This is a genomic window from Streptomyces sp. NPDC090741 (assembly GCF_044769045.1).
Classification (GTDB): domain Bacteria; phylum Actinomycetota; class Actinomycetes; order Streptomycetales; family Streptomycetaceae; genus Streptomyces.
On record NZ_JBIVXF010000007.1, the window covers coordinates 1 to 55,973 of the forward strand.

General features: G+C 71.0%; 53 protein-coding genes and 2 pseudogenes (1 of these 55 running past the window's edge). 30 read left to right on the plus strand and 25 right to left on the minus strand.

The annotated features are described in order from the left end of the window. Positions 1–340: 340 nt before the first annotated feature. On the plus strand, positions 341–1,882 hold the full coding sequence (locus ACIQU4_RS19875; protein WP_403732138.1) for an FAD-dependent monooxygenase: 1,542 nt from the start codon (positions 341–343) through the stop codon (positions 1,880–1,882). Positions 1,883–2,209: 327 nt separating this feature from the next. Here ACIQU4_RS19875 and ACIQU4_RS19880 read toward each other — a convergent pair whose 3' ends face one another. After that, positions 2,210–3,787: a hypothetical protein gene (locus ACIQU4_RS19880; RefSeq protein WP_403732141.1), complete on the minus strand. Its 1,578-nt coding sequence runs from the start codon at positions 3,785–3,787 to the stop codon at positions 2,210–2,212. 166 nt (positions 3,788–3,953) lie between these two features. On the opposite strand from ACIQU4_RS19880, the gene ACIQU4_RS19885 reads away from it, so the two are divergent. Then, positions 3,954–5,438: a hypothetical protein gene (locus tag ACIQU4_RS19885; RefSeq protein ID WP_403732143.1), complete on the plus strand. Its 1,485-nt coding sequence runs from the start codon at positions 3,954–3,956 to the stop codon at positions 5,436–5,438. Between the two features lie 8 nt (positions 5,439–5,446). Here ACIQU4_RS19885 and ACIQU4_RS19890 read toward each other — a convergent pair whose 3' ends face one another. Both ACIQU4_RS19890 and ACIQU4_RS19895 read right to left on the minus strand, forming a co-directional pair. Next, entirely contained in the window at positions 5,447–7,570 is a 2,124-nt protein-coding gene (locus ACIQU4_RS19890) for a PIG-L family deacetylase (RefSeq protein WP_403732146.1), read from the minus strand. A gap of 210 nt (positions 7,571–7,780) precedes the next feature. Then, positions 7,781–9,637: a serine/threonine-protein kinase gene (locus tag ACIQU4_RS19895; protein WP_403732149.1), complete on the minus strand. Its 1,857-nt coding sequence runs from the start codon at positions 9,635–9,637 to the stop codon at positions 7,781–7,783. A gap of 986 nt (positions 9,638–10,623) precedes the next feature. Here ACIQU4_RS19895 and ACIQU4_RS19900 point away from each other — a divergent pair. From ACIQU4_RS19900 to ACIQU4_RS19915, 4 genes are all read left to right on the plus strand, one after another. After that, the gene (locus ACIQU4_RS19900) at positions 10,624–11,277 is read left to right on the plus strand and encodes a GNAT family N-acetyltransferase (RefSeq protein WP_403732152.1); all 654 of its coding nucleotides are present in this window, start codon (positions 10,624–10,626) and stop codon (positions 11,275–11,277) included. A 364-nt stretch (positions 11,278–11,641) separates the two neighbouring features. Next, on the plus strand, positions 11,642–12,244 hold the full coding sequence (locus ACIQU4_RS19905; protein ID WP_403732155.1) for a hypothetical protein: 603 nt from the start codon (positions 11,642–11,644) through the stop codon (positions 12,242–12,244). 99 nt (positions 12,245–12,343) lie between these two features. Further along, positions 12,344–12,676, plus strand: a complete 333-nt coding sequence (locus ACIQU4_RS19910) for a MazG-like family protein (RefSeq protein WP_403732157.1) — start codon at positions 12,344–12,346, stop codon at positions 12,674–12,676. After that, positions 12,673–13,164 (plus strand): NUDIX hydrolase, encoded by a 492-nt coding sequence (locus tag ACIQU4_RS19915; RefSeq protein WP_403732160.1) that lies wholly within the window; start codon positions 12,673–12,675, stop codon positions 13,162–13,164. Before ACIQU4_RS19910 ends, ACIQU4_RS19915 begins: the two co-directional genes overlap by 4 nt. Positions 13,165–13,213: 49 nt before the next feature. Here ACIQU4_RS19915 and ACIQU4_RS19920 read toward each other — a convergent pair whose 3' ends face one another. Both ACIQU4_RS19920 and ACIQU4_RS19925 read right to left on the minus strand, forming a co-directional pair. Continuing rightward, entirely contained in the window at positions 13,214–13,645 is a 432-nt protein-coding gene (locus ACIQU4_RS19920) for a VOC family protein (RefSeq protein WP_403732163.1), read from the minus strand. Positions 13,646–13,788: 143 nt separating this feature from the next. Beyond that, entirely contained in the window at positions 13,789–15,858 is a 2,070-nt protein-coding gene (locus ACIQU4_RS19925) for a phosphocholine-specific phospholipase C (RefSeq protein ID WP_403732166.1), read from the minus strand. A gap of 264 nt (positions 15,859–16,122) precedes the next feature. Here ACIQU4_RS19925 and ACIQU4_RS19930 point away from each other — a divergent pair, with 264 nt between their 5' ends. From ACIQU4_RS19930 to ACIQU4_RS19940, 3 genes and pseudogenes are all read left to right on the plus strand, one after another. Then, positions 16,123–16,821, plus strand: a complete 699-nt coding sequence (locus ACIQU4_RS19930; protein ID WP_403733074.1) for a DNA alkylation repair protein — start codon at positions 16,123–16,125, stop codon at positions 16,819–16,821. A 215-nt stretch (positions 16,822–17,036) separates the two neighbouring features. Beyond that, positions 17,037–17,681, plus strand: a complete 645-nt coding sequence (locus ACIQU4_RS19935; protein ID WP_403732168.1) for a GNAT family N-acetyltransferase — start codon at positions 17,037–17,039, stop codon at positions 17,679–17,681. Positions 17,682–17,845: 164 nt separating this feature from the next. Further along, positions 17,846–18,046, plus strand: a pseudogene (locus tag ACIQU4_RS19940) (phosphotransferase); the annotation flags it as partial. A gap of 49 nt (positions 18,047–18,095) precedes the next feature. On the opposite strand, the gene ACIQU4_RS19945 reads toward ACIQU4_RS19940, so the two are convergent. Together ACIQU4_RS19945 and ACIQU4_RS19950 are read right to left on the minus strand one after the other, a co-directional pair. After that, positions 18,096–18,218 carry a hypothetical protein gene (locus ACIQU4_RS19945; RefSeq protein ID WP_387290493.1) on the minus strand — a complete coding sequence of 41 codons (123 nt, stop codon included), beginning with the start codon at positions 18,216–18,218 and terminating at the stop codon, positions 18,096–18,098. A 176-nt stretch (positions 18,219–18,394) separates the two neighbouring features. Then, positions 18,395–19,183 carry a helix-turn-helix domain-containing protein gene (locus tag ACIQU4_RS19950; RefSeq protein WP_403732171.1) on the minus strand — a complete coding sequence of 263 codons (789 nt, stop codon included), beginning with the start codon at positions 19,181–19,183 and terminating at the stop codon, positions 18,395–18,397. A gap of 185 nt (positions 19,184–19,368) precedes the next feature. On the opposite strand from ACIQU4_RS19950, the gene ACIQU4_RS19955 reads away from it, so the two are divergent. Beyond that, entirely contained in the window at positions 19,369–20,118 is a 750-nt protein-coding gene (locus tag ACIQU4_RS19955; RefSeq protein ID WP_403732174.1) for a dienelactone hydrolase family protein, read from the plus strand. Between the two features lie 40 nt (positions 20,119–20,158). On the opposite strand, the gene ACIQU4_RS19960 is transcribed toward ACIQU4_RS19955, so the two are convergent. From ACIQU4_RS19960 to ACIQU4_RS19970, 3 genes are all read right to left on the minus strand, one after another. Beyond that, positions 20,159–20,353, minus strand: a complete 195-nt coding sequence (locus ACIQU4_RS19960; RefSeq protein WP_403732177.1) for an antitoxin — start codon at positions 20,351–20,353, stop codon at positions 20,159–20,161. A gap of 342 nt (positions 20,354–20,695) precedes the next feature. Next, complete coding sequence (locus ACIQU4_RS19965; protein WP_403732180.1) at positions 20,696–21,058, minus strand: peptidoglycan-binding protein; 363 nt, start codon at positions 21,056–21,058, stop codon at positions 20,696–20,698. 78 nt (positions 21,059–21,136) lie between these two features. Beyond that, entirely contained in the window at positions 21,137–22,708 is a 1,572-nt protein-coding gene (locus tag ACIQU4_RS19970; protein WP_403732182.1) for an AMP-binding protein, read from the minus strand. A gap of 283 nt (positions 22,709–22,991) precedes the next feature. Here ACIQU4_RS19970 and ACIQU4_RS19975 point away from each other — a divergent pair, with 283 nt between their 5' ends. Beyond that, positions 22,992–24,083 carry a hypothetical protein gene (locus tag ACIQU4_RS19975; protein ID WP_403733077.1) on the plus strand — a complete coding sequence of 364 codons (1,092 nt, stop codon included), beginning with the start codon at positions 22,992–22,994 and terminating at the stop codon, positions 24,081–24,083. 15 nt (positions 24,084–24,098) lie between these two features. Here ACIQU4_RS19975 and ACIQU4_RS19980 read toward each other — a convergent pair whose 3' ends face one another. The 3 genes from ACIQU4_RS19980 to ACIQU4_RS19990 form a co-directional block, all read right to left on the minus strand. Beyond that, positions 24,099–24,335: a hypothetical protein gene (locus tag ACIQU4_RS19980; protein WP_403732185.1), complete on the minus strand. Its 237-nt coding sequence runs from the start codon at positions 24,333–24,335 to the stop codon at positions 24,099–24,101. A gap of 110 nt (positions 24,336–24,445) precedes the next feature. Beyond that, positions 24,446–25,066 carry a TetR/AcrR family transcriptional regulator gene (locus ACIQU4_RS19985; RefSeq protein WP_403732188.1) on the minus strand — a complete coding sequence of 207 codons (621 nt, stop codon included), beginning with the start codon at positions 25,064–25,066 and terminating at the stop codon, positions 24,446–24,448. Positions 25,067–25,268: 202 nt separating this feature from the next. Then, positions 25,269–25,919 (minus strand): hypothetical protein, encoded by a 651-nt coding sequence (locus ACIQU4_RS19990; protein ID WP_403732190.1) that lies wholly within the window; start codon positions 25,917–25,919, stop codon positions 25,269–25,271. Between the two features lie 347 nt (positions 25,920–26,266). Here ACIQU4_RS19990 and ACIQU4_RS19995 point away from each other — a divergent pair, with 347 nt between their 5' ends. Next, complete coding sequence (locus ACIQU4_RS19995) at positions 26,267–28,114, plus strand: multicopper oxidase family protein (protein ID WP_403732193.1); 1,848 nt, start codon at positions 26,267–26,269, stop codon at positions 28,112–28,114. Between the two features lie 55 nt (positions 28,115–28,169). Here ACIQU4_RS19995 and ACIQU4_RS20000 read toward each other — a convergent pair whose 3' ends face one another. Continuing rightward, positions 28,170–28,700 (minus strand): WhiB family transcriptional regulator, encoded by a 531-nt coding sequence (locus ACIQU4_RS20000; RefSeq protein ID WP_403732195.1) that lies wholly within the window; start codon positions 28,698–28,700, stop codon positions 28,170–28,172. A gap of 441 nt (positions 28,701–29,141) precedes the next feature. Between ACIQU4_RS20000 and ACIQU4_RS20005 the strand changes: the two genes are divergently transcribed. Both ACIQU4_RS20005 and ACIQU4_RS20010 read left to right on the plus strand, forming a co-directional pair. Further along, positions 29,142–29,921: a maleylpyruvate isomerase family mycothiol-dependent enzyme gene (locus ACIQU4_RS20005; RefSeq protein ID WP_403732198.1), complete on the plus strand. Its 780-nt coding sequence runs from the start codon at positions 29,142–29,144 to the stop codon at positions 29,919–29,921. 135 nt (positions 29,922–30,056) lie between these two features. After that, a complete protein-coding gene (locus tag ACIQU4_RS20010; RefSeq protein ID WP_403732201.1) occupies positions 30,057–30,635 on the plus strand; it encodes a hypothetical protein in 579 nt (192 codons plus the stop codon). Positions 30,636–30,676: 41 nt separating this feature from the next. Here the strand turns inward: ACIQU4_RS20010 and ACIQU4_RS20015 are convergent, their stop codons facing one another. Both ACIQU4_RS20015 and ACIQU4_RS20020 read right to left on the minus strand, forming a co-directional pair. Further along, positions 30,677–30,994, minus strand: a complete 318-nt coding sequence (locus ACIQU4_RS20015; RefSeq protein WP_403733080.1) for a hypothetical protein — start codon at positions 30,992–30,994, stop codon at positions 30,677–30,679. 179 nt (positions 30,995–31,173) lie between these two features. Continuing rightward, on the minus strand, positions 31,174–32,328 hold the full coding sequence (locus ACIQU4_RS20020) for an FAD-dependent oxidoreductase (protein WP_403732204.1): 1,155 nt from the start codon (positions 32,326–32,328) through the stop codon (positions 31,174–31,176). Positions 32,329–32,579: 251 nt separating this feature from the next. On the opposite strand from ACIQU4_RS20020, the gene ACIQU4_RS20025 reads away from it, so the two are divergent. The 5 genes from ACIQU4_RS20025 to helR all read left to right on the plus strand — a co-directional run bounded on the left by ACIQU4_RS20025 (position 32,580) and on the right by helR (position 39,490). Beyond that, complete coding sequence (locus ACIQU4_RS20025; protein ID WP_403732206.1) at positions 32,580–32,978, plus strand: hypothetical protein; 399 nt, start codon at positions 32,580–32,582, stop codon at positions 32,976–32,978. A gap of 175 nt (positions 32,979–33,153) precedes the next feature. After that, positions 33,154–34,071, plus strand: coding sequence for a hypothetical protein (locus ACIQU4_RS20030; protein WP_403732209.1), 918 nt, complete (start codon positions 33,154–33,156; stop codon positions 34,069–34,071). 185 nt (positions 34,072–34,256) lie between these two features. Then, complete coding sequence (locus ACIQU4_RS20035) at positions 34,257–35,495, plus strand: serine hydrolase domain-containing protein (RefSeq protein WP_403732212.1); 1,239 nt, start codon at positions 34,257–34,259, stop codon at positions 35,493–35,495. Between the two features lie 290 nt (positions 35,496–35,785). Next, positions 35,786–37,075, plus strand: coding sequence for a ricin-type beta-trefoil lectin domain protein (locus ACIQU4_RS20040; protein WP_403732214.1), 1,290 nt, complete (start codon positions 35,786–35,788; stop codon positions 37,073–37,075). Positions 37,076–37,318: 243 nt separating this feature from the next. Then, positions 37,319–39,490, plus strand: a complete 2,172-nt coding sequence (gene helR, locus ACIQU4_RS20045) for an RNA polymerase recycling motor ATPase HelR (RefSeq protein ID WP_403732217.1) — start codon at positions 37,319–37,321, stop codon at positions 39,488–39,490. 105 nt (positions 39,491–39,595) lie between these two features. On the opposite strand, the gene ACIQU4_RS20050 is transcribed toward helR, so the two are convergent. From ACIQU4_RS20050 to ACIQU4_RS20060, 3 genes and pseudogenes are all read right to left on the minus strand, one after another. Further along, on the minus strand, positions 39,596–40,027 hold the full coding sequence (locus ACIQU4_RS20050) for a GNAT family N-acetyltransferase (protein ID WP_403733084.1): 432 nt from the start codon (positions 40,025–40,027) through the stop codon (positions 39,596–39,598). A gap of 123 nt (positions 40,028–40,150) precedes the next feature. Continuing rightward, positions 40,151–40,828 (minus strand): annotated as a pseudogene (locus ACIQU4_RS20055) (ATP-grasp domain-containing protein); the annotation flags it as partial. Positions 40,829–40,882: 54 nt separating this feature from the next. After that, positions 40,883–41,122 (minus strand): hypothetical protein, encoded by a 240-nt coding sequence (locus tag ACIQU4_RS20060; RefSeq protein ID WP_403732219.1) that lies wholly within the window; start codon positions 41,120–41,122, stop codon positions 40,883–40,885. A gap of 240 nt (positions 41,123–41,362) precedes the next feature. Between ACIQU4_RS20060 and ACIQU4_RS20065 the strand changes: the two genes are divergently transcribed. From ACIQU4_RS20065 to ACIQU4_RS20080, 4 genes are all read left to right on the plus strand, one after another. Then, a complete protein-coding gene (locus ACIQU4_RS20065) occupies positions 41,363–41,758 on the plus strand; it encodes a hypothetical protein (protein ID WP_403732222.1) in 396 nt (131 codons plus the stop codon). Positions 41,759–41,862: 104 nt separating this feature from the next. Beyond that, on the plus strand, positions 41,863–42,216 hold the full coding sequence (locus ACIQU4_RS20070) for a VOC family protein (RefSeq protein WP_403732225.1): 354 nt from the start codon (positions 41,863–41,865) through the stop codon (positions 42,214–42,216). Between the two features lie 124 nt (positions 42,217–42,340). Next, positions 42,341–43,783, plus strand: a complete 1,443-nt coding sequence (locus ACIQU4_RS20075; RefSeq protein ID WP_403732228.1) for an MFS transporter — start codon at positions 42,341–42,343, stop codon at positions 43,781–43,783. A 338-nt stretch (positions 43,784–44,121) separates the two neighbouring features. Continuing rightward, on the plus strand, positions 44,122–44,607 hold the full coding sequence (locus ACIQU4_RS20080; protein ID WP_403732230.1) for a lamin tail domain-containing protein: 486 nt from the start codon (positions 44,122–44,124) through the stop codon (positions 44,605–44,607). 112 nt (positions 44,608–44,719) lie between these two features. Here ACIQU4_RS20080 and ACIQU4_RS20085 read toward each other — a convergent pair whose 3' ends face one another. Next, positions 44,720–45,328 carry a hypothetical protein gene (locus ACIQU4_RS20085; protein ID WP_403732232.1) on the minus strand — a complete coding sequence of 203 codons (609 nt, stop codon included), beginning with the start codon at positions 45,326–45,328 and terminating at the stop codon, positions 44,720–44,722. Positions 45,329–45,594: 266 nt separating this feature from the next. Between ACIQU4_RS20085 and ACIQU4_RS20090 the strand changes: the two genes are divergently transcribed. From ACIQU4_RS20090 to ACIQU4_RS20115, 6 genes are read left to right on the plus strand one after another with little or no spacing between them, the layout of a single operon-like run. Next, positions 45,595–46,926 carry an efflux RND transporter periplasmic adaptor subunit gene (locus ACIQU4_RS20090; RefSeq protein ID WP_403732234.1) on the plus strand — a complete coding sequence of 444 codons (1,332 nt, stop codon included), beginning with the start codon at positions 45,595–45,597 and terminating at the stop codon, positions 46,924–46,926. Beyond that, positions 46,923–47,708, plus strand: coding sequence for an ABC transporter ATP-binding protein (locus tag ACIQU4_RS20095; RefSeq protein ID WP_403732236.1), 786 nt, complete (start codon positions 46,923–46,925; stop codon positions 47,706–47,708). Before ACIQU4_RS20090 ends, ACIQU4_RS20095 begins: the two co-directional genes overlap by 4 nt. Further along, entirely contained in the window at positions 47,705–48,928 is a 1,224-nt protein-coding gene (locus ACIQU4_RS20100) for an ABC transporter permease (protein WP_403732239.1), read from the plus strand. The genes ACIQU4_RS20095 and ACIQU4_RS20100 overlap by 4 nt, the downstream gene beginning before the upstream one ends. A gap of 32 nt (positions 48,929–48,960) precedes the next feature. Continuing rightward, positions 48,961–49,794, plus strand: coding sequence for a hypothetical protein (locus ACIQU4_RS20105; protein ID WP_403732242.1), 834 nt, complete (start codon positions 48,961–48,963; stop codon positions 49,792–49,794). A gap of 19 nt (positions 49,795–49,813) precedes the next feature. Next, entirely contained in the window at positions 49,814–50,539 is a 726-nt protein-coding gene (locus ACIQU4_RS20110; RefSeq protein ID WP_403732244.1) for a response regulator transcription factor, read from the plus strand. A gap of 1 nt (position 50,540) precedes the next feature. Continuing rightward, positions 50,541–52,010 carry a sensor histidine kinase gene (locus ACIQU4_RS20115; RefSeq protein WP_403732247.1) on the plus strand — a complete coding sequence of 490 codons (1,470 nt, stop codon included), beginning with the start codon at positions 50,541–50,543 and terminating at the stop codon, positions 52,008–52,010. A gap of 22 nt (positions 52,011–52,032) precedes the next feature. Here ACIQU4_RS20115 and ACIQU4_RS20120 read toward each other — a convergent pair whose 3' ends face one another. Next, entirely contained in the window at positions 52,033–53,133 is a 1,101-nt protein-coding gene (locus ACIQU4_RS20120; RefSeq protein ID WP_403732250.1) for a substrate-binding domain-containing protein, read from the minus strand. A 272-nt stretch (positions 53,134–53,405) separates the two neighbouring features. Further along, positions 53,406–54,026: a GNAT family N-acetyltransferase gene (locus tag ACIQU4_RS20125; protein ID WP_403732253.1), complete on the minus strand. Its 621-nt coding sequence runs from the start codon at positions 54,024–54,026 to the stop codon at positions 53,406–53,408. A 10-nt stretch (positions 54,027–54,036) separates the two neighbouring features. Here ACIQU4_RS20125 and ACIQU4_RS20130 point away from each other — a divergent pair, with 10 nt between their 5' ends. Then, positions 54,037–54,186 (plus strand): hypothetical protein, encoded by a 150-nt coding sequence (locus ACIQU4_RS20130; RefSeq protein ID WP_403732255.1) that lies wholly within the window; start codon positions 54,037–54,039, stop codon positions 54,184–54,186. 302 nt (positions 54,187–54,488) lie between these two features. Here the strand turns inward: ACIQU4_RS20130 and ACIQU4_RS20135 are convergent, their stop codons facing one another. From ACIQU4_RS20135 to ACIQU4_RS20145, 3 genes are all read right to left on the minus strand, one after another. Beyond that, complete coding sequence (locus tag ACIQU4_RS20135) at positions 54,489–54,821, minus strand: hypothetical protein (protein WP_403732258.1); 333 nt, start codon at positions 54,819–54,821, stop codon at positions 54,489–54,491. Continuing rightward, entirely contained in the window at positions 54,743–55,387 is a 645-nt protein-coding gene (locus ACIQU4_RS20140; protein WP_403732260.1) for a serine/threonine-protein kinase, read from the minus strand. The genes ACIQU4_RS20135 and ACIQU4_RS20140 overlap by 79 nt, the downstream gene beginning before the upstream one ends. 125 nt (positions 55,388–55,512) lie before the next feature. After that, a protein-coding gene (locus ACIQU4_RS20145; protein ID WP_403732262.1) for a discoidin domain-containing protein crosses the window boundary here: on the minus strand, positions 55,513–55,973 show its 3' end. Its footprint extends 2,071 nt past the window's final position; the window shows 461 of its 2,532 coding nt (coding positions 2,072–2,532); the start codon falls outside the window, past its right edge; the stop codon is at positions 55,513–55,515.

The window sequence follows — 55,973 nt, forward strand, 5'->3', positions numbered from 1 at the left end:
GCTGCACACCTACAATCACCACCGCGGACACACCGCGCTCGCAGGCAAACCACCCGCCAGCCGCGTCCCCAACCTCACTGGGCAATACAGCTAGGCGGCCGGCTCCGCAGCACCTGAATCTCCCGGTCACGTCACCCCCGTCGCTCGAAACGGCACACCCTCCCCTGACGCCTGAGGTCGTGCCGGCTGAGCAGGGCCTTGACCAGGGGGGATCGGGTGGCGGAGCCGTGGTGTCGGTGGCCTGTGGGCGGCTGTCGGTCCGATGTCGGTGAGGGCTGGCACCTTTCGAAGGGTCCCGCCGGTGCCCAACCGGCGGTGAATTCAGAGAAGGGGATCTCTCGTGCATGACGTAGTGATCGTGGGAGCCGGCCCGGTCGGCCTGTCCCTCGCCTGCGAGCTCGGCCTCGCGGGCTGTTCCGTACTGGTGCTCGAACGGGAGCCGGGGCCCCACTCCCCGTTACGGGTGGCCCCGCTCGGGATGCGCGGCTTGTCCGCCGCTTCGGTCGAGGCGTTCTACCGCCGCGGGATGCTGCACCCGCTGCTGACGGCGTCGGGCGCCGACGACGATTCCGGCGCGAACCCCGACGCGGACGAGCCCGCACCCCCTCGTCGCGGTGGCCACTTCGCCGGCATGATGCTCGATCCGGCCAAGATCGACATTGCCGCCCTACCGTTCCGGCTTCCCACCCCGGCGCCGGAGATGCTGATGACGGACCTCGAAGCGGTCGAGACGGTGTTGTCCGAGCAGGCGTCCAAGCTCGGCGTGGAGGTCAAGCGCGGAGTGACGGTCTCAGCCATCTCCCGGAACGATGAGAGCGCCGTCGTCGCGCAAGCCGGCGCGGACGCGTACGCGGCGCGCTGGCTCGTCGGCTGCGACGGCGGACGCAGTACGGTGCGCAGGCTCGCGGGCTTCGACTTCGTCGGCACCGAACCGCAGTTCACCGGCTACGTCATGCACGCCGCCATCGCCGGCTGGGAGAAGCTGCGCCCCTGGTTCAACCTGACGCCGAAGGGCATGTACATACGGATGCCCGCGGAAGGGCACATCGGCATGATGGACTTCGACGGCGGCGCGTTCGACCGCTCGCAGCAGCCGACTCGAGACCATCTCCAGGCGGTTCTGCGCCGTGTATCCGGCACCGACGTGACGTTGAACGACGTCCACATCGCCTCGACCTTCACCGATCGGGCGATGCAGACGACGACCTACCGGCAAGGACGGGTCCTGCTCGCGGGCGATGCCGCTCACATCCACTCCCCCCTTGGCGGGCAGGGACTCAACACCGGCATGGGCGACGCCATGAACCTGGGGTGGAAGCTCGCGGCGACCGTACACGGGTACGCGCCGGAGGGGCTTCTCGACACGTACACCCGCGAGCGCCATCCGATCGCCGCAGGGGTGCTCGACTGGTCGCGCGCCCAGGTGGCGGCCATGAAACCGGAGCCGCATGCCCAGGCGATCCAAGCAGTGGTCCGCGATCTGATCGGGACGCGTGACGGAGCGACCTACATGTTCGAGAGGCTGTCGGGATCGTGGATCCGCTACGACGTCGGCAGCGAGCATCCGCTGGCCGGCCGCAGCGCCCCGGACTTTCTTCTCGAGGACGGGACTCGCCTCGGCGACCTGATGCAGGACGGGCGAGGCGTCGCGCTCGATTTCAGCATCGACCGGTGCCTGCAGGGTTCGGCGGTGGGCTGGGAGAGCCGGATGCGGTACGCGGCCGGGCAGGCGAGGAACGACCTCGGACTGGGTGCCGTGCTCGTCCGACCCGACGGCATGGTCGCCTGGGCGAGTGATCGCCGCCCTGATCGTGAAGCGTTCGAACGGGCCGCGGGCCTTTGGTTCGGTACTCCTCTCACGGCCGACACCGTCCTGGCGTAGGGCCTCGCCGCCGACCGGGGACAGGTGGCACCGGGTTCCGGTAAGGACACCCTGACGAACGGCGGGGGGGCGGACCGGCCGTTCGGCCGGGGCGGTGGGGCGCCCCGGATGGGCCGCCTGGAAGGCGCATACCGCGGTCGGCAGCGCCCACCACAGGCTGACCGGGGTCAGGCGGCCGATACCGCCGCGCCCGCGAGCAGCACGTGCGCCGGTATCCGGAAATCCATGATCATTCGCCTCACGGACCCGACCCTACGCAACGCCCGCCGAGCCCGGATCTGCCGAAAGTCCCATCCTCCGGGCCGCCGTCGTTGGCGCGGTTCGCCCTCAGAGGCGGTGGATCCGGGTGACGCCGTACCACTTCGAGAGACAGCCGGCGACCCAGTCCCGCTCGTAGTCGGAGGTGAAGAACGGCTCGGCCAGGCTCCCGATGTACAGGGGCCGGTACCCGACGTCGGTGGCGCCCCGCGCCGCCCCGCTCCGGATGCGGGAGTTCTGGGCGTCCCAGGCCACCGCGCGGGTGACCGTGGCAGTGGTGAGCTGCTGGACGTTCGGGACGAGCGCGGCCAGCGCGGCCAGCGTCAGGCCGCCCGCCGCCACGACGGCGGCCGGCACCACCAGGCCATTCCGCCGGCGTGCCAGGTTCCGGCCGGCCCACTCCCCCAGCAGGGCTCCGTAGACGCACAGCGCCAGTTCCATCGGCACGAGGTAGTTCGTCCACGTACGGGCGTACGTCCACCCGCTCGGACCGTAGCCGCTGCGCAGGCCCAGCACCACCGCGAACGACCCGAGCACCACCACCGGTACGGGGAGCAGCAGTACTGCGACGAGCATCGGCCGCGATACGGCCCGGTGCCTTCTCCACGCCGCGAGCGCGGGTGTACGGAGCCCGGTTCCCAGGCCGAGGAGGACGCCGACGGCGGCGGCTCCCAGGTAGGCCCACTGGCCCGTGACGGAGTCCCACATGTGCAGCCAGTCCCGGAAGGTCTCCCCGAGCTCGCTCGGGGAGAGCATCGACTCCCGGTCCGGCTGCTGGGCGCGGCGCCACCGGGCGCCGGGGGAGGTGTAGAGCACGATCAGCCCGCAGACGAGTCCGGCGCACCAGAGCACGCACCAGGTGAACGTGTGCCAGGTCCGCGCCAGCCCCAGCCGGGGCAGGGCCAGCAGGCCGGCGCCGACCGCGAGCAGACCGCTGACGAGGGCGAACGGCTCGCTCAGGGTTCCGAGCGCGAAGGCGATGAGGAACGCGGCGGCGAAGCCGCCTGCGCGTATGCCGGCCCGGGGCTGGCGCACGGTCCGGATGGCCAGCAGGAGCGCCCACACTCCGACGACGCTGGGAATGGTGTGGGAAATGGTGGCCGGAGCCCACAGCAGTACCTGATAGCTGCGGGTGCCGGCGTAATAGACCAGCGCCTGGACGGCCAGCGCGCAGGCGGTCAGGGTCATCACCGTCATCACCCGCGGTCTCGCGCCGAGGAGCCGGACGAACTCGCACCCGAGCAGGACGAGGCCGACCGTGAAGGTGACGACGATGACGGTGGGCAGGATCTTGATTCCGGTCAGCCCGTCGCCGTAGACGATGCCGCTCAGGAAGGCGTTGGCGATCCGCCCGTTCTGGGTCATGTAGAAGTCGGACGTGATGCCGAGGACTCCCAGATCACGGGACTTCCAGGCGGCGCACCAGTCGTCCGACGTCGGCCGTACGTAGAGCCCGAGAAAGCACCCGACGGCGATCAGGGCTCCGGCCGCCGCCACGAGGGTCGCGCCCGCGCCCAGCAGGAGGCTGCGGATGAGCGGGCGGCGGGCGCTCCCCCGGCCCGGCCCCGCGCTCGCGCCCGGGCCCACGCCCACGCCCACGCCCACGCCCACGCGCTCGCGCTCGCCCTCGCTCGACGCAGTAGTCATTCACCAATCCTTCGCAGGGGCCGGTCACACCAATGTGCACGGTGCGTCGCCCACCGGCATCCGGGGTCACCCGGGCGGCGGGCATGTCGTGGCGGGCTCCGCACACCTCGTCCACGATGAGAACTCCGGGCGCCCCGCGCGCGGAAGCCGGACGGATGGAGTGGTGATGCCTGCTGTCCTGCTCGTGCGCTGCGCGGTCGTCACGACGGCTGTCGCGTGCATCGCCCTTCCCGTGTGCGCCGCAGGATCCGCCGGCGGCCGGCACACCGACGCACGACGGCCGGTGTTCCTCATCAGGCCCGTGGGCCACCAGAGTCTCGGCGACGCCGAGGGCAGATACGCGCCCCTGTCGGTGCTCGCCGCCCCCACCGTCGGCCTCCTCTCCAACACGGCCGCCACCGAGGGCATCACAGCGGCCACCGCCAAGGGTGCGTGGTACATGGGAGGGAGCAACGTACTGCGGCTGCCGACCGGCCGGTGGAAGTACGTCCCCGTCGGCCGGACGGCGTCGGCCGTGGTGGCGGCCGGCGATCCGGCGGCCCGGCAGCAGATGACGCAGAGCGCCGCCTGGCTGGCCGGCGGCCGGGTCCCCGGCAGCTCGCCCGCGCAGCGCGCGGCGGCCGAGCGGGCCCTGCTGACCATGCGCGCCCTGCTCCGGCCGAACGGCGCCATGGCGGCGGGCTGGACTCCCGGCTGGATGTACTCCTGGCCCCGCGACTCCAGCTTCGCCTGCGCCGCGTTCGCGCACACCGGCCACGAGGCCGAGGCGTACCGGATCCTCCGCTACAGCGCCGAGACCCAGCGGAAGGACGGCACCTGGGACGCACGGACGAGACTCGACGGTCTGGGGCCGCCGGACGGCAGGCGGTGGCAGCTCGACGCCAACGGCTGGGTCCCCTGGGCCGCTTGGCAGTGGTACCAGAAGGCCCCGCGGGCCGGCCGGCACGCTCGGCTGGCCGGCCTCTACCCGATGATCCGCAAGGCGGCCGACCACGCGGCGGCCTCGCTGCGGGCGGACGGGCTGCCTCCGGCCTCCCCCGACTACTGGGAGCTGACGACGACCACGACGAACATCGGTACGGCCGCGCCCCTGCTCGCGGGGCTCAACGCGTCCGCGGACCTCGCCGAGGAGCTGAACCGGCCGGCCGACGCGGCACGCTGGGCCGCTGCCGCCAAGCGGCTCTCCTCCGGGATAGCCAAGAAGTTCGCTCCCCTGGGATATCAGCGCACCGTCGACGGGCAGCACGGACACGACAGCGCGGCTGCCTTCATGGCGCCACCCTTCAACACGGCTCCGGCCGACCTTCCCCGGGCGCTCGACACCACGTACAAGGCCCTGCTCCTGCCGAACGGGGGTCTCACGCCCGGAAACGATCCGACGGCGCCTTGGGGTGGGAACGCCTGGACGCCCAGTACCTCGTTCTTCGCCCTCGCGTGGGCCGGTACGGGGAGGACGGCGAAGGCGAGGCAGGTGCTGGACTGGGTCCTCTCCAAGCGGAACTCGCTCGGAGAGCTGCCCGAGAAGGTGAACCGTGCGGGCAATCCGTCATCGGTGGCACCTCTGGCATGGACGGGCTCGATCGCCGTCCTCACCCTGGTGGCACTCGACGACAAGGGTCTCCCCACGCCGCCCCTGCGGTTCTCGTCCTAGCAGTCAGGTCACTGCGGAGGCCGGGCCCCGGAGGCGGCCTGCGCGAGCAGCGGGGGCTGGACCGCCCGGTGCCACGGGGAGGGGATCCGGTCGCCGGGCGGCTCGGACGGGGCCGCAGGAACCGTCGTGACGATGTGCAGGTCGGCGTCCAGGCCGAGGGCCGCCGCGACGGCCGTGCCGGCCCGGTCGGCCACGCCCGCCGGTGCGCCCGTGTACAGCATCTGGGACTCCTGCCAGGACTGCGGACCGTCAGCGCCGCCCGCCACGCCGACCGTGCCCGAGCCCGTACGGCCCGCGAGCAGCGGACCCGCGATACCCACGCCGCCGTAGCCGCCCGGGCCGCCGGCCTCGGCGACCGGGGAGAACTGCGGCGCGGGCCCGCCCGCGGTCGCCAGGCTCGTACCGACGGTGCCCGTGCCGGGCCGGCGGAAGAACAGGCGGACCCCGTCGCCCTCGGGGCGCACCGAGAGCACGCCCGTGGTCTGCGGCAGTCCGGTCGCGAAGACGCCGGTCAAGGGGGCGCCCGGCGTCGGCTGGACCCAGGCCAGTACGGAGCCGGTCGTCGCCGCGTACACGTACCGCCGCCCCGACCCGTCTGTCGCGGTGACCGGATCGCCCAGGAGGCCGGCGCCGCCGAGATCCTGCCAGGGCCCGAACGCTCCGTCCGGGGCCGTTTGGGTCCGGGCGCGCAGAGTTCGGCGGGAATCGCGTACGTACACCGTCATCCGGCCCGCCGGATCCACGGCGACGGACGGTGCGCTGATCGCCGAGGTGCCGGACCTGTCCGCGGTGTCCGGGGTTCCCAGCGACTGCCAGGGGCCGAATGCGCCGTCGCCCTCGCTCTGGACGGCGTACACGATGTCCCGGCCGTAGTCCTGAGGTGTCGTACCGAGGGTGGTGCGGGTGGCGAAGACCACGATCCGGCCGTCCGGGAGCCGGGCCGCGCTCGCCCCGGCGTCGATGCCGGTACCGGAAAGGAAGCGAGGACCCTGCCAGGGGGCCTTCGGGCCGCTGCGCGACCAGTACGCCATCCGGCCGTCCAGCGCGGCGAAGGCCCACAGCCGTCCGGAGAGGCCCTCGGTCATCCAGGAGGTGCCGTCGCCCCGGCTGTAGCGGATGGTCTGGTTCCATCCGGCGCCGGTGGGCCTGGTCGCGGTCTTGCGGTCGCCGCAGCCGGCGGGGCTGCCGCACCAGTCCTGGTGGTCCGTCCAGGCGTATGTCTTCAGGTAGCCGAGCTTCTCTTCGGCGGTCTGCGGGTCGAGCGTCGGCGGCAGCGCGCTGTTCGGGTAGCTCACGTAGTTCTGGACGGAGAAGTGCGGCCGGTCCGTGTTCTGGGCGTAGCGCTCCGCGGCGGCCTGGACGAAGCGGGCGCCGTACATGTGGTCCTGGTGGTCGAGGAAGACGCCGCTCCCCGACTTGCCGGGGGTCGGGTCCTGCGTCCGTATCGTGGTCGGCTCGTACAGCGCGAACACGTCCGCGATGGCGGCTACGGCCTCGTCCTTCGTGTACGAGAACGGGTGCGTGACCGGCGTCCCGGAGGTCAGCTGAGCGCCGAGGGCGGGTATCCGGCCGTCCCACAGGCCGCGCAGGCTGTCCGGATTGTCCCCCGAGATGCTGCGGGCCTCGCGGAGCTGCATCCACACCAGGTTGACCTCGGGCCTGGCGACGAGGACGTCCACCTCTGCGCTGCCCCCGCCGGCCGTGGGTATGGACTTCCGCTGCCAGGTGCTGGTGCGGTCACCGGTGGCCATCTGGGCGTAGGCACCCCGGATGCCGTTCTGCCGGGCCTCCGCGTAGGCGGCGCGGTCGGCGGGACCCGCGGCGTCGTCCAGGTGCGGGCTGTGGGCCTCGTTCCTGCCGTCGGACTCGCCGGAGGTCAGGTAGACGGTCGTGACCTTGATGCCCGTCGATATGGAGCGGCTCAGGTCGGGGTTCATGAAGAAGAGGTCGTCGTCGGGGTGTGCGACGACCTGGAGGGCTGAGCCCTCGGTCACGCTCGGCCTGACGACGGCCCGGGCGGCCGCCGGCGGCGGCTCGCTCCCGTATCCGTAGGCCCAGGTCGTGACACCGGCCACACCGACGGAAACCGTCGCGATCAGTGCCGCGAGGCGGGTGCGGCTGGCCAGGGACATGTACAGCGCCTTGAGGATCGGTCCGGTCCGGGAATCCGACGGGAAGGTCGGTCGGTGTCCCGATGGCTCCATTGCTTCCGGAGACGACCGGGGCCGATTATGCCCCGCACGTTTGCGACTGACACACCCTCAAAAGGCATATGGTCACGACTGAGTTAAATGACGGAAGTGTGCGATTTGCCCATTTTGCGACTATCGCACCATTCCTCCTCAGTTCTTCTTCTTCGGCTCCTCGGCGTTGCGCCAGACCGTGAGATCGAGCGTGATGTAGTTGCTCGGGTCGTTCGCGCCCGACTTGCCGCGGTACGTCACGACCGCGATGTGGCCCGCGTCACTGAGCACGCAGATCTCCGACCCGTCCGTGAGCTGATCGAGGCCGATCTTCTCGGTGTAGCGGGTTTCGGCGCGGCAGGTCTCCAGCGAACCCTTCTGCGAGTTGTTCAGCACGACCAGCTTGCCGTTGTTGGTCCCGACCTTCGTGTCCCCGAAGAGGGTGTCGACGTAGAAGTAGATGTCGCCGTGGTTGTACAACACGCCGCCGTTGCCGCCGGAGACCGGGCGCGGCGGGTTGTCGGCCAGCATGAGCTGGTAGTTGGCCGTCAGATTGACGCCCTGGTACGAGGCGGGGGTGGGGTCGGCGCGCTTGCCGCCCTTGTCCTGGGAGCCGGCGCCGGGGGTCGCGCTGCTCGTACTTCCGCCGGCGGAAGACGCGCCGCCCTTGGCCTTGTCGCCGGAGTTGTCCGGCAGCAGGGAACCGAGGACCGCGAGGCCGATCACCGCCGCCACGACGACCCCGGCGATGATCGGCCCCTTCGGCTTGTGCTGCGGGGCGGGGGGCGGGTAGCCGGGGTGGTGGGAGGGCGACGGAGTGTGGTAGCCCGGCACGTATCCGGGCGGCGGCGTCCGGTAGCCCGGCTGGGTCTGGTAGCCGGGGGGAGGCGTCTGGTAGCCGGGCGGCGGCGTCTGGTAGCCGGGCGGCATGCCCGGAGCGGCGGGACCGGCGGGAGCGTGCGCCGGAGCGGCGGGGGCGCTCTGCGTCGGCGCGGCGGCCACGCCGAGACCGGTTGGCGCGGCCGGGGGCGCACCCTGCGCCGGAGGCTGCGGGGAGACTTCGGTCGGCGTCGGGGCTGCGGCGGGCTGCGGCGGCGGGGTCGTCGCCGGTTCGGGCAGCCGAAGACGCTCGGTGATGGAACCGGCGACCGCCTGGGGCAGCCAGTCCTCGCCCTGGCGGAGCGGGGCGGGAGAAAGGTCGTGGCACATCTGGATGACCTCGGCCAGGGTGGGCCGGTCCGCCGGGTCACGGCTGAGGCACCGCGTCACCAGGGGCCGCAAGTCGTCCGGCAGCGCGCTGAGGTCGGGGTCCTCGTGCACGATGCGGTACAGCACGGCGTGCGAGGAGCCCTCGCCGTAGGCGGGCGCACCGATCGCCGCGTACGCCACGATCTGACCGAGGGCGAAGATGTCGGTACCGGCGGTGACCGTACCGGCGGAGGCCTGCTCGGGCGCCATGAACGCGGGCGTGCCGACACTGACTCCGCTGCCGGTCAGGGAAGTGGCGTCCGCCGCGCGGGCGATACCGAAGTCGATGACGCGGGGGCCGTCGGCGGCGAGGAGTACGTTCGCGGGCTTCAGGTCACGGTGGACGATGCCCGCGCCGTGGATGACGTGCAGCGCCTCGGCGACCCCGACGGCCAGCAGCAGCACACTGCGCAGCGGCAGCCGCCCGTACTGGGCCACGGCGTGCGCGAGGGAGGGGCCCGGTACGTAGGCCGTGGCCAGCCAGGGCTGAGTGCCCTCGGTGTCGAAGTCGATGACGGGCGCGGTGTAAAGGCCCTGCACCCGCTGCGCAGCCCGCACTTCCTGCTGGAAGCGCCGCCGGAACTCGGGGTCCTCGCTGAACTCGGGCCGGATCACCTTGAGGGCGATGGGGCGGCCGCCCGGCGTGTAGGAGAGGTACACCTTGCCCATGCCGCCGGCACCCAGCACTGCGGTCAGGCGGTAACCGCCGACCGTGGCCGGGTCGTCGGGCCTGAGCGGCTGGAATAGGTCGGTAGAAGGTGCACTCATGAAAATTCCATTCCCTGTCACGGCAGTTCAGCCCGCTGAAGCCCCGAAGCCAACCGAGAGGGTACCCAACTCCGGTGACTCGTCGTGACTCCTCCCCATCGCCGGCCACCGTACCCGTGCCCGGGTGAGGGTCCTCAACGGATCGTGTGGAAGTTCCGCGCCGGTGTGTCCACGGCGCTTCGGCCGAGCTGCTCGGCCGGTCCGGCGATGAGGAGTTGGCAGTGGCGGGTCGGCCTCACCTTCCGCCGCCAGGACCGCTCTCGCCGAGTGCCGGGCGCGCTCCCACCCCGCGTCGGTGGACGGAACCGCCCTTGTCCATCGATCCGTTTGCCCATCTTGGGTCATCTCTTGGAAGACCACGGACAGCGCGTCGAGCACCATGCGACGACGCGCCGAAGGACCAGGTATCCGCACCCGCCCGTCGGGCCACGGGGTATGCGCAGCGAGCGCTGTCGGGTCAGTCTCCTCCGCCACCACCGCAGGACGAGCCGCCACCACCGCAGGACCAACCGCCACCGCAGGCGTGACCGCCGCCGTCGCCTCCGCCGGATCGCCCTCGCGTCGACCCGCCACCTCTGTTTCCCCGAATCGCCGCGATGAGCACCACGATGAGGCCGATCCCCAGGATCACCAGATATCCCATGCCCTGCTCCCCGTTGCCGTCCGTTCTGGTCCGTACGAGGAGGATGCCCGGCACGATCGGCGTGACAAGCGCATTTTGAGGAACTCCAGAGCTTCGGGCCCGCCGGCGTTGGCCATGTCAGAACCGAGAGCCCGGAATGTCGCCCTGCTCGACGCGCTCGGCCGGGAATCCTTCGCCGATCGGCAGGTGCGCGCCCCGAGTCTCGCGGCGTCACGGGGTTCGAGTTCGATGCGGCCGCCGCGGCCGAGCGACCTGCCCCTATGGTCAGATCCCGCCCCTGTATCGTAAGGTTCATTCCACGCTAGCACCTATTACCAATACCACCCAGGGGGGACGGGCGGCGATGCCGGACACCAGGATCAGTGAGCTCGTGCGGATGTGGATCAACGGCTGGGTCGTCTCCCGCGCCAGCTCGGACCCGATCGACGAGCCGTGGGGGTGGACGATCGACGTCGGGCAGCCCAAGCATGTCGCCCGGCACGTACTGCCGGAGCCCTCCGAGGGCGATGTACGCAAGATCGTCGCCGCGACGAGCGCGCCCGGGACCTGGCTGAAGCTGTTCGCCGAGGACCAGACGGTCCTGCCCTGGGTCGGGCCGGGCTGGCGGCGCGACAGTCCGGGGTTTCTGATGACCTGCCACCTGGCACCGGAGCGCCCTGCGTCGCCGGCCGGATACACGCTCACCAGTTGGACCCGGGGCGGCGTCAGCCGCGTGCTGGTCCGCACGGGCGCCGGGCACTTCGCCGCCCGCGGACAGATCGCCCAGGTAGGCACCCATGCCGTGGTCGACCAGGTCGAGACCGCCACCGAGCACCGGCGCAAGGGCCTCGGCGGCCTGGTGATGCGCACGCTGCAGGGCAGCGCGTACGAGGCCGGCGCAAGGACTGGCCTCCTGGTCGGCACGACCGAGGGCCGGGCGCTCTACTCCTCGCTGGGCTGGACCATGCGCTCCCCGATGACCAGCCTCTGGTACGAGCCGTCGGATGCCGCCCGGTGAACTGAACTCGGAACAGTCCCTGTACGGGCGAGGCGGTCCACCTCGACCACCCCGCCGGCGTCGGCCACGGCACAGGCCGCTCTGGAAGCGGCCGGAACCCTGATCCGGCGGTCACCCGATCGGCCGTACGGAGCGGTGGGGGCCGCCATGGGGGATGCGAGGCTGGGCGACCGGCATCCGATCGGCCGAGGACGCCCGCCCCGGCAACCGGCAGCGGGACCTGGCCTCAATGAATTGGCGGCCTCGAATTGGCGGCCTCCGCCTTCACCGCCGAGGTGGAGAGGATCATCCGGCCCGCCCGGATCCACCACACTCCCCCCGCGGCCGGCGACTTCCGCACCACGACCAGCCAGGAGGCCACGACGTGACCACCACGACCACGGCCGTACGGCCCAACGAGTCCCGCGCCGCGCGTCTGATCACCGATGGGCTCGACCCGAAGACGTGGATCATCGCCGACACCCTCCTGATCGGCTGGTACACCGGCCGCCTCGCCGGGATCGGATGGGGCCTCCTCGGCTGCCTGTTCGCCGCCGTCATACCCCTGGCCTTCATCAAGTACGGCATACGCCGCGGCCGCTGGACCGACCGGCACGTCGGCCGGCGGCAGCAGCGCATCACCGTGATGACCTTCATCGCCGTCTCGGTCGCCACCGGCATCACACTGCTCTGCGCCTTCAGCGCCCCGCGATCCATGATCGCGCTGATCTCGGCCATGCTGGCCACCCTCGTGGCCCTCCTCGCCGTGACCCCTGCCTGGAAGATCAGCGTGCACGCGGCCGTCTCCTCCGGGAGCGTCGCCCTGCTCGCCATGGCGTACGGGCCCCGGGTGCTCCTCGCGTACCCCCTGGTCGCCGTCGTCGGCTGGTCCCGGGTGGAGCTCAAGGACCACACCGTTGCCCAGGTTCTCGCGGGCGCCGCCGTAGGCGGGGCCGTCGCCGCCAGTACGTTCGCGCTGCTCCGATAGGCGGCCGCGGGCGCCCCCTTGGGACGGGAGCATCCCTGGCGTCATCCCGTTCGTTCACAGGGCTGAGAACGGACAACAGCCGGACGAAGGGGAACCACCGTGGAGAAGAACGCCTGGGCCGTCACCGGGGAGCTTGCCGTCTTCCTCGACGAGGCCACCGCCCATGTCCCCGCCGAGCAGCGCCGGGTACTGCAGGTACTCAAGATCGGGGAGGAGTTCGGCGAGGCCGCCCAGGCCGTCATCGGCGCCACCGGCACCAATCCCCGCAAGGGCCTGTCCCACTCCTGGCGGGACGTGGAGGCGGAAGTGTGCGACGTACTGGTGACGGCGATGGTCGCGCTGCACCGGCTCGGCGTCGCGGACCCGGCCGCGATGTTCACCGCGCACCTGGAGAAGACCGCCGCCCGGACCCTGACCGCCCGGGAGGCATGAGCATGTGGATTCCCCGAGAAGAGTGGATCAAGACCCTCCCCCGGACGGTCGTGGCTTCCTGCGTCCTGATGCTGGACCCCGACGGCCGCGTCCTCCTGCTCCGCTACGGCCCCGGCCAGCCGGTCGCGGGCCAGTGGTGGGTCCCGGGCGGGATGCTCGACCACGGCGAGGACCCCTGGGCGGCAGCACGGCGGGAGATGAGCGAGGAGACCGGGATCGACCTGGACGACGTACCGCGGCTGATCGGCACGGACCACCGCGTCGACGTCGAGAGCACCGGCCCTGTGATCGACTACTACTTCCACGGCGGCGTCCACACCGGCGATCAGCCCATCCGGCTGAGCCCCGAGCACGACCGCCACGCCTTCATGCACCTCGACGAGCTGCGGGACACGCCGTTGTCCGCCCGCCTCCAGACGCTGGCTGCCATCTACGCCGGTGCCCGGTCCGGCTCCGCGGTCTACCTGCGCGAGGGGAGCCCGTTGTGACCGTGATCCGGATCAGGACCGGGCCCGCCGCGGCCGGTGGGGCCGTGCGCTACCCGTCGAAGTCGGGCAGGACCAAGGAGCCGTCCTCGGTCAGGGTGAAGCCGGGGTTGTGGGCGACCTCCCAGGCGTGGCCGTTGGGGTCGGTGAAGACGCCCGAGTAGAAGCCGATCGCGTTGAGGGCGGCGGGGCGGGTGACGGTGCCCCCGGCCTTGGCGGCAGCTTCGAGGACGGTGTCCACTTCGGCGTCCGTACGCACGTTGTGGGCCAGCGCGATCCCGCCGAACCCGGCCTGCGGGGCGTCGGGAAGACCGCAGTCCGCGGCGAGTTTCCCGCGGTCCCACAGCACCAGGGCCAGGCCGCCCGCCTGGTGGAAGACCGTCTCCTCGACCTCGGTGCCGCGCCATCCGAGCGCCGCGTAGAAGGACTTGGCGCGGGCGAGGTCCGCGACACCCAGGGTGACCAGGCTGATCCGCTGTTCCATCGCGCCACCGTAGCGGGCCCGGTCGGGGCCGCGCTCGCAGGCGTGCCGCGAGCGGCCCGCTCCGCGCAGGGTTCCGCGGAGCGGGGCTCGGGTCAGGAGGAGCGGCCCGTCAGCAGGAGCGGTCCGTCAGGAGGAGCGGTCCGTCAGGAGGACTGCTCCGTCAGGATGCCCGGGTCCGAGAGGCCGGCCGCGCCGGTCTCGACCTTGCCGGCGAAACGGCGGCCGAAGTCCGGGGCTTCGGACGCGGTGACCGTCACGTCGTACCAGCGTCGCGTGCTCCGCAGGGGAACGCTGTACGTGACGGTGGCACCCTTGGCCACCGTGAGGCGCTTCGGTCCGCCGCCGTAGCCGTTGGTGACCGTGAGCGTCGCGCTCGACGCTCCGGCGTTCGTGAGGGTGAGGTCCAGGTTCCCCGTGGTGGCGTTGTGGCGGGCGGTGACCTCGGGGCCGGGGGTGGTGCCGGGGTTGCGGAAGCCGCGCAGGAAGCCGTTGGGGCCGTGGACTGTCAGGTCGGTGACGCCCGCCGAGTAACGGGTGTTCCAGGTGTCCGAGATCGACTTGCCGGCCTCGGTGGTGTACGTCCAGGGGGCGTCGGTCCGGTTGGCGGACGTGATGTAGAACTGCGCACCCAGGTCCTGGCCGCCGCTGAACGTCAGCCGGAACTTGCCCTCGCCGGTGAGCGCAGCGCCGTCCACGTACGGGGCGTACTTCAGCGGACGGGTGTTGCACAGGCCCTTCTCCTGGCGCGGCATGGTCCCGACCGCCGGCGGGGTGGCCAGGAAGTTGGGGTGACGCTCGCGGTCCTGCGGCTCCCACAGGCCCGTGTCGGGCAGCTGGACCGTGTTGGTGTCCGTGCGTGCGAAGTCGAAGGCGGAGGTCAGGTCACCGCAGACGGAGCGGCGCCAGGGCGAGATGTTGGGCTCCTGCACACCGAAGCGCTTCTCCATGAAGCGGATGACCGAGGTGTGGTCGAAGGTCTCGGAGCAGGAGTAGCCACCCGTGCTCCACGGCGAGACGACGAGCATCGGCACCCGCGGGCCCAGACCGTACGGGCCGGCGACGTAGCCGGCCTTGCCGGGGAAGACGTCCAGCGTGGTGGAGACGGTCGACAGGCCCTGGTTGGCGTCGGCGGGGGCGTACGGCGGGACGACGTGGTCGAAGAAGCCGTCGTTCTCGTCGTACGTGATGAACAGCGCGGTACGGGCCCACACGTCGGGGTTGGACGTCAGCGCGTCCAGCACCTGCGCGATGTACCAGGCACCGAAGTTGGCCGGCCAGTTGGAGTGCTCGCTGAACGCCTCGGGGGCGGCGATCCAGGAGACCTGGGGCAGGGCGCCGGCGGTCACGTCGGCGCGCAGCTTGTCGAAGTAGCCCTCGCCGGTCCGGGCGTCGGTTCCGGTGCGGGCCTTTTCGTACAGCGGGTTGCCGGGCTGCGCGTTGCGGTAGTTGTTGAAGTAGAGGAGCGAGTTGTCGCCGTAGTTGCCGCGGAAGGCGTCGTTGATCCAGCCCCAGGAACCGGCGGCGTCGAGTCCGTTGCCGATGTCCTGGTAGATCTTCCAGGAGATGCCGGCCGCCTCCAGGCGCTCGGGGTAGGTGGTCCAGCCGTAGCCGGCCTCGGCGTTGTTGAGGACCGGGCCGCCGCCCTTGCCGTCGTTGCCGGTGTGGCCCGACCAGAGGTAGTAGCGGTTCGGGTCGGTCGAGCCGATGAACGAGCAGTGGTAGGCGTCGCAGATGGTGAACGCGTCGGCGAGCGCGTAGTGGAACGGGATGTCCTCGCGCGTCAGGTGGGCCATGGTGGCCGGCGTCTTGGCGGGCACCCAGTTGTCGTACTTACCCTTGTTGAAGGCGCTCTGGCCGCCGGCCCAGTCGTGGTTGAGGCCCTGGAGGTACTCCATGCCGAGGTCGTCGGACGGCGGCCGGAAGGGCAGCGTCTCCTTGCCCGCGTTGTCGGTCTGGTGCCAGACGGGCTTGCCGCTGGGCAGGGTCACCGGGCGCGGGTCACCGAAACCGCGGATGCCGCGGAGCGCACCGAAGTAGTGGTCGAAGGAACGATTCTCCTGCATCAGGACCACGATGTGCTCGACGTCGGCGATCGTCCCCGTCGTCCCCTGCGCGGGGATGGCGGCGGCGCGCGCGATGCTCTCGTTGAGCAGGGTCAGGGCGGCGGCGCCCCCGGTGAGCTGGAGGAAGCGGCGACGGTTCAGTTCTGCCATGGCGAGAGTGACCTCTGCTTTTGATCGAGGAGTGCTTGAGCGCCCCCAGAACAGCGTGTCGGGGCTACTGGAGTGGGAGCCTGACGTGACGGTGGCGGATACGCCAGACGAACGGCAGTCGGATTCCGCAGGAGTTCGGCCATTTCCCGTAGGCGACGCGCGTGGCGTCGCGACGGTCGTGCGGCGCGACGTTTCCGGATCCCGGCCGGCTTCCGTCATAGGCTGAATCCCGCCCGCGACGGACAGGAGGCCGAGATGGCCGAGATGGCCGAGACGGCCGAGACGGCCGAGACGATGGTGGCCGAGGTGATGGCCGAGCTGGCCGCGCTCGAAGACCCGAGAACACGCGCGGTGAACGAGAGACACGGTGACGATCACGGCGTGAACCTCGGCAAGCTCCGCGCCATCGCAAAACGGCTGAAAACGCAGCAGGAACTCGCGTGCCGGCTCTGGGAGACGGACGACACCGCGGCGAGACTGCTGGCGATCCTGATCTGCCGCCCGAAGGCGTTCGAGCGTGACGAGTTGGACGTCATGCTGCGTGAGGCGCGCACGCCCAAGGTGCACGACTGGCTCGTGAACTACGTGGTGAAGAAGAGCCCGCACTCCGAGGAGCTGCGGCCGGCCTGGTCCGCCGATCCGGATCCGGTGGTCGCGAGTGCCGGCTGGACGCTGACCACCGAACGTGTGGCGAAGAAGCCGGAGGGGCTCGACCTCACAGGACTGCTCGACGTCATCGAGGCCGAGATGAAGGAGGCCCCGGATCGCCTGCAATGGGCGATGAACCACTGCCTGGCACAGATCGGGATCGCACACGCAGAGCACCGCGCCCGCGCGATCGCCATCGGTGAGCGCCTGGAGGTACTCAAGGACTACCCGACTCCCCCGGGTTGTACGTCTCCGTTCGCGCCCGTCTGGATCTCCGAGATGGTGCGCCGACAACAGGACGAGACGGTGGCGTAAGCGGCAGGAGCCGGCCCTCGCGAGCGCGGGGACGGCCGAGCGGCCGGCCCCGGACTCGTTGCACGCCCACGGCTGCCCGCGGGCAACGCCAACACCCGCCCTGCGATCAGATCACGCCAACGAAGGCATATACTTAGGCCAGCCTAACCTAACGAGCTCGCGGGCCGGTGTGCTCATCGCCGGCCGGGCCCGCCGTCACGAAGGAACGAGACCGCATGAGACCCGAGTCCACCGTCCTCGCCACCCCGCGCGCCGACGTCTACAGCGAGACCGTCGAAGACTTCGGCACCGTCCGCTTCACTCCCGTGGACCCCGCGACGGACTCCGCCGTGCTGCACGCCTGGGTCGTCGAGGAGCGCGCCGAATTCTGGGGCATGAACGGCACCAGTCGAGAGCTGGTGCAAGAGATCTACGAGGACGTGGACCGCCGAGACACCCATCACGCGTACATGGTCCGGCTGGACGACGAGCCCGTGGCGCTCTTCCAGACCTACCAGCCGGAGGAGGACCGGGTCAGCGAGTGCTACGAGGCACGGGAGGGCGACATCGGCGTCCACCTCATGCTGGCGCCGATCGCCGGCCGACCCCGCCCCGGCTTCAGCCGTACCCTCATCGGCTCGCTCATCCGCTTCGCCTTCCGTGACCCGGCCGTCCTGCGCGCGGTGGGCGAGCCCGACGCGCGCAACGAGAGGGCCATCGCCCTGCTGGGCCGTATCGGCTTCGTCCGACAGGGCGAGATCACCCTGCCCGAGATCGACCTGCCTGAGATCCACCTCCCCGAGAAGCGGGCGGTGCTCGCGTTCCTCGACCGCCCCGAATGGCTCACCACGGCGCAGGACGGCCCGCTCCAGTCCCAGTAGGCCGGCAGGCCGGCAGGCCGGCAGGCCGGCAGGCCGGCAGGCCGGCAGGCCTTCACGTATCGCCGCTGCCGCCTGTTCGACCTTGACGCGACGTCACGGTCTCCACTGAGGGCACGCGATCCGGAGCGAGCGAGCGCAAAGTACACGACGTTGCCGACACCCCCGTGGCCGGCGACGTCCGAGCTGCCCGGGACGATCCCGTCCCGGCTCCGGACCGGGAGGAGCCGCAGGTGTGGCTCCACGGGGACCTTCACCCGGCCGACGTCCTTGTCTCGGCCGGCACGATCTCCGGCGTGATCGGCTTCGGTGACATGACCGCCGGAGACCCGGCGAGGGACCTCGCGGCCGCTCGGCTGCTGCGTCCGCTCTCGTCGCGCACGCCACCCACCTGCCCGCCTACCTGCCCACCCGGCGTCAGCGGCGGTCGGATCCACCGCCCTCCCGGCGCCTGCGGCGGTTTCGGCCGAGAGCCCCCGCCAAACCGATCAAACCGCCTGAGAGCGCGCCGGCCACGAGGATGCGCAGCAGGTCTTCCATCGATTTCTCCTCCTCCGGGCCAGGTTCACCGTTGCCCGGTCCGTCCTCGGCCGCCGGTTGAAGATCTCTTCTTCTCACGGCAGAGGCGTCCCCTGGGCTCGGGTGCCTGATCAACTACGAACGGAGACACTATCGACGCGCACACGGCCTGGCTTGGACAAATTTGACCTCGCCCCTCACAGGGCGAGCGCTCCCTCCGTCACACGGGCTGCGGCCATCTGGCCGGGAGTGGTCTCGGCCAGGGCGCGGAACTCGCGGTTGAGGTGCGCCTGGTCGTAGAAGCCACAGGCAGCAGTCACTTCGGTCAGATTCGCGCCCGCGCGAGTGAGCAGCCCCGCGGCCCGGTGGAAGCGCAGCACGCGGGCGGACGTTTTGGGCGTCAGGCCTATCTGTTCGGTGAACCGGCGGACCAAGTGGCCCTGGCTCCAGCCCACTTCGGCTGCGATGCGGCCGACCGGGATCGCCCCGCCGGCACGGGACAGGAGCCGCCAGGCGTGGCTCACCTCGGGCGCGGGATCCGGGCCGCGCTCGATCCGGGCCGACAACGCGATGTCCAGCAGGTCGAACCGGGCTCCCCAGTCGGTGGTGGCTGCCAGTTGGTCCGCCAGCGCTCCGGCCTCGGGTCCGAGTACGTCGCACAGCCCGACCACCGTGTTGGTCAACTCGCTCATCGGCATGGCGAACAGCCGGTAGGCGCCCAGCGGCGTCAACTCGAGCCGGATCGCCTCCTGGCCACCGGGATGGTCACACACCCGGGGTCCGTCCTCCAGACCCGCAATCAGCGAGCCGGTCACCTGGCTGTGCGGGCTCCGGCCGTCTCCCACGTCTCCCAGTCGGCGTACCTGGGTGAACGGCTCCCCCAGATTGATCACCACGACCGCTCGGCCCGTGGGGACCAACCGCACGCGGTAGGGCGCGGCCGCAGCCTCCCAGTAGCCGGCATAGCTGTGCACGAAGGGGCGCAAGTACGAAGGCCACGGGCGGGTCACCCGCCACCGAGCGCCCACCCGAGTCATCTCGACTGCCCGACCGGCCGTGCCTGTGCTTCCGCCCACCCGCATATCCCTCCCCTTCCCATGGCGACGAGTAGCTGGCCGCGGCGCCGCGCCCGGTGATCTACTGGTATCAATCCAGGGAAGGAAGATCCACAATGCCCACCAAGACGTTACAGATTCCCACCGCGGACGGCCAGGCCGACACTTTCGCCGCCTTCCCCGAGGGTGGCGGGCGGCACCCGGGAGTACTGCTGTACATGGACGCCTTCGGCGTGCGGCCCGTGCTGGAGGAGATGGCCCGCGAACTGGCCGGGCACGGGTACTACGTACTCGTCCCCAACGTCCATTACCGACACGGCCCGACACCGGTGGTCGAACTTCCCGAGCACATCACAGCAGAGATCCGGCCCACGGTCTTCGGCCGGCTGATGCCCTTGATCGAGGCACACACCACCGAACGCGCCCTGCGCGACGCCGACGCCTACATCAGGTTCCTCACCGCCCAACCCGAGGTCAGCACCGGACCGGTCGCGGCAATCGGCTACTGCATGGGCGCCGTGCTGGCGATGCGCACGGCAACGGCCCACCCCGACCAGGTGGCCGCCGTCGCCGGATTCCACCCCGCCCCCTTGGTCAAGGACGCACCCGACAGCCCGCACCGCCTCGTCGCCAAGCTCACCGCCGAAGTCCACCTCGGGCTCGCCGAGACCGACATGTCACCTGAGGCGATCAGCGAGCTGAGCCAGGCCCTGGACGCCGCGGGCGTCGGCTACACCGTCGAGATCTACCCCGGCACCGTCCACGGCTTCACGATGTCCGATACCGACGCCTTCAACCCCTCGGCACTGCAGCGCCACTGGGACCGCCTGCTCCCCCTCCTGGACCGCACGCTGAACGGCAGCTGAGGTTCCGGTCCGGGAGGGGGAGAGCTCGGACGACCTGAGGCTACGGCTGCGGGGGGCCGTCCTTGGGCTTGTCGGTTTCCAACTGCTCGTTGATCTTCTGCTGGGCCATGTCGACCTGACTCTGGTACTTGTTGCCGGTTTTCGAGTCGACTGCGTCGCCGGCCTTCTCAACCCCTTGTCGGGCTGTGTCCTCATGGCCCTTGAGCAGGCCCTTGAGCTTGTCAAGCATCGACATCACGGCCTCCTTGGAGATGCTGGCGCATCCAGCATCCCGACATCCACCGAGATCCGCATCCCGAGCGCCAAGGGCGTACCCGAGGTCCCCGCGTGCCGTTCGACACGGCCGGCATCCTCCAGGAGCCAGGGATCGTGCCTCCCGTCCTGCGGCACCCACCACACCCTGCGGCCGATCCAGCCTCGTGACTCGGCTCCTTCCGGAGCCCATCCGAACAGTTCGTACGTCTCGCGCCGGCCCTCCCCGAACAGGCCCCCGACCTCGGCGCAGGCGCCCCAGTCGTGGCCGTGTTCCGTACTGCTCGGCGTGTCGCCTCGGGCGGGGCCTTCCTCGTAGCTGGTCTCAGCTGTGCCGCAGCTCGGCCCAGGTGCGGGCATCCACCACACCGGTGGGCGGAAGGCCACGCTTGTCCTGGAAGAACTCCGTAGCGGACGTGGCGTCCGCGCCGAAGACGCCCTCGGGCTCCTCCTCGGTCATCTGCAGGCCGGTCCAGGACCCCAGCAGGCACTGGGCCTCCTTCACCGTGTTGCCGGTGCTGCCGGCCTGGACGGTGGGCGGAGGGTTCCTGTTGTCGAAACCGCAGGACAGCCCCTGGACGTCCGGCTCGTCGGCCGCCGAGGCGATGCCTGTCGTGAGAGTCGTCGCACCGGCCACGAGAGAGGCGACGAGCGCGGCCATGGCCGCTTTGCGCATGAGTAACTTCATGCACGTGACTCTAATGATCACCGTGATCTCCGCAAAAGGGATTTTCCGCCGATCCGGCGGAGCTCCAGGGGCGTGCCGCTACAGCTCTCGGAGGTCGCCTCCTGGCGGTCGCCGGCGAACAGCTGCAGCCCGCTCCCGCAGCAACCGCTTGTCCGGCTTGCCCCGGTCGGTCAGCGGAAGGGCCTCCTCCCAGAAGACGGTGGTCGGCCGGTGGGCCGGAGCCAGCGCCCCGGCGACCAGCAGGCACGCCTCGCCGGCCGCCGCACTCGTAGGTGAGTGACCCGGCGCGGGCACGAGGAAGGCGCACACCTCCTCGCCGGTGCGATCGCTGGCCCTGCCCACCACCGCGGCCTCGGCCACCGCGGGATGCCTGGTCAGCGCCGCCTCGACCGGACCGCAGTAGATGTTCACGCCGTCCACCATCACCACGTCCTTCACACGGTCGTCGAGATAGAGGTATCCGTCGGCGTCGAAGTGGCCGAGGTCCCCGGTCCTGAGCCATCCGCCCCGCGTCACCTCGGCCGTCAGGTCGGGCTGGTTCCAGTAGCCGGCCATCACCATCGCGGACCGCACCCACACCTCCCCGGTGCCTCCCCGCTCCGACTCCGCCCCGTCCTGATCGCGCACCTGTACGTCCACACCGGGCGCGGGGCGGCCGACGGACGCCAGGAGGTACGGCCGGTCGGTCACCCCCGCTTCGTGATCGGCCGCCGACAGCCTGCAGATCACGCCGGCTTCGTTCATCCCGTAGCCCTGCCGCCACCTCGGGCGCGCACCCCAGCGCGTCAGCGCCTGCCGCAGCCGCTCCGGATGGATGGGAGAGTTCCCGTACGACACCTGGACCAGACCCGGTACTCCGTCCGCGGTCGCCGGGTCGTCCAGCAGCCGGTACACCATCGAGGGCGTCAGGTACGTGGACACGGGCGCAAGGCGCCGGCAGGCGGCGGCGAACTCCCCCGTGCAGAAGGGGTCGAGGATCTCCACCCGGCCTCCCTCACGCAGGTGCTCCAGGCACCGGCCCCCCGAGCGCTGCGCGAGCGAGGTGACCGACAGGTAGACCGACTCGCGAGGCCCGCCGCCGTTGCCACCGTTGCCGCCCTTGCCGCCCGCGCGTCCCCTGCCCCGCGTATCGGTCCGGCCCGCCATCGCGGCGAACGTGGAGGCCACCCCCTTGGGCCTGCCCGTCGTACCGCCGGTGTACGTCACGCGCGCCACGTCGTCCTCACGTGCCTGCACGGGCACCGGCCGGCCTTCCCGGGTGCGGGCCAGCCTCATCAGCTCCGCAGACCCGATGCGCGGAACCCCTGTGTCCGGCACGGGGGTGTCGTTCACCACCAGAACCGGTGCGCAGTCGCGCAGCATGAAGTCCAGGCCGTGGGTGGCCGGGCCGACGACCACCTGGGTCAGCCGCGCGCCCAGCACGTGCGCGGCCAGCCGCACCAGCAGCGCCTCGGGCCGGTTGCCGTCCGTGACGCAGGCCAGACCCGCCCCGCGCCTCACCCCGAGCTCCCCGAAGACGTCGGCCAGCCGGTACGTATCGGCCAGGACCTCGGAGAACCCCATGACGACGGGCCCGGCCCCGATCGCGGGCCGCCCCGCGTTCTGCTCGAACGCACCGATCAGGTCCAGGACATACCGCGCGCCGCCCATCGCTCCACCGCCTCCACGCCCTGCCGCATCCCGATGTCGGACGTCCGATGCCGACGTCCGACGTCCGACGTCCGACGTCCGACGTCCGACGTCCCGGCCAGTGTCCCGCCCGGCCGTAGCCCTTGTCCCCGACTCGCCATACGGCGGGCGCAGCCGCGTCCGGCTCGAACCGGGTGCGCGCGGCCGTTCGGGGTGCCGGGTGGGCGAGCCGCCTGGTTTCCGGCTGTTCCGTGGGATCCGCTGGGTGCCTGGGCCGTCACGGGCGCGAAGGGAGCGGGACTTGGTGCGTGTGCTGATGGGCGTGCTCGGGGCCGCCCTCGTCTTGTCGGGCTTCTCCTCCGTCGTGAGCAACCTCGTCGTCCCGCGGCCCAGCCGGTCCCGGTTCACCCGGTTCGTGCACGACGCCGTCCGCTGGCCCTTCCAGCTCGCCGCCGACACCCGCTCCACTCCCGAAGGCAAGGACCGGACGCTGGCACCGATGGCACCGCTGACCCTGGTGACCGTACTGATCGGCTGGCTCCTGCAGTTCCTGCTCGGCTACGGCCTCCTGGAGGCCGCCGTAAGCGGTCTGCCGCTGCGCAAGGCACTGGTGGAGGCCGGTTCCTCGCTGCTCACGCTCGGGTTCGCCAGCAGCAACCGCGAGAGCCTGAACGCCATCGACTTCTGCGCGGCGGCCACCGGCCCCGTGACCATCGGCCTCCAGGTCGGGTACCTCCCCGCGCTGTACGGGGCGTACCAGAGCCGGGAGATCGAGGTGACCCTGCTGGAGGCGCGGGCCGGTGTCCCGCCCTGGGGGCCGGAGATCCTGGCCCGCTATGCGCAGGCGGAGCTGCTGGACGGGCTCGACGAGCTGTTCCGCAACTGGGAGCGGTGGAGCGCCGCGGTGAGCGAGAGCCACACCACCTACCCGATCCTCATCCAATTCCGCTCGCCGAAGCCGAACCGGAACTGGCTCGTGGCCCTGGTGGCGGTGATGGACGCCGCGGCGCTGCGGCTGGCGTTCAACCCCTCCCAGCCGCAGTACGCCGTACGGATGGCCCTGCGCGCGGGCTTCGTGTGCCTGCGCGACCTCGCCGACATCCGAGGCGTCCGCTACAACCACGACCCGCATCCGGACGACCCGCTGCTGCTCACGTACGAGGACTTCCTCCAGGGCGTGGCGCGGATGTCCTTGCAGGGGTACCGCATGGAGCGCACGCCGGAGCAGGCCTGGCCGCACTTCCGTGGCTGGCGGGTCAACTACGAGGCCATCGCCCACCGGCTGGCCCGGGACATCGACGCCGTCCCCGCTCCCTGGTCCGGCGCCCGCCGCACCGGCACGCCGGTCCGCACCCCGGTCACCCCCACCGACCGCCGGCCGCCCGCGGACAACTGACCGGCCAGAGACCCGCTAGTGCGGGGTCCAGTTGAATTTGCCGCCGCCGACCCACCGGACCTCGTCCAGGTCGTCGAGGTCGTGGATGGGGATCCCCACCTCCGCGGCGACCAGCAGCACGTCCGTCATCGACATCGCCCTGCCGACGAACTCTCCGTCGACCTCCACGATGCGAAAGGGCGGGTTGCCTGGCTGGACGCCGAGTACGGTGATCCGCGCCGGGGAGAGATGAGGTGTCGATCCTTCGGTCATGCGGAAACGGTTCCATGCCGGGGCCCGTGGCGGGCGCGGCGACACGTTCCGAGGGGAGATCGGCTTCCCGTACGGCCGCCGTGGCACCGTACGGAACCGACGCGAAGGCTCTACTCGTGCGCGGCCGGGGCCATGCGGACTGCCGCTCCCGTCAGCGTCCTCGCCGTACGGGTGGCGCTGGCGATGGCCGCGTCGGGGGCGAGTCCGCAGAGGTCGGTGAGGCTGAACAGGGCTTCCGCGCTGACGACCACGGCGAGGTCGCGCTTGAGCTGGGCGAAGGCCTCCGGATCCGCCACCCCCAGGGTGTCCTGGAGGGGAAGGAGCGCCTCGTCGATGAGGCCGAAGCGGATGCCAGGCCTCCCGGGCGCCGCCTCCGGGCGGGTGATGGTCGCGGCGATCATCGCGCGCACCGCCCCCTGCCGGGCTAGGACACCGCGCAGCAGGAACTCGCAGGCGAAGCCGACGCGTTCGACGGGGTCCCGGGTGCCCTCGACCGGTCGGAGCGCATCGGCGGGTGCGGGCCAGACGCCGGCCAGCGCCTCGCCGACCAGCGAGGGGAGGTCGGGGAAGTAGCGGTAGGCAGTGGCGTCGGAGACCAGTGCCGCTCGGGCGATCGCGGGCATGGTCACCTCGCCGCCGGTGGCGATGAGGTCGCGGGCCGCCTCGACGATCGCCGTACGCGTGCGCTTCTTCTGGTTGCTGCGCCCGGACTCCGTCTCTGCCGTCGCCATCCGTACGTCGCTCCCGTCCTCGTCCTGCGAGTTCTTACGCCTCTTGCCCTTGCCGGCTCGCTGTCACCCCTTCACCTTCAGTTTACCATCACCGGCTCTCGTTATAAGAGCCCACTTGCATAAGGAGAGCCGCCCTCCCAGTTCTGCGAGAGTGAACTCTCACGAAGGGGGCGGCAATGCCCGAGGTTTCCTGATTCCGATGTCAGCAGGTCACGGTCAGCGTGAACGCACTGTCCACCGGCGCGCCCTGCAGGTCGTAGGTCTGGATCCCCATGTCGCCGTCCACGCCGTCGCTCGTGGTGAAGTGGCGAGGCGTCCGGAAGAAGGTGGCGTTGCGCGAGCAGAACGCGATGCTGTGGTTGAACGTGAAGCCGTACTGGCCGAGCCCGTCGCGCCACACCCGAACCACATCGGACGGGGGATCGACCACGGTGGTGCCGTCCGCGTTGACATAGATGTTCTCCGACGCGGTGCCGGTCGGGCCTTGAGGCCCCCGAGGCCCTTCAGGCCCCCGAGGGCCTTCGGGTCCCTGAGCGCCGGTGGCCCCGGTCTTGCCTGCCGGACCCGCCGGGCCCGTGGGGCCGGTCGGGCCTTGGGGACCCTGCGGGCCTTCCTCGTTCCACTCGAGCGGCGTCTCGAAGGAGTGGCATTCACCGTCGAACTCGGTGAGGACTCGCACAGTCCCCGTGTACGCGTTGGCGCAAGCGCGAATGACGACGGGGTCCGCCAACGATGTCGCGGCATGAGCGGAACAGGTGGGGCCCATCAGGCCGATCAGGGCGCCGGCGAAGCAGGCGGTGGCGCGCGTTCGGGAGGTTCCCGTGGGGCGGCGGCGGTACGACGTATAGGACATGCGTTCCAACCTCGATCTCGGGTTCGATGGATACGGCAGGCCAGTATCGGCAGCCGAGGAACGAGATCTCGGGAATTGGTCCACTCGTGGGCGCCGATGAACGACCCGCCCGGGCCGCCCCCTCCGAAACGCCCGAGGCCGGACGACGATAATCATCAGGTCCAAATTCCGAATAATTGGATTCCAATTCCGGCGCCTGCCGAATTTCCGCAAAATCGCCTCAACGAGTGGCTTTCCCGAGCCGGACCGGCGTGCTGAAGCCACCCCAGATACCCGATCTGTATCCCTGGAACGTCATGTGAGGCGAGGGAAGGCTGGGGACGATGGTCGGGCGAAGGAAATTTCTCATGGCCGGTGCCATGGGAAGTGCGGTCACACTTTCTCGGGGTGTTCTGGGAACACCGGCGCGCGCTTCGGACGGTCACGGTCACGGGTCCGCAGACACCGTGGTGCCGAAAACCCCACCGCTGACGAAGTACGTCGACCCGCTGCCCACGCCGCTCACGGCCATCCCGGATCCGTCCGTCTATCCGGGCGCCGACTACTACGAGATCACGATGCGCCAGGGCTCGTGGCGCTTCCACCGGGATCTCGGGCCGGCGACCGTCTGGGGTTACTGGGCCGCGAACCCGCACGATCCCCACAAGGCCATCGGCATGGGATATCTCGGGCCGACCATCAGCGTGAACAAGGACCACCCGACGGTCGTAAAGTACCGCAACAACCTGCCGACCACCCATCTGTTCCAGTTCGTGATCGACGGCATTCGCAACGGGAACCCGCAGCTCACCCCGATCCCGCCGCCTCCCTACAAGCCCCATATGCCTTTCCCCTCGAATGTCAACGTGTGGAACGTCGTGCACCAGCACGGCGGTTTCACGGCGCCGCAGTCCGACGGCATGCCGCTGCATTCGTTCAGCCCGGACGGTATCCACGCCGAGGCGTACACCACCCTGGACCCGAAGCGGGTCAAACCCAACGAGGCGATCTGCGCCTACACCAACCACGAGAATTCGAGCATGCTGTGGTACCACGACCACGGCATGGGGATGACCAGCGTCAACGTCTATGCGGGTCTTGCCGGTCTCTACCTCATTCGTGACCCGGCGGACGAGCGGCTCGGGCTGCCGCAAGGCGAATTCGAAGTACCCCTCATCCTCCAGGACCGGACCTTCAACCCGGACGGCTCGCTCGCCTACACGATGACCCTGCAGCAGGGCGAGGACACCCCGGTCGTCAACGGAAAGGCGTATCCCTTCCTGGCCGTGGAACCGCGACGCTACCGGCTGCGCATTCTCAACGCTTCGAACGAGCGTTTCTGGCGGCTGAACTTCACCGTTCCCACGGACGTGCGGCCTCAGCCCACCCTGCCGTTCTGGCTGATCGGCACCGACGGCGGCTTCCGCGCCCCACTACAGATGCTGAATTTCCTGATCGGGCCGGCTGAGCGGTACGACCTGATCGTCGACTTCAGCAAGGTGCCCATGGGTACGGACGTCACGTTGACGAACTACAACGCGCCGGTCCACTTCCCGGGTGGCGACGGACCGGAAATCTCGGGGATCATGCGATTCAAGGTCACCAAGCCCCTGTCCGGAGGCAGGGACCAGACGACCCCGCCCAGGGAGCTCGAACTGCCGGCGGTCGAACCCATCAGACCGAAACCGCACACCCGCCGGCGGGAATGGGTGCTGTACCAGCACCAGCTCTTCGGCACGATGACGTTCAACGCGGTGCCGTTCATGGAACCGTCGGAGGACTTCATCAAGGCGGGCTCGACCGAGATCTGGGAGTACATCAATCCCAACCACGACGCCCACCCCATGCATGTCCACCTCGTCAACTTCCAGGTGCTGAACAGGCAGCCGATCGACGCAGCCGGATACCAGGAGCAGTACGAGAAGTGGATTTACGGTGGCCGCAAACCGGAGGACAGGCCGGTGTTGTCGAACTACTTCACCGGACCGCCGGTTCCGCCGGACCCGGACGAGGCACAGTCCAACAAGGACACGGTCAAATCCTATCCGGAGACGGTGACCAGAATCGTCATCCGAGAATTCGATCCGCCGACGGACGAGATCGCGTCGATTCCGGGAAGTGGCGCCGAATTCCCCGCGGAGTACATCCACCACTGCCACATCCTCGAACACGAGGACGACGACCTGATGCGCCCCTGGACGATCGTCCGGGACTGACCCGATGGACGGGCGGCGCCCGCCGCCGGCGCGATCTTCGTCGGCCGGGCGCCGATCAGGTCCTGCTCTTGGGGCAGTGGCGCTCCATGAAGGCGAGGAACGCCTGCGCCCGCGCCGCCATCCCCCGCGCCGTCTGCACCTCACTGGATGACAACTTCAGGGCGTCGCCGATACGTTCGGCGTTCCAGCCCATGCGGAACAGGCTGTGCACCACGGCGGGCCGCAGGGCCTGAAGCACGTCCGGCTCCTCCCCCGACACCACGGCCCGGGCCAGCTCCGTACCCTGTTCCATGCGCGCCAGCTGCAACCTCATCCGGCGCCGCTCCAGCGGCGTGGTGCCGCCCCAGATGCCGTCGCTCTCGTCCGAACGGACGGCTATGGCAAGGCACTCCTCACGGACCGGGCAGCCGGCGCACAGTTCCTTGGCGGCCGTGATCTGAGGCTCGCTCAACGGCACCCCGTACGCCGGGAAGAACAGGGCCGGGTCGGCGTTCCGGCAGGCCGGTGCGGACAGCCCGGGCAAGACCGGCGGGGCGCTCGCCTCGATTGCGCTGCGACCGCGCTGGACGACAACCGGACGTATCACAGTGAATCCCCTATCGGTTCGAACGCACCAGGGAAGCTCCCTACACAGGAAACGTCGGATATCCGGCAGGGGTTCAGAGCACTCGCTTTCATGACCGCAGGCGCCGGCTTCGCTACTGAGCGTCGACGCCCGGGGGCCGGTCCGCATCGAGCCCGGAGCAGGCTCGGGAACCGAGGGTGACGCTGCGGCGACGGACACCGCCGCCAAGGCGGCGATCGAGGCGCCGGGGGTGAGGTACGTGCTTCCGGGAGAAGAGCGCGATGTTCGTCGTCGCGGTTGCGGAGCAGTAGCGCTAGCCGGTGGGGGGTGGGGTGGGGTGGGGTGGAAATTGACATCCGCGGGGCTCGCGAATTACCTTCACCATTACTTAAGGATGTCAATCATCTACACCCTTAAGCATCTCCTCCACCCGGGCAGCACCATCAGACGAAGGGCCCACCCATGAACCCCGCCCAGCACGGAGCGGCCGTCGCCGCCGAGGCCGCCGGATTCGTCGCCACGGTCAAGGCGGCGGACCTCTCCACCCCGGTGCCGACCTGCCCCGGCTGGACCCTCGCGGACCTCACCCAGCACGTCGGCAGCGTGCACCGCTGGTTCACCGAGCTGCTCCGCCGGCGTATCCAGCAGCCGCCGACCAGCCGCGAGGTGGACCTGCGCCTGCCGCAGGACCGCGACGGCCTCCCCGGCTGGCTGGCCGCGAGCGCCGCGGAGTCCGCCGAGATCTTCGCCGCCACGGACCTGGACGCGCCGATGTGGGCCTGGGGAGTCGACCAGCACGCCCGGTTCTGGGTCCGGCGCATGCTCTTCGAGACCCTCGTCCACCGGGCCGACGCGGAACTCGCACTCGGGATCTCACCGCAAATCGACCGTGCACTGGCGGTCGACGGCATCGACGAGTTCCTCACCAACCTGCCGTTCGCGTCCCCCTTCGCGCCGCTGACCGCCCAGCTGCGCGCCCCTGACCGGACCATTCGCTTCAGCTGCACGGACGGCGAAGGTGACGGTGACGGTGACGGCGACTGGCTGGTCGGCCTGCGGCCGGACAGCTTCGCGCTCGTCGCCGACCACGCCGGGGCCCGTACGGCGGACGCCACCGTACGGGGAACGGCCGCGGACCTGCTCCTGCTCCTCTACGGCCGCATGGACCGCCAGAGTGACGCCTTCCGCCTGCTCGGCGACCAGGACCTGCTCACCCACTGGTTCACCCACTCGGCCTTCTAGCGCGACCCTCCCCGGCCAGGGCGTTCGGCGTGAGCGCGATGACCACGGCCGGTGAACTTCACTACGAGGGTGGGCCGTTACATTTGTCGTGGCCGGCCGCAGGCCGCGCACGACGGTCCCGAATCACCTGGAGGCATGGTGGGCACGGCTCTGATCGCGCTGGCCGCCGCCGGCGTCGGCGTGATCGGCACGCTCCTCGCCCCCGTCCTGTCCCAGCGCCTGACGGCCCGTGCCCAAGCGGAGCAGTTCGAGCGCCAGCAGCGGACGGACCACGCCCAGCGGCTCCACCAGCAGCGGCTCGCCGAGGAGGACCGGCGGCGCGAGTGCTACGTGGCGGCCAACGCCGCGTACCGCCGGTACCGGATCGAGCTGATGAACTACCTGTGGCTGGTGCACAAGGGAGAGGTCGCACCGGAAGGCCGGCGGGCGATGGAGGCGGCCCGGCACGCGCACCACGCCGCGTTCGCCGAGGCGCAGATGATCGCCTCCACCACGGTGATGGACGAACTGGATGTCATGACCACGGCTCTGTCCGAGCTGTACGGCATGACGATGCGGCTGGAAGAGGGTCAGCCGGTTCCGGGCGGCTCGTTCCAGGAGATACACGACGAGCTCCAGGAACTCTGGAACCGCGGCCAAGAGCTCCGCGCGGTGATGCGCACCGACCTCGGCGTCGACGAGGGCCCGATCGCCCGGCCCGCGACTCATCCCTGAGTGCGGGCCGGGTTGGTGGACCTACCGGGAGGAGCGGGTCGTCAGATCCCGAAGGGGGCCGCGTAGCGGACGGTGCCGCTCGGCAGCGGGTGGGCCCCGTCGAGCGTGAGGGCCATCATGGCCTCGTACGGGACCTCGATGCTCAGGCGGATGCCGTGAGCGCAACCGCGGGTGAAACCGAACCGCGGGCAGTGCGCCGGGTGTCCGAGGACGGTGACGCAGCGCTCGCCCATGTCCTTCGCGGCCCGCAGAGCTGCGCGGACGGCGGCGGAGCCCGCGCCGGTACGCAAGGCATCGGCGAGGTCGGCCTCGGGAGGAGTGTCGAACGCGGCGAGGTCGACGGCACGGATGGCGGTGATGTCCTCGCGAGCTCACGGCTCTCAGCGAGGCAGGGCCGACTGGGTCAGACCGTCGCCCGGGACGTCAGGGCGATCCGGGCGCTGCGCTGTGCAGTGGCCTTGTGCGCGGTCATCAGCCCCACCTCCCCTTCATCTCACATCCACGTATGCACGAACCGCTCGAATCCAAGGCAAGGCCGCTATTCCTCCTTCGCCATGTGGGCGAGGACCTGGGTGGCGCTGTCGGGTGCGAAGGCGCCCGCGATTCCCTCGGCGGCGCCTTCGGCGGCCGCCGCGGAGCGGGGCAGCAGGAGGATCTCGTACGCGCGGACGGCGTCGTCGGTCGTGGTGGTGCCGTCGATGAGGGCGCGGGCGAGGTCGGCACCGTCGAGCATGGCGAGGTTGGCGCCCATGCCGGAGAACGGCGACATGAGGTGGGCGGCGTCGCCCAGCAGGGTGAGGCCGGGGGTGTGCTGCCAGGTGTGGGGGACGGGCAGGGCGTACAGGGGCCGGTTGGTGTAGCCGGTGTCGGTATCGGTGATGAAGCCGAGCAGGCCGGAACCCCAGCCGGTGAACTCCTTGAGCAGTGCCTCGCGTACGGCGCCTTCGTCGGCCGGGTCGAGGCCGGCGTCCTGGTGCCAGTTCTCCTCGGTGCGCATGCCGACGTACACGCGTATGTGCTGGTGGCTGTTGCGCTGGGCGATGAACCCCTGGTTGTTGTCGAGGGCCATCATGGTGCCGTCGCCGGTGAGCGCGGCGAGTGCGGGGTGGCGGGTGTCGGCGTCGTCGAGGCCGGTTTCGACGAACGTGACGCCGGTGTAGACGGGCGTCGCGTCGGAGAGCTGTCGGCGGACTTTCGACCAGGCTCCGTCGGCGCCTACGACGAGGTCGGCGTCGGTGGTGGCGCCGTCGGCGAAGTGCAGGCGGTGGACGCCTGCGGTGACGGGCTCCACGTGAGTGAGCTTGTGGCTCCAGCGCACGGTGTCGGGTTCGAGTGAGTTCAGCAGGAGGCCGCGCAGCTGCCCTCGGTCGATTTCCGGGTTGCCGTCCTCGGCGTCGGCCTCGGGCGGGACTGCGTCGAGCAGGATGCGTCCGTCGCGGCCGACCAGTCGCATCTGCTGGCCTTCGGGGCGGGCCAACGCCAGGAACTCGTCCAGCAGTCCGGCTTGCCGCAGGGCGTTCTGGCCGGAATCGGCGTGCATGTCGAGGGTGCCGCCCTGGTTGCGGGCGGAGCGGGAGGCGTCCTGGTCGTAGACGGTGGCGGCTATGCCGTGCCGCTGCAGGATGCGGGCGCAGGTCAGGCCGCCGGGACCGGCGCCGATGATCGCGATCCGGGGTGGGGTGGAGGAGTTCATGGCGATGCTCCGTTGCGGAGGTGGTGTTCTGCCGGGCAGGCCGGCGCGCTGGCCGGCCGACCGTCCCAGAAAAGCACACCCGCTCAATAAGTGCAACGACTACACTTTTCGAGCCGTCCCACCCACATGGTTGCGATCCGCCTCCGACCAGGCGTTTCTCTTGATCAAGTCGCCCGTTCGGGCGAACCGCCGCTAGCATCGGAGCGGTTCGAGCCACGTGGGGGATCCATTCCAGACGGGAGTCCGACCTGATGGCCACACCACGTCGTATCGCTCGCATCCTCGCCTCCGGCGCCCTGTCCGCAGTCCTGCTGACCGGCGGGGGGCTCGCGACCGCGGCCACCTCCGCCGTCGCGGCGACGCCGGCTCCCTCGTCTACCGGGGAGATCAGCCTCACGGCCACGCCGACCGAGGTGAAGGCCGGCGAGAAGGTCACGTTCACCGGCCGCACCAAGGGCCTGCCGATCGGCACGAAGGTGGTCCTGCAGCACAAGAACGGCTCCAAGTGGACCACCCTCCACACCAACACCCTGATCAAGCAGGGCTCCAGCTTCTCCTTCGACAACACCTTCAAGAACAAGGGCAAGGAGGAGCTGCGCGTGATGGCCGGCAACTGGACCTCGCCCTCCACGACCGTCATCATCCACTGACCCGCTGACACCCGCTGACGGTCGTACCGAGGCGCCAGGCCCTCGCTCCTTCGCGCTCCCCCCCATATGGCGTAACGGTCGTTGAGCAGCACTGACCATGATCAATAGCCTGCCTCCCGACGCGTGACATCGCGTCTGTCGGAGGGAAGGCGAACGATCCCCAGTGAAGCTCCCGATGTTGAAGCGCGCGGCCTGGCCCGCCGCGGCGACCGCCCTGATGACGATGCTCGGCACCACCTCGGCCGGTGCGGCCGACACATGGCAGAAGGTGGGCGACGATGCCCGCGGCGGTGTCAGCGGCATCGCGTTCGAAGGCCGTACCGCGGACGGAGCCGGGGTGCACGCGCTGGTCGTGCACGACAACAAACTGACCGGGCAGAAGCGCCTGTCCCGGATCACGCACGGAGAGGGCTCCGACGGCATCTCCCCGATCACCTGGGACGGGCCGGAGCCTTCCGACCTGGAGGCGATCGAAGCCATCCCGCAGATGCCCGCCGAGTACCTGGCGCTGGCCAGTCGCGGCATCGTCTACCGCCTGAAGGTCGTCGGCAGCACGGCGACGGTCGTCGACTACGCGCCGCTGCCGGCCATCGGGGAGGGCGACGACTTCGAGAGCTTTGCGCTCGTGGCCCGGAACGGGAACCTCGCCGCCCTGTGGGCGGATCGTGGAGCGGGTGCCGATCGCCCTGCCACGCTGTACGCGGCGCCGCTCTCGTTCGCGTCATGGGGACAGCCGCAGTTCGGCAGCGTGACCCGTCGCGCCTACCGGGCGGTCTCTCCGAACGACGCCGCCACGCGGCACATCTCCGACATCTCGGTGACCGACTCCGGGCGGATCATCGTGAGTTCGGCAGCGGACGCGGGCGACGACGGACCGTTCGACTCGGCGGTGAGCGAGGCCGGCCGCGTGACCGTGTCGGCGACCGGCCGGGTACGGGTCACGCTCGCGGCGTCCCCTGCGGTGCTCGAGAGGTTCCCGCAGTACAAGATCGAGGGGGTGGAGTGCCTGCCGGGATCCACCGACGCCCTCCTCGGCACCGACGACGAGAACTTCGGCGGATACGTACGGACCATGCCGTTCTGCGGGGCCTGACCACCGGTCGGGGACCCGGGTGAGGGGACGCGTCCGGTTCGCCCCGGAGAGCCGGCCCGGGCGAACCGGAACGCCGTGCCACGGGTACGGGCGCGGGCACGGGCACGACTCGCCGCGCGACCGGCCTGGCGCGGGCCTACGCTGGTGATTGTTGTCTGGGCCCTCGGACGACAGGAGAGCGTGCCGTGAAGCCGACCCATCTCCGGCTGCGCCGGGCCTGCGTGGCTGCCGCCGCCGCAGGTGCGCTCATCGGACCGGCCGCCGCGGGCTCCGCGGCGTACGGGGCGGCAACCGCCCCGGCGGTATCCGCCCCCTCCCCCTCCCCCTCCCCCACCACCGACGCGGGCTTCACGCAGCTCACGCCTGCCGTCGCGGCGCGACTGGACGCGGCGGTGCGTCAGGTCATGCGCGAGACGCAGGTGCCGGGTGTGACCGTGGGGCTGTGGGCTCCCGGCAAGGGGAGCTACGTGAAGACCTTCGGCGTGGCCGACAAGGCGACGCGCGCACCCATGGCGAGCGACCTCCACGTACGCATCGGCAGTGAGACCAAGACGTTCACGGTCACCGCCCTCCTCCAGCTCGTCGACCAGAAGGAGATCGGCCTCGACGACCCCATCGGCAAGTACATCGAGGGCGTTCCGAACGGGGACCGCATCACCCTGCGCCAACTGGCCGGCATGCGCAGCGGGCTCTTCAGCTACAGCTTGGACGGGGACTTCGTCAAGAAGCTCCAGGCCGATCCGGAACAGAGCTTCACGCCCCGGCAGTTGCTCGACTACGCCTTCAAGCACCCCGTGCAGTTCCCGCCGGGCGCACAGTTCGACTACTCCAACACCAACCTGATCCTGCTCGGCCTGGTGGTGGAGAAGGTCACCGGCCGGCCGCTCCACGAGGTCATCACGGAAAGGGTCCTGGCACCGGCCGGGCTCCGTCACACGGTCTTCCCCACGAGTGCGGCCATGCCGGATCCGTACGCGCACGGCTACACCGACCAGACGGCCTCGGGCAAGATCGAGGACTCGACCCACTGGAATCCCTCCTGGGCCTGGGCCGCCGGAGCGATGATCTCCGACCTTCAGGACCTGCGCAGTTGGGCCCGTACCCTCGCCACCGGCAGGCTGCTGACGCCCGCGACCCAGGCCGAGCGGCTGAAGACCACCCCGATGAACCTTCCGGGTGACGGCTACGGGCTGGGCATCTTCAACGTCCAGGGCTGGATCGGTCACAACGGTTCGATTCCCGGGTACGAGGTCCTGCCGGTCTACCTGCCGCAGGCCCGGGCGACCATGGTCATCCTCCTCAACACGGACGACCGGTACGAGGGCCAGGAGCCCAGCACCCTCTTCGGCCAGGCGGTCACCGCCATCGTGACCCCCGATCACGTGTACCCCGGCCACAAACCCCGCGCGCCCGGAACCGGCTGACCGCACCCGTCGAACGGCCCGCCCGCGTCACGGGCGAGGGATGGCAGGCCTACCCGAGTCCCGTCTCGGACGCGTCGGCGAAGGCTCCTGAGCCGCCGACGCCCCGCCGGCCCGACACGGGTAACCCCCCGGCCAGTTCCTTCCCTTGGGTCCTTTCCTATCATCTGTTCGGTCCCGGCTGCCGACGGCGACGGCGCGTCGCCGCGAGCGGTGGGAGTGAACACGATGAAAGGCAACAGGACTTGGGATTCACCGCTAAGTATCGAATACCTCTGGTCGCTGCGTGTGCCGTGGTGGCCGCCGCGGGCGGTCTGCTGTCCCCCGCCGCCTTCGGCACCGAGGACACCGGCGCCGTGGCCTCCGCCGGCGCCGATCCGTCCGCCACACCCGAGGAAGCAGCACTGCCGGAGGGGGAGGCACCCGACGCGGCGGACGGCGACGCCGCCGTCTCCGCCGGCGACCACACCCCGTTCAGCAACGGCGTCATGAGCATCGGCGGGAGCCGCTCGGCCGTGGCCCCCCGGGCAGCCGCGGCCACTCCCCCGCAGGGCGAGGGATGGAAGCTCTCGGGGGCCACCAAGTGGCTGGCCACCGGCTACACGATCAAGTTCTACGACCAGAAGTCCGCCGACTGGCTTGCCCCGTACGTCAAGGCGACGGCGGCCGACCTCCAGCGCATCACGAACCTCCCCGTCACCGTCGACACCCACCCCGTGGGCTGGGACTACGCCCGCCCGAAGGGCGAGGTGGTCATCGGCGTGCTGCACCGGCCCTGCGTGCCGCCGGCGGGCGAGGGCAGCATGGGCAGCACCGGGTGGAAGGTGGTCCGCGACGGATCGGGAACCGCGAACCTGAGCTGCGGCTTCACCTCCTCCTCCCTCGCGGACACGGTGACCAGCGGCCACGCCTACATCGACGACGAGTTCTTCACCACGGCCGGCAAGCCCACCGCGGCCATGGGCGAGGCCATCATGCGCAACCACGTCAGCCACGAGATCGGGCACACGCTGGGCCTGACCCACGCGAACCGCAGCCTGACCAGGGGCGACTGCGTCAAGGGCACGGACTCGGGCGAGTTTCCCGTCATGTGCACGCCGACGTACGCGTACAAGGACAAGCGGGCGGGCACGTACGTCCAGCAGTTCGACGTGCAGGGGCTGCGCCTTCTCGCGGCCGGCGCCGGTGCGTCGCTCTCTCCGCAGGGCAGCGTGTCGGGGCTCGGCGGCAAGTGCCTCGACGTCAAGGGAGGCAAGGCGGACAACGGCACCCAGATCCAGCTGTACACGTGCAACGGCACCGTCGCGCAGTCCTGGATCCTCGGGAAGGACGGTACGTTCCGCGCGCTCGGAAAGTGCCTCGACAACTCCCGGAACCTGAGCACCAACGGCAACAAGATCGCGCTCTACGACTGCAACGGCACCGCAGCCCAGCGGTGGTCGGTCAACGCGAAGGGCCAGATCGTGCACACGGCCTCGGGCAAGGTCCTCGATGTCACCGGCGGCTCGACCGCCAACGGCACCGTGGTCCAGCTCTACACGGCGAACACCAACAAGCGTCAGGTCTGGGTGACCCCCAAGTAGCCCGACCGCGGGGATGAACCGGCGGGGGCGCGCGCGTCGAACGGCGTAAGCGTCCCCGCCGTACGCAAGCTCTTCTGAGCGGCCGCTTCGAGAGGGGGGAGGTTGCGCTAGGGGGAGTGCCCACCCCTTGCCACTCTTAACTTATAGCGCACAGGGGGGCTTGCGGCAAGGCCCCCTCGGTACCGCAAAATCGCTCCTCGTAGCCAGAAGCAGCGAAATTAGGAGATGCACGGGGTGCCTGTGTTGACAACGAAGACCACCAGCGCGTTCGACCTCCCCGACCACCTCTCCCCGAAGGCCGACCCGACCCTGATCGCCCGCGACGAGCAGCACTTCGCGGCCCTCGCCCACAGCCTCGAACAGGCCGTCACCGAACTGTCCGACCGCCTCGACGAGTTGCGCAAGGCGCCCGGCGGCCTGGGCCGCGAGGCGATGGAACGGGACAGCGAGATCCACCGGCTGACCTCCCGACTGCGCGCCCTGCGCCGCTTCGGACTGGACCTGTGCCTCGGGCGGATCGTCGGCGCGGACGACCCCGAGCCCGTCTACATCGGACGGCTCGGCCTCACCGACGGCGCCGGGCGCCGGCTCCTGATCGACTGGCGCTCCCCCGCCGCCGAGCCGTTCTTCGCCGCGACCCACGCCGACCCGATGGCTCTGGCGAGCCGCCGCAGGTACCGCTGGACCCGCGGCCGGATCGGCGACTACTGGGACGAGGTGTTCACCGCCGACGGGTTCGAAGGACACGCCGCGCTCGACGACCAGTCCGCCTTCATCGCCAGCCTGGGCAGCACCCGCTCGCCCCGGATGCGCGACGTCCTCGGCACCATCCAGGCCGACCAGGACGCCATCATCCGCGCGGGTTCCCGAGGCGCCCTCGTCGTCGACGGCGGTCCGGGCACGGGCAAGACCGTCGTCGCCCTGCACCGCACCGCCCACCTCCTCTACTCCGATCCCCGCCTCGGGCACCGTCGGGGCGGCGTGCTGTTCGTCGGTCCGCACCAGCCGTACCTGAACTACGTCGCCGACGTCCTGCCCAGCCTCGGCGAGGAGGGCGTACAGACCTGCACCGTACGCGGCCTCCTCCCCGAGGGAGCCGCAGCCCCGGTCGAGAGCGACCCCGACGTGGCGCTGCTCAAGTCGTCCGTGGACATGGTGAAGGCGATCGAGAAGGCCGTAAGGATCTACGAGGAGCCGCCCACCGAGGGGATGACGGTGTCCACCCCCTGGGCCGACCTGTGGCTGAGCGCCGCCGACTGGACCGAGGCGTTCGAAGAGGCGGCCGGCGTCCCGCACAACGAGGCGCGCGAACGGATCTGGGACGGGCTGCTCACGATCCTGATGGACAAGCTCGACGACGATGAGGACGAGGTGTCGCCCGACCAGCTCCGCAGGGCGCTGCTGCACGAAGAGGAGCTGGTCACGACCCTCAACCGCGCCTGGCCGCTGCTCGAAGCGGCCGACCTCGTCGGAGACCTTTGGTCGGTGCCCGCCTACCTGCGGCTGTGCGCCCCGTGGCTCGGCCGCGAGGACGTACGGAAGCTGCAGCGCGCGGACGCGCAGGCCTGGACCGTGTCCGACCTTCCGCTCCTCGACGCGGCGCGGCAGCGGCTCGGCGACCCGGAGGCGGCCCGGCGCAAGTACCGGCACGACGCGGCCGTCGCCGCCGAACGCGAGCGCATGGCCGGCGTCATCGACGACATCCTCGCGGCCGCCGACTTCAACTCGGCCGGCGACGACAGCGAGGGAGCGGTGAGGATGCTGCGCGGGCGGGACCTCCAGGACAGCCTGATCGACGAGAGCGCCCTGCCGGGCGCCGACCCGGACCGGCTCGCCGGCCCGTTCGCGCACATCGTCGTGGACGAGGCCCAGGAACTGACCGACGCGGAGTGGCAGATGCTGCTGCTGCGCTGCCCGTCCCGGAGCTTCACGATCGTAGGGGACCGGGCGCAGGCCAGGCACGGGTTCACGGAGTCGTGGCGGGAGCGGCTGGAGCGGGTCGGGCTCGACCGGATCGAGGTGGCCTCCCTGAGCATCAACTACCGTACGCCGGAAGAGGTCATGGCGCAGGCGGAGCCGGTCATCCGGGCCGTGCTGCCCGACGCCAACGTGCCGACTTCCGTCCGGGGCAGCGGTATTCCCGTCGTGCACGGATCCGTCGCGGATCTGGACTCCGTCCTCGACACGTGGCTCGCCGAAAACGCCGACGGGATCGCCTGCGTCATCGGTGATCCCTCCTTCCGGGCGACGTCCCGCGTCCGGTCGCTGACCCCGGAGCTGTCGAAGGGCCTGGAGTTCGACCTGGTCGTCCTCATCGACCCGGAGGCGTTCGGCGAGGGCGTCGAAGGAGCGGTCGACCGCTATGTCGCGATGACCCGGGCGACCCAGAGGCTCGTCGTCCTCACGAGTTCCTGAGGCCGCCGGCACCGGGGGTCAGCGAGGTGTAGCCGTCGTTCTCGGACCGGTCGAAGCAGCCGGTCACGTCCGCGATCAGGTCGACCGAGTTCCAGCCAGAGTGCGTCAGCAGGCGCCCGGTCGGCGCAGCATGAAGACGTCGATCGCGTCCTCCGCCACCGCGGTGAAACCGTGGCGCTCGTACAGCCGCCGGGCGGCGCTGCCCTGCAGGACGTTCAGGCGCACGGGCACGCCGTCGCTGTCGGTCCGCCGCAAGAGGGAGTGCAGGACGGCCGATCCGAGGCCTCGGCCGTGCAGGCCCGGAGCGAGATAGAAATGCTCCAGCCACCACCCGTCCTCGGCCGGGCGCAGGGTGACGCTGCCCGCGAAGGCACCCTCGGCCACTATGACCGACGTGTACTGCGTGGAGAAGGAATCGCGCAGCCGCTGCCGGACCCGGTGCTCGTCGAACCGTCCCAGCCGCTCCAGGTCCGGGCGCATCACGATCGCCCTCAGCTCGACGACCGTCTCGACATCCGCCGGCTCGGCGGAACGCAGCGACCATTCCACGGGACGGGCCGCCGGCTCCTTCGGCCGGGTCCCGGTCGCGCGGACGAACGGCAGGTCCCGGTCGGCCACGTGGGTCAGCGGGCCCGCGGCCCGGAGTACGACGTCGAGGACAGCGTCGGGCTCGGCCGCATAGCAGTGCGCGAACCACGGCATGTTGGCCTCGACGATCGCCCAGCCGCCGTCGGCGAGCCGGCCGACATCCACGCACACGGCGCTGGGCAGCCCGTCGGCCGTGGCTTCGAGCATCTCGCGGGCGAAGGCCCGGGCGGGCGCGTCCAGCGGTGCGGGATCGGGGCGCCCGTAGACGGCGTAGCGGCTGCCGGCGGCGACCTCCCCGTCGAGCACGAACAGCCTGTACTCGGCCGCGAACTCCACGACGCCGCTGACGAGGACCGGTGTGGCCGCGTCGGGGGCGGCCGGCAGTGCGCTTCCGTCCTCGTACACCGCGGCCGGGAGCAGGTCGATCTTCGCGGAGGGCGGTTTGACGAAAGCGGGTTCCCGCAGGGACCGGGCCTCGGCGAGCGTCGTGAGTCGCACGGACCGCCGGAGGAGGGGCTGCGGCACCGTCGCCAGCCAGTCGTCGGCGGGTTCGAGGAGCCCGACGCCGAGCCGGCCGGAGAGGACGTCGGCGGCGAGCGGGCCTCCGTACCAGTACGTCTCGCGGCCCTCGGCCTGCTTGACGTGGGCGACGACGTCATGGCCGCGCCACGCCGCTGCCTGCGCGAGGAGTTCCGCCGTGGTGGTGCGGGGCGGGTTCAGGAGCAGGGTGGGCGTGGTGCGGTCATCCATGGCGGCGAGCGTACAAGGGGGCCTCGGGGGCCCGCTCGGCTATTCGGGCCGGGGTCAGGCCGCGCGCCGGCCGGCCGGGCGCTCCTTCTCTCCGTTCACCACGACGACGCCCGGGATCTTGGCCGCCGCCTGGTAGAGCGCCGCGGCGATGCGCGACGGTACGACCTGCTCGACGGTGGAGGCGAGTTGTTCGGAGCTGCCCGTCCCTATGGATACGACGGGCGCCTCGACCGCGGTGGTACGGGCGGACGCACCGGTGCCGGTCGGGCCCTGGGCGGCGTAGAGCGCGATCACGCCCGCGAGCGCGGTCGGCGGTGATCGGGATGCCGATCAGCAGGGGCCGTCGTACGGACAGTTCCCGTGTCCTGGGTCTCATCGGGGCGGCGAGATTCTCGCAAGGGGCCGGCGGATACCGTATCCGCGGATCCTCAGCCTTCTCACCGCATGTTCACCGTTGCCGCATGCCGCAACGGAACTGAACGTGACACGGTGGATACGTCGTGCAATCGGCCGGCACAGCTCGGAGGGGATCCCATGAACTTCGTACGCCACAAGACGGTCCGGTCGGTGACACCCGCGCGGCGCCGATTGGCGACGGTGGCCGCGGCTCTGACCGCGGCCACCGCCATGGCGCTGGTGACCGCGGCACCGGCGAGCGCCGAGGTCAAGGCCACCTGCGGTACCTACATCTGCGTGGCCACCGCCTACCAGGGGCGTGACTACGTGCAGGACATCACCGTCACGACCAGGGACGGACTGCCGGGGACGCTGCGGGCCTTCGTCGGCGACTACCGGAACAGCAGGGCCGGCGTCTCGCAGGCCCGGTTCGTCGTCAACCGCGAGTTCAGGGCGTACCCGCGGCTGGCAATCTGCGGTGGTCTGGATCGCAGTGGCAGGGTGATCGAGAACCACTGCGTACTGATCCCCTGACGGGTCCCGGTGACGGCGGCGGTGGCGGCGCAGTGCCGTGTGGTGCCGTGTTGGCGCCGTGTGGTGCCCGCCCGCCCGACCCGCCGTGCTGGGAAGATGGCCGCATGGAACGTGTGACGGGAATCGGTGGGTACTTCATGCGGGCGGCCGATCCGGCGGCCTTGAGCGCCTGGTATCGCGAGTGCCTGGGCCTGGATGCCGATGAGCACGGCCTGTGGCAGCAGGGAGCCGGGCCGACGGTGTTCGCGACGTTCGAGTCCGGGACCGACTACTTCGGGTCCCGCGCCCAGCAGACCATGCTCAACTTCCGGGTCCGCGATCTGGACGCGATGCTCGCGCAATTGCGCGCCAAGGGCGCGGACGTGACCGAGGAGACGCAGGACATGGAGGGCGTCGGCCGATTCGGCTGGGTCACCGATCCTGCGGGCAACCGGGTCGAGTTGTGGGAGCCAGCCTAGGAGCCCGCCTAGGAGCCCGCCCGGGGAGTCCGCCCAAGGGGTTTCCCGGCCCCGGGTGCCTGGTGGGGTGGGCGGGCGCATGCTGGTGGGAGGGGGCGCCGGGGGCTGTGGACGGGATGTGCTCATGGGCGTGGGCAACGTGGGAACCGGGTCGCCCGGCCGGCGGCTGTTCTCGGGCCGGGACCGGGCGGTCATCGCCGCCGCCTCGCTGTCGATGCTCCTCGTCCAGATGGACTGGTTCGCCCTCAACCTGATGCTGCCCGTGATCGCCCGGGACTTCTCCACGCCGACCACCAATCTGCAGTGGCTGGTCAGCGGCTACATGCTGACGCTGGGCGCACTGATGATCACGGGCGGCAGAGCGGCCGACGTCCGCGGGCGGCGCACCGTCATCGTCTGGGGCCTGGTGGGCTTCGCCGTGATGTCCGTCGTGTGCGCCGCCGCGCAGAACGAGGTCTGGCTGGTCGTCGGCCGGGTGGCCCAGGGGGCCACGGCCGCGATGGTCTTCCCCGTCGCCGTGGCGGTCGTCACCGCCTACTTCCGTGACGACCGGCAGGGGCGCGCGGTGGGTACGGTGCTGGCCTTCAGCGCGATCGGCACCGCACTCGGCCCGTTCGTGGGCGGCGCGTTCGCCGAGCACGTCAGCTGGCGGGCGGTGTTCCTGCTGAACGTGCCCTTCTGCGCCGTCGCGGCCTTCCTGATGCTGCGGTTCGTCACCGACACCCGCGACGAGGAGGCCGGTCACGGCCTGGACCTCCCGGGAGCCGTCACCGTGGCGGGCGGTCTCACCGCCGTCATGATCGCAGTCGACCAGGGTGGCCACTGGGGCTGGGCCTCCGCGGCGACGCTGGCCTGTTTCGCCGCCGGAGCGCTCCTGCTGATCCTGTTCGTACTGATCGAGCGGCGGACGGCCGAGCCGCTGCTGGACCTGTCCCTGCTGCGCAACGGGCCGTTCGTGACGGTGACGCTGGCCGGCTCCGTGTCCAACATCGTGTACTGCCTGGTGGCGGTCCTCTCCGCGCTCTACCTCCAGCAGGTCCGCGGCCTCTCCCCGCTGGACGCCGGGCTGGTCTTCCTCGCGCTGTCCGTCGGCGCCGGGGCCGCCAGCTACTGGTCCGGCCACCTCGCCCAGCACCGGCGGCCGGAAACGCTGATGGCGGGCGGGATGCTGCTGAGCGGCGCGGGCCTCCTGGCGCTGACCTGGACCGACCCACTCCCGCTGTACACGGCCGTCTTCGCGGTCGTGGGCTTCGGAATCGGCCTCGGCTGGGCGCTGACGAACGTGGCCACCCAGTCGTACGTCCCGTCGAGCCGCCTCGCCGCCGCCTCCGGGCTGGTGCTGACGTCGTTGGTCCTGCTGGGCGCGATGGCCGTGGCGGTGGCGGCGACCGTTCTGGAGGTCCTGAGCGGCTCGGAGCAGCGGGCGGCTTCGGACGGACCGGCCATCGAAAGCGTGCTGCGCGTCGCGGCGCTCCTCTCGCTCGCGGGCGCGGCCGGCCTGCTCCCGCTGATCCGCGGACAGCGGGCACCGGACCCCGCCCCGACCGTCAACCTGCCGTCGCTCTGACGCCCCGCCGAACGCCCGTTACAAACCCTGAACCCATTCGGCGCAGAGAGGGAAGAGCGCCACGTGCGGCGGGCGTACACGAGGGAAGGCTCCGTCTCCGTGCCTCCCACGGCCTGCTTCGCGCGCTCCCGCAGTGCGCGTCATCACGGCCTTGACACATGCCCGATACAAGCAAGAGTCACGGGTATGTCTGCATTGGGCAACACGACCCGTGTTGGTGGCGTTTGGTGGTGGTTGGGGGCCAGAGTGTGCCTCCTCGGCAGGACGCCGGGAACTGTTCGGAGCCCACCCGCCTTCACGGCCGGGGAGGGCCGCTGTCTGTTGAAGGGGTCATCTTCATGTCTGCTTCTCTCGCCACCCGCCGGGTCCTCTCCGCGTTCCTGGCCGCAGGCGCCCTGGTCGGCGCCGCCGTCCTGCCGGCGGCCGCCGCCGACAACCACGGGCGCGACCACCGGGGCGCGCAGTCCTCGATCGTCATCGGCGACGTCCAGTACGACAGCCCCGGTCGCAACGACCGCTCCGCCCGCGCCCTGAACGGGGAATGGGTCGAGGTGAAGAACACCGGCCGCCACGCCGTCAACCTGCGCGGCTTCACCCTCACGGACCGGCAGGGCAACCGCTACCAGTTCAAGGACTTCCGGCTGGACGGCCGTTCCGGCGTCAAGGTCCACACCGGCCAGGGCCGCGACACCCGCCACGACGTCTACCAGGACCGCCACCACCAGGTGTGGGACGAGCGCGACAGCGCCACGCTCCGCGACAACCGCGGCAACGTCCTCGACTCCGACTCCTGGGACGGCCGCCGGCACCACCGCAACGGCTGATCGATCCCGCGCCTGACGGGGTGACCGGGCCGGCCGCCACACCGAAGAGCGTGTGAACCGCCGGCCCCCGCCGCGAGCGGCGTGTCACGGCCATCCGGCCGCGGCACGCCGCTCAGGTCTGTGCGGAGGCCGACGGGCTCACGCCCGGCTCCGGGGTGTTCTGGCCGCGCTGCGGGGTGTTCTGGCCGCGCTGCGGCAGCAGGGCCCTGCAGGTTTCGAAGGCCTGCGCCGACTGCGGGTCGGAGGTGGGGAAGCCCCTCGTTCCCGGCGCGTTCGGGGTGGCCGACGGCAGCGCCACGCCGTGGTCCTTGAGGCAGCTGGTGAACGCCTTCATGGCGCTGCTGTCGCCGCCGCCGGGGCCGCCGCCGCGCCCGTTGAACTGCGGGCGCAGATCCGCGCATGCCTGGGTTGCCTCGTTGCGCTGCGGGTCGGCCGACGCCCGGCGGCCGGGGCCTCCTGACGCACCGCCCCACCCACCGGCACCGGCACCGGGCCCTCGCGTGCCGGTCGGGCGCGGAGACATCGTGACCCCGTGCTGAGCCAGGCACTGGCGGTAGGCGTCCATGGCCTTGGCGTCCGGTGACGGCGGCGCCGAGGCGGAGGCGGAGGCCGCCGTACTCGCGGCGCCCGCGCCGGAGGAGCAGCCCGCGAGCAGCAGCCCGCACGCCGCAAGGGCCACGGCGGACAGCGCGGCAGTCGGCCGGGGCGTGGTCCAGGGCATGTCCGTCGTCTCCTCGGGGCGTCGGGCCGCCGACGGCATGGGCGCATCGGCGACCGCGACTGAACCGCACGGAGATAGGGGCAACCGGGGCGTCCGCTGGGAGTTTCCTGACAGTGCGCGGGCCCCTTCGCTCCGGGGGTGGACGGAGTCCGCACCGTACGCACCGGATAGGGGGCTATGCCCACTTCCGCCGGGCGTGGCGTTCCCAGGGAACTCCCAGGAAGCTCCCAGACCCTCCAAAGTGCGGGCGGCCAGGATCCCGCCCCATGAAGGTGCTCCCACGGCGGCGCAGGGCCGTCCTGATCAACTCGGTGCTCTCGGTGGCGGTCCTCGCGGGCGCCGGCGGCGCGTATGCGGCGGTGACCAGTGGCAGTGACGGTCCGGCGCGCGGCGGCGCGCGGACCATCGCGGTCACCAAGGGCACCGTCCTCGCGACCGTTTCCGGCTCGGGGTCACTGAGCTCGCCGAGCGACGCCGGGGTGAACTTCACCACCGGCGGGCGGCTCACCGAGGTCGACGTCAAGCCGGGAGACAAGGTCACCAAGGGACAGCTGCTCGGGAAGGTCGACGCGACCGCCGCGACGGAGACGCTCGCCCAGGCCCGGGCCGCGCTGACAGCGGCCCGGGCGAACGTCACCAAGGCCGAGGCGGGACAGGTCAGTTCGGCGTCGGGCAGTGGCGCCTCGTCCTCGCGGGGCGGTTCCGCGCCGACCCCGGCGCCGACGCCGACCGTGGACCCGGCGCAGGTGGCCCAGGCCCGCGCCCAGCTCACGCAGGCGCAGAACGCCGTGGACGCCGCGCAGCGCGCCGTCGACGGGACCGTACTGAAGGCACCGGCCGCCGGGACGGTCGCGTCCGTCTCGGCGAAGGCGGGCGACACGGTGTCCGGTACGAACGGCAGCGGCGCCGCGGGGGGCGGCAATGGCGGCTCCGGCGCCAACTCCGCCTCCTCCAGCGCCGCTTCCCCGGCCTCCCTCTCCGGGTTCGTGGTCCTCACCAACCCGTCCGGCATGCAGGTGACGGCGAACTTCTCGGAGGCCGACACCCTCAAGCTGAAGCCGGGCCAGCCGGCCACGGTCACGCTCAACGCGATGACGGGCAAGGTCCTCAACGCGCAGGTCCTGTCGGTCAGTTCCCTGCCCACCGGCAGCGGTTCCTCCTCCGGCGGCGGCAACTCGGGCGGCGGGAGCGCCGTGCAGTACGCGGCCACCCTCACGATCACGAGCCCCACCGACGATCTGCGCAGCGGCCTCAGCGCCAGCATCCAGGTCGTCGTCGGCGAGGCGTCCGGCGCCCTCTCGGTTCCGACCGCCGCCGTGTCGGGGACCGGTGCGAACCGTACCGTCACCGTCGTCAAGGGGGACGGCACCGCCGTACGGACTCCGGTCACCGTCGGCCTCGAAGGCGACAGCACCGACCAGATCCTCAGCGGGCTGACGGAGGGCGAGCAGGTGCAGCTGGCCGCGGTGTCCTCGACGGGCAGCGGAGGCTTCCCGGGCGGCGCGTTCCCCGGTGGCGCCGGATCGGGCGCGACCCGTAATCGCGGGACCGGCGCGGGCGGCATCCGCACCGGCGGGGGCGGGGGTGGGCGCGGATGACGCCGCCGGTGATCGAGGTGCGCGCGCTGCTCAAGACGTACGGGCACGGCGATGCCGCCGTACGCGCGCTCGGCGGGCCGCGCGATCCCGCCACGGGCCGCCAGCCCGGTGTCGAACTCCTCGTGGAGCAGGGTGACTTCGTCGCCGTCATGGGCAGCTCGGGTTCGGGCAAGTCGACGCTGATGAACATCCTCGGCTGCCTGGACGTCCCCACGTCGGGCCGCTACCTCCTCGACGGGATCGATGTGGGCGGCCTGGACGAGCACCAGCTCTCGCTGGTCCGCAACCGCAAGATCGGCTTCGTGTTCCAGTCCTTCAACCTGGTGCCCCGCACGAGCGCCGTCGCCCAGGTGGAACTGCCGCTGGCGTACGCCGGGGTGAAGGCCGCCGAGCGGCGCCGGCGCGCGGTGGCGGCACTCACCCTGGTGGGTCTGGCCGACCGCCTGGACCACCGCCCCAACGAGCTCTCCGGCGGCCAGCAGCAGCGCGTGGCCGTGGCCCGCGCGCTCGTCACCGCGCCCGCGATGCTGCTCGCCGACGAACCGACCGGAAATCTGGACAGCCACAGCACCGAGGAGGTCCTGGCCCTCGTGGACGGGCTCAACGCGTCGGGCCGTACCGTCGTCCTGATCACCCACGAGGACGAAGTGGCCCGGCACGCCAAACGGGTGCTGCGCCTGGTGGACGGGCAGATCGTCGAGGACGTCCGGCAGGCGCCCGTCGGCGGTCCCCCTCCCGCGATGTCCGAGCCCGCGCGCGCTGTGGCCGGAGGCCTGCGGTGAACCCGTTCCAGACGCTGCGCTTCGCCTTCGGCGGCCTCGCGGCGAACAAGGTGCGCTCCGCGCTGACGATGCTGGGCGTGCTGATCGGCGTCGCGGCGGTGATCCTGCTCCTTGCCGTCGGCAACGGCTCCTCGCAGGCGGTGAAGGACTCCATCGAGAAGCTCGGCACCAACGCCCTGACGGTCTCCTCCGGCAGCGGATTCGGCGGCTCGCGCTCCGGCTCCGCCACCGCAAGCGGCACGAAGCCGCTGACCGTGGAGGACGCGCGGGCGCTCGCCGACCCCTCGGCGGCGCCGCACGTCGAGTCGGTGGCGCCCGAGGTCACCACCTCGCAGACCGCCCTGTACGAGGGCACCTCGCACACGGTCGGCCAGGTCGTCGGCACGTACCCGGCGTACTTCAAGGCCTCCAACAGCAAGGTGGCCAAGGGCGACTACTTCAGCGGCGACGACGTCCTGGCGTCCCGCAAGGTCGCCGTCATCGGCTCGACGACCGCCGCCGACCTGTTCGGCACGGCCGACCCGGTCGGCCGGAAGATGGTGCTCGGCGGCACGCCGTTCACCGTCGTCGGCGTGCTCGCCGCCAAGGGCGGCACCGGGTTCCAGGACCCGGACGACGTGGTGGTCGCGCCGCTGCCCACCGTGCAGAACGCCTTCACCGGCTTCGGCTCGGTCAGCCAGATCCTCGTCGAGGCCACGTCCGCGCAGGCGACGGCCGGGGCGCAGAGCGAGATCACCGCCGTCCTGATGGGGCGGCACGGCATCAAGGACCCGGCCGCCCTCGACTTCCGGGTGTCCAGCCAGGAATCGCTGCTGACCACGCAGGCGTCGACGAACAAGACGTTCACCGTGCTGCTGGGCGCGGTCGCCGCGATCTCCCTGCTGGTCGGAGGCATCGGGATCACCAACATCATGCTGGTCACGGTGACGGAGCGGACCCGCGAGATCGGCATCCGCAAGGCGATCGGGGCTCCCCGGGGCGTCATCCTCGGCCAGTTCCTCGCCGAGTCGACGCTGCTCTCGCTGATCGGCGGCGGGCTCGGCGTCGCGGCCGGGCTGATCGGCTCGCACTTCACCATCGTCGGCATCAAGCCGGTCGTCATACCGGAGTCGGTCGTCGGCGCCTTCGTCATTGCCGTGGCGATCGGGCTGTTCTTCGGCGGATACCCGGCCAACCGGGCCGCGAGCCTGCGGCCCATCGAAGCACTGCGGCACGAGTGAGCCGGCACACGCGGGAACAGGGAGAAGCTGACATGGCACGACGCCGCACCGAACTGGAGAAGCAGCCCGAGGCGGGCGACGACCGGTACGCGCCGTTCGCCGAGGTGTTCACCGCATCAGCGGCCGGGGAGGATCCCTTCCCGGAGGAGCTGATCGTGGAACATCCCGTCGCGCACGGCCCCGGCGGCGATCCCCAGGAGATCCTTTCCGAACCGCCGGACACCAGGGACATCTCGGCGGAGCTCGCCGCTCCGCCCCGGCCCCGGCTGCCCTGGCTGACACTGCTGCTCTCGGGCGGGGTGGTGGCCGGGCTCGCGTTCACCGGGGGCGCCCTGGTCGAGAAGAGCCACCTCCAGGGTGCGCCCGGGGCCGGATCCGGAGGCCGGAACTTCGCGGCCGGGGCGGGCGGCCAAGGACGTACGGGCTCCGCCCAGGCAGGCAACGGGACCACCGGCCAGGGACAGGGAGCCACCGGACAGGGCCGCGCCGGAACCGGACCCGGGAACGGGAGCGGGAACGGGAGCGGGTCCGGGCAGAGCGGCCCGCGGCAGGGGTTCGGCGGAGCGACGGGCGGCCCGGGCGCCGGGGCCGGCGTGACCACCGGTACGGTGAAGCTCGTCGACGGCACCACCCTCTACGTCACCGACGCCCAGGGCAACGTCGTCAAAGTCACCACCGACACCAACACCCAGATCACCCAGGCCAAGAGCGGCAAGGTGTCCGACCTCCAGCCAGGTCAGACCGTCACCGTGCGCGGCAGCCAGACCTCCGCCGGCGATGTCGCCGCGACGACCGTCGCCCAGGGCGGCGCGGGCGGATTCGCAGGCGCAGGCGGATTCGCAGGCGCAGGCGGCGGACGGGGCTGAGCACGAGAGGGAGGACCCCATGGACACGGCCACGCCCGAGGCGAGCCTGCTCGTCGTCGACGACGAGCCGAACATCCGGGAGCTGCTGTCCGCCTCGCTGCGCTTCGTCGGCTTCCGGGTCACCTCGGCGGCGAACGGCGCCGACGCCCTGGCGGCGGTCGCCAAGGAGCGGCCCGACCTGGTGGTGCTGGATGTGATGCTGCCCGACATCAGCGGATTCGCCGTCGTACGCCGTCTGCGCGAGGCGGTCGGCAGCGGGTCCGGGGCCGAGCATCTGCCGGTACTCTTCCTCACCGCGAAGGACGGCGTCGACGACAAGATCAGCGGGCTCACGGCCGGCGGCGACGACTACGTCACCAAGCCGTTCAGCCTGGAGGAGCTGATCGCCCGGATCCGCGCGATCCTGCGCCGCACCGGCGCCCCGACGGGCGAGGGCCGCCTGGTCGCGGGCGACCTCGAACTGGACCCGGTGGGCCACCAGGTGCTGCGCGGCGGCCGGCCCGTCTCCCTCTCCCCCACCGAGTTCAAACTGCTCGCGTACCTGATGACCCATGCCGATCGCGTCGTCTCCAAGATGCAGATCCTGGAGCACGTGTGGGCGTACGACTTCGGCGGCGACCTCAGCATCGTCGAGTCGTACATCTCGTACGTGCGCCGCAAGGTGGACTCGGGCGCGGACGGCGCCGTCAAACTCATCCACACCGTGCGCGGCATCGGGTACGTCCTGCGCCGCCCGCAGACCTGACATGGCGAGGCGTTTTCCCCTCTCGCTGCGCTCGCGGCTCGTGCTGCTCTCGATCGCGCTGGTCGCGCTCGGGCTGACCGTCAGCGACACCGTCGTCCTCGGTTCGGTGCGCGCGCAGCTGGTGGGGCGGGTGGACCAGCAGCTCGAACGGTACGGGAACTCGGTGGCGTACCGGGTCCGGGCCGAGGGCACCCCGCAGCCGCACCTCGGACGGGCGGGCGGCGGGCCCGGGCGGGCCTGGCTGCCGAGCCAGTACGTGGTGGCGTTCGCCGACACCGACGGCAGGGTGTCCGACCAGTTCCGGGAGCCCGTCGCGGCCGGGGATCCGGGCCCGCTGTGGCCGGCGATGGACGGGGCGCAGCTACGGGCCAGGCTCGGGCGGGCGTTCGAGGTCCCGAGCGACCACGGTGACGGCACCTGGTGGGTGCTGATCGTGCCCGTGGGCAGCGATGATCCGGCGCTGCCCGCCGGAGTCGTGGTCGCGGCCCCGCTGGACGACGTGTCCTCCACCCTCGACCACCTGGCCACCGCCTTCGAGCTCATCGGCGTCGCGGTGTCGCTGCTGCTCGCCGCTGCCGGCTGGTTCGCGGTACGGGCCGGGCTGCGCCCGCTGCGGCGGATCGAGGAGACCGCGGCGGAGATCTCGGCCGGGCGCCCGTTCTCGCACCGGATGCCGGACGCCTCGCCGCGTACCGAGACCGGGCGGCTGACCAGCGCGCTCAACGGCATGCTCGCGCAGATCGAGTCGGCGTTCGCGGTCCGGGCCGCGTCGGAGGAGCAGATGCGGCGCTTCGTCGCCGATGCCAGTCACGAACTGCGTACGCCGCTGGCCGGTATCCGGGGCTTCGCGGAGCTGTACCGGATGGGCGCGCTCGCCGACGAGGCGGACGTGAAACGGACCATGGCCCGGATCGAGAGCGAGGCGGTGCGGCTCAGCGGTCTGGTGGAGGACCTGCTGACCCTGGTCCGGATGGACGAGCAGCGTCCGCTGGAGCTGGCCCCGATGGATCTGCGCACCCTCGCGGTGGACGCCCTGCACGACACCCGGGCACTGGACCCGACGCGCGAGGTGACGCTGACCGGTCCGGGCGGCGTCGGCCTGCCCGGTCCCGCACCGGTGTGCGGCGACGAGGCGCGGCTGCGCCAGGTGATCGCCAACCTGGTCGGCAACGCCGTCGCACACACGCCGGCCGGCTCGCCGGTACGCATCGGGGTGGGGAGTGCGGACGGCGCCGAGGTGATCGAGGTGGCCGACTCCGGTCCGGGCCTCACGCCGGAGCAGGCGGCCCGGGTCTTCGAGAGGTTCTACCGGGTGGACGCGTCCCGGAGCCGGCAGGCGGGCGGCGGTGCGGGGCTCGGCCTGGCGATCGCCTCGGCGCTCGTACGGGCCCATGGCGGCGGACTCCAACTGGAGACTTCGCCGGGCGGCGGAGCGCTGTTCCGCGTCCGCCTGGAGTCCGCCGGCGACTGACCGGCCGTACGGCCGCTTCTGGCTACTTCAGGCCGATCTCTTCGCAGGCGGCCCTGTACTTGTCGGTGCAGATCTCGGCGATGGTGTAGACGCCGTCCTCGACCACGGTCGACCTGACGTTGCTCTTGGTCAGCGCGACGCCCGGGACGAGCACGGACGGCACGCCCTTGGTGGTCGGGCTGTCGACGATCTGGTTGATGAGTCCGTCGGTCTTCTCGCCCTGGGCGAGGGCGACGGCCATCTCCGCCGCGGCTGCGGCCTCGGGGGCGTAGCGCTTGTAGACGGTCATGTACTGCTCGCCCGCCACGATCCGCTGCACGCCGGCGAGTTCGGCGTCCTGTCCGGTGACCGGGGGAAGGGTGGAGACTCCGGCGGCCTTGAGGGCGGCGATGATGCCGCCCGCCATGCCGTCGTTGGCGGAGTAGACGCCGATGATCTTGCCCTTGCCGAGTGCGGAGAGCGCGGCGGCCATGTTGGCGTTGGCGTTCTCCGGCTTCCAGTCGACGGTGTCGTACTCCTTGCCGACGTTCACCTTGCCGTCGAGGACGAAGTGCGCACCGGACTTGAAGCCCTTGGCGTTCGGGTCGGTGACCGAGCCGTTCATCATGACGATCTGGCCGTCCTTGGCCTTGTCGCCGAGCGCCTCCAGCAGGGCCTTGCCCTGGACCTTGCCCACGTCTTCGTTGTCGAAGGAGGTGTAGGCGTCGATCGGGCCTTCGGCGAGACGGTCGTAGGCGATGACCGGAATCCTGGCGTCCTTGGCCTTCTTGACCGCGCCGGCAATGGCCTTCGCGTCCACCGCGTCGATGATGAGGACATTCACCTTACGGGCGATCATCGCGTCGACCTGGGCGTTTTGGGCGGCCGCATCCTGCTTGGCATTGGCGTAGACCACTTCGCCCTTACCGCGCGTGAATTTGGCTATTTCCTTCTCGATCAGCGGCTTGTCGAACTTCTCGTAGCGCGCGGTCTGGTCCTCCGGGAGGAGGAGGCCGACCTTGATGGCCTCGCTCTTGGCGGAGGAGCCGGACCCGGCGCCCTCCGTACTGCCGCAGGCGGTGAGCGAGGCGGATACCGCGGCAGCGGTGACAGCTACGACGACCCGACCGAGATGCGTGTTCACGACGTAAACCTCCCTGAGCAGGCCGTGTCCTTGCGGCCGAGGTAGACGCAGTCAACTCGGCGCCGACACCCTCGTCAAGAAGTGAATTGTTAACGTGATGGCAACGTTGCCATCACGCTCCGCATCGACGTAATTCGGCGATTAGCGTGCCTTTTCAGTACGATTGACACTGCGGCGAGAGTTCAAGTTATGAAGAGGTGAGGGCGGCAAAATGCCCGGCCTTTCGAGGAGGCGCCGCGTGCGAGCCGTCGGCGCCTCCCGCCATGAAGGCCTCAGGCGTCGGCCGGCGGGCGAACCGGCTCGCGGCGCATCGCCCAGAGGGTCGGGCCGCCGCCCGGGAGTTGGACCTCGCCCAGCACAGTGAAGCCGAAGTGCTCGTAGAAGGGGAGGTTGGACGGCTTGGAGGATTCCAGGTAGACCGGCAGGCCGGCCGCGTCGGCCTTGGCGAGGCCCGAGCGGAGGAGGGCGGCTCCGTGGCCCCGGCCCTGGGCGGCCGGATCCGCGCCGACCACGGCCAGATACCAGTGCGGCTCCTGGGGCCCCTCCCCGGCGGCCGCCTCCACGGCCTGCCGGAACAGCGGAGCCCGGTCGCCCAGGATCTCCGCGAGCTCCTGGATGGTCTCGGCGTCGGGAACGGCCTTGTCCTGCGCGCCCGGCGGAACCCAGAAGGCGGCTGCCGCGTTGGTGTACTCACAGACGCCGTGGTGCACGTACTGCCGGGTGAAGATCGTGCTGAAGTACCGGGCCAGCCCCGCTTCGCGCGCGGCCTCGTCCGGGAAGAACCAGCGCATCATCGGGTCGTCGTCGAACGCGAGGGCCAGGGTGCCGCCGATCAGTGACGCGTCGTCAATCGTCGCCGTTTTAGGCGTGTTTGTTATCGACATACGGGTCATTCTGCACCTGATGATCTTCAGCGCCGGAGTCGGGGTCGAGGTCGGGGTCGGGTTCGTCGCCGGGGCCGCCGGGTTCAGCGTTGCTGACCTGCTTGCCGACGATGTCGCCCGCGGCCCCGGCGTTCAGCGTGACCGCGACCGCGAATCCTCGCCCGGGTGATCCCGTCCGCGTTCGGTGTACCGGACCCGGTGCCGGACCACGTGCCGACCCACGACTCCGGCAAGGACCCGGCGGTCGACGCCACGGAGGACGACGGCGTGGGCGTGGACGGCGAGGGCGAGGTAGCGGAAGATCTGCCTCCGCGGCCGTCGTCGCCGTTCGGCAGCACGATCGCGAGCGTGACGGCCGCCGGGAGCCCCGCCCGGGCCCGCTCGCCGAGGGTGCCGGGGCGAACGGCGGCGGCGGGGGAATCGGCGCGGTGCCGGTCCCCGGCGGGGCTCCGGCCGGCGGCTGCGATGCGGTCAGCAGCCGCCGGAGTTCGGCCTCCCGGCGGCCGGCCTCCGCGACCAGGGCCGGCGGCGCCGCAGCGTTCCAGTCCCCTCCTCCGCCGCGCCGAGCCGTGCCCGTACGTCCTCGGCCGTCGGCCGCGCGGCCGGGGCCTTGGCCAGGCATTCCCGTACCAACGCGAGGAGCGGTTCCGGTACACCCTCCAGCACGGGCTCGTCGTGCACGATCCGGTGGAGGAGAGCGGGCAGCGACAGCTCCTCGCCGCCCGTCAGGAAGGGACTGCGGCCGGTCGCCGCGTAGACGAGGACCGCGGCCAGCGAGAACACGTCGGCCGCCGACTGCGCCACGGCTCGCCGATCGCCTGCTCCGGCGCGAGGAAGCCGGGCGTACCGATGACCGCGCCCGTCTGCGTATGCCGAGGGTCGCGTACGGCTCGGGCGATGCCGAAGTCGATGAGGAAGGGCCGCTCGGGACCGAGCAGCACGTTCGCCGGCTTGATGTCGCGGTGCACGACGCCCGCCGCCCGTACGGTGACCAGCGCGGCCGACAGCTCCCGGGCCAGGCACCGCAGGGCCGGTTCCGGCAGTGGCCCGTATTGGCGCACCCAGTCGCCGAGCGACGGCGCGGCGATGCACTCCGTCGCCAGCCACTGCGGCAGCATCCCCGGCGGGCTGAGGTCCACCACCGAGACCGTCCACGGGCTGCGTACGCGGTCGTTGGTGCGTATCTCCCGCGCGAACCGTTCGGCGAAGTCCGGCTCCAGGCTCAGCTCCCGGTGCACGGTCTTGAGGGCCGGCGGCCGGCCGGACGGCGTCCGGGCCAGGAACACCTCGCCCATTCCGCCCTCGCCGAGCCGCGCCAGCAGGCGGTACCCGCCGATCTCCGGCAGGTCACCAGGCCGCAGAGACTCCACCGTCCCCCACGAACGTTGTGCCGGTCCGTGGCGAACGGACCGCCCGGTGGGCCAACTTATCGGACGAGTCCGAGGCGCGAGCGGTGTCCGGTCGGCCCGGCGGCCGCCGGACACCGCTCGCGGGATCAGGAGATGGTGATGAACTTCGCGATGCTCGGGACGCCTTGGGCATCGAGGGCGAAGAGCATGTAGTTGCCCGGCAGGACCACGCCGGTGTCGGCCGGTACGGACACCGTGTACGCGCCGGTTCCCGTGGCCTTGGAGACGAGGGGGACGCGCCGCTGGTCGTTGTCCGTGGAGTGGGTCGCGGCTGCGGCGCGCATCAGGACGAAGGACCCCACCGGGGCCTGGGTGCTCACCGTCAGCGACGCGCCGGGGGCCGCCCGAGACGGTACGCCTGCCGTGATGGTGGGACGCGGCTTCGGCGATCCGTCCGAGTTCAGCAGGTACGGCGGTGTGAAGACGGCTCCGTCGGCATGGTTGGTCGCGCAGTCACCGCACAGGCCACCGCCGCCCGAGAAGATCCGCCCGTCGGGCAGCAGGTTGGCCACGCTGTGGTAGTTGCGCGGGATGGCCATGGTGGCGA

What these genes read in the sequence shown, in the direction of transcription:
- ACIQU4_RS19880 (WP_403732141.1), bottom strand. Translation starts at nt 3,787, where the DNA reads ATGACTACTGCGTCGAGCGAGGGCGAGCGCGAGCGCGTGGGCGTGGGC.
- ACIQU4_RS19885 (WP_403732143.1), top strand. Translation starts at nt 3,954, where the DNA reads ATGCCTGCTGTCCTGCTCGTGCGCTGCGCGGTCGTCACGACGGCTGTC.
- ACIQU4_RS19890 (WP_403732146.1), bottom strand. Translation starts at nt 7,570, where the DNA reads ATGTCCCTGGCCAGCCGCACCCGCCTCGCGGCACTGATCGCGACGGTT.
- ACIQU4_RS19895 (WP_403732149.1), bottom strand. Translation starts at nt 9,637, where the DNA reads ATGAGTGCACCTTCTACCGACCTATTCCAGCCGCTCAGGCCCGACGAC.
- ACIQU4_RS19900 (WP_403732152.1), top strand. Translation starts at nt 10,624, where the DNA reads ATGCCGGACACCAGGATCAGTGAGCTCGTGCGGATGTGGATCAACGGC.
- ACIQU4_RS19915 (WP_403732160.1), top strand. Translation starts at nt 12,673, where the DNA reads ATGAGCATGTGGATTCCCCGAGAAGAGTGGATCAAGACCCTCCCCCGG.
- ACIQU4_RS19920 (WP_403732163.1), bottom strand. Translation starts at nt 13,645, where the DNA reads ATGGAACAGCGGATCAGCCTGGTCACCCTGGGTGTCGCGGACCTCGCC.
- ACIQU4_RS19925 (WP_403732166.1), bottom strand. Translation starts at nt 15,858, where the DNA reads ATGGCAGAACTGAACCGTCGCCGCTTCCTCCAGCTCACCGGGGGCGCC.
- ACIQU4_RS19930 (WP_403733074.1), top strand. Translation starts at nt 16,123, where the DNA reads ATGGCCGAGACGGCCGAGACGGCCGAGACGATGGTGGCCGAGGTGATG.
- ACIQU4_RS19935 (WP_403732168.1), top strand. Translation starts at nt 17,037, where the DNA reads ATGAGACCCGAGTCCACCGTCCTCGCCACCCCGCGCGCCGACGTCTAC.
- ACIQU4_RS19945 (WP_387290493.1), bottom strand. Translation starts at nt 18,218, where the DNA reads ATGGAAGACCTGCTGCGCATCCTCGTGGCCGGCGCGCTCTCAGGCGGT.
- ACIQU4_RS19955 (WP_403732174.1), top strand. Translation starts at nt 19,369, where the DNA reads ATGCCCACCAAGACGTTACAGATTCCCACCGCGGACGGCCAGGCCGAC.
- ACIQU4_RS19960 (WP_403732177.1), bottom strand. Translation starts at nt 20,353, where the DNA reads ATGTCGATGCTTGACAAGCTCAAGGGCCTGCTCAAGGGCCATGAGGAC.
- ACIQU4_RS19965 (WP_403732180.1), bottom strand. Translation starts at nt 21,058, where the DNA reads ATGAAGTTACTCATGCGCAAAGCGGCCATGGCCGCGCTCGTCGCCTCT.
- ACIQU4_RS19970 (WP_403732182.1), bottom strand. Translation starts at nt 22,708, where the DNA reads ATGGGCGGCGCGCGGTATGTCCTGGACCTGATCGGTGCGTTCGAGCAG.
- ACIQU4_RS19980 (WP_403732185.1), bottom strand. Translation starts at nt 24,335, where the DNA reads ATGACCGAAGGATCGACACCTCATCTCTCCCCGGCGCGGATCACCGTA.
- ACIQU4_RS19985 (WP_403732188.1), bottom strand. Translation starts at nt 25,066, where the DNA reads ATGGCGACGGCAGAGACGGAGTCCGGGCGCAGCAACCAGAAGAAGCGC.
- ACIQU4_RS19990 (WP_403732190.1), bottom strand. Translation starts at nt 25,919, where the DNA reads ATGTCCTATACGTCGTACCGCCGCCGCCCCACGGGAACCTCCCGAACG.
- ACIQU4_RS19995 (WP_403732193.1), top strand. Translation starts at nt 26,267, where the DNA reads ATGGCCGGTGCCATGGGAAGTGCGGTCACACTTTCTCGGGGTGTTCTG.
- ACIQU4_RS20005 (WP_403732198.1), top strand. Translation starts at nt 29,142, where the DNA reads ATGAACCCCGCCCAGCACGGAGCGGCCGTCGCCGCCGAGGCCGCCGGA.
- ACIQU4_RS20010 (WP_403732201.1), top strand. Translation starts at nt 30,057, where the DNA reads ATGGTGGGCACGGCTCTGATCGCGCTGGCCGCCGCCGGCGTCGGCGTG.
- ACIQU4_RS20020 (WP_403732204.1), bottom strand. Translation starts at nt 32,328, where the DNA reads ATGAACTCCTCCACCCCACCCCGGATCGCGATCATCGGCGCCGGTCCC.
- ACIQU4_RS20025 (WP_403732206.1), top strand. Translation starts at nt 32,580, where the DNA reads ATGGCCACACCACGTCGTATCGCTCGCATCCTCGCCTCCGGCGCCCTG.
- ACIQU4_RS20030 (WP_403732209.1), top strand. Translation starts at nt 33,154, where the DNA reads ATGTTGAAGCGCGCGGCCTGGCCCGCCGCGGCGACCGCCCTGATGACG.
- ACIQU4_RS20065 (WP_403732222.1), top strand. Translation starts at nt 41,363, where the DNA reads ATGAACTTCGTACGCCACAAGACGGTCCGGTCGGTGACACCCGCGCGG.
- ACIQU4_RS20070 (WP_403732225.1), top strand. Translation starts at nt 41,863, where the DNA reads ATGGAACGTGTGACGGGAATCGGTGGGTACTTCATGCGGGCGGCCGAT.
- ACIQU4_RS20075 (WP_403732228.1), top strand. Translation starts at nt 42,341, where the DNA reads ATGGGCGTGGGCAACGTGGGAACCGGGTCGCCCGGCCGGCGGCTGTTC.
- ACIQU4_RS20080 (WP_403732230.1), top strand. Translation starts at nt 44,122, where the DNA reads ATGTCTGCTTCTCTCGCCACCCGCCGGGTCCTCTCCGCGTTCCTGGCC.
- ACIQU4_RS20085 (WP_403732232.1), bottom strand. Translation starts at nt 45,328, where the DNA reads ATGCCCTGGACCACGCCCCGGCCGACTGCCGCGCTGTCCGCCGTGGCC.
- ACIQU4_RS20090 (WP_403732234.1), top strand. Translation starts at nt 45,595, where the DNA reads ATGAAGGTGCTCCCACGGCGGCGCAGGGCCGTCCTGATCAACTCGGTG.
- ACIQU4_RS20095 (WP_403732236.1), top strand. Translation starts at nt 46,923, where the DNA reads ATGACGCCGCCGGTGATCGAGGTGCGCGCGCTGCTCAAGACGTACGGG.
- ACIQU4_RS20105 (WP_403732242.1), top strand. Translation starts at nt 48,961, where the DNA reads ATGGCACGACGCCGCACCGAACTGGAGAAGCAGCCCGAGGCGGGCGAC.
- ACIQU4_RS20110 (WP_403732244.1), top strand. Translation starts at nt 49,814, where the DNA reads ATGGACACGGCCACGCCCGAGGCGAGCCTGCTCGTCGTCGACGACGAG.
- ACIQU4_RS20115 (WP_403732247.1), top strand. Translation starts at nt 50,541, where the DNA reads ATGGCGAGGCGTTTTCCCCTCTCGCTGCGCTCGCGGCTCGTGCTGCTC.
- ACIQU4_RS20125 (WP_403732253.1), bottom strand. Translation starts at nt 54,026, where the DNA reads ATGACCCGTATGTCGATAACAAACACGCCTAAAACGGCGACGATTGAC.
- ACIQU4_RS20130 (WP_403732255.1), top strand. Translation starts at nt 54,037, where the DNA reads ATGATCTTCAGCGCCGGAGTCGGGGTCGAGGTCGGGGTCGGGTTCGTC.